Annotated in this window: 48 protein-coding genes and 1 tRNA gene (2 of these 49 cut by a window edge); 24 read left to right on the top strand and 25 right to left on the bottom strand. The window is 34.3% G+C overall.

The features are described 5' to 3' along the window. Window positions 1–30, top strand: partial view of a carboxymuconolactone decarboxylase family protein gene (locus tag ACFSJT_RS06330; RefSeq protein WP_378319376.1) — the end only. It extends 561 nt beyond the left edge of the window; the window shows 30 of its 591 coding nt (coding positions 562–591); its start codon lies off the left edge, out of view; its stop codon occupies window positions 28–30. 31 nt (window positions 31–61) lie between these two features. Here the strand turns inward: ACFSJT_RS06330 and ACFSJT_RS06325 are convergent, their stop codons facing one another. From ACFSJT_RS06325 to ACFSJT_RS06300, 6 genes are all read right to left on the bottom strand, one after another. After that, window positions 62–760 (bottom strand): M50 family metallopeptidase, encoded by a 699-nt coding sequence (locus ACFSJT_RS06325; protein WP_378319375.1) that lies wholly within the window; start codon window positions 758–760, stop codon window positions 62–64. A gap of 74 nt (window positions 761–834) precedes the next feature. Beyond that, window positions 835–1,407, bottom strand: a complete 573-nt coding sequence (locus tag ACFSJT_RS06320) for a uracil-DNA glycosylase family protein (RefSeq protein WP_378319374.1) — start codon at window positions 1,405–1,407, stop codon at window positions 835–837. Next, window positions 1,404–1,979, bottom strand: a complete 576-nt coding sequence (locus ACFSJT_RS06315; RefSeq protein WP_378319373.1) for a uracil-DNA glycosylase family protein — start codon at window positions 1,977–1,979, stop codon at window positions 1,404–1,406. Before ACFSJT_RS06315 ends, ACFSJT_RS06320 begins: the two co-directional genes overlap by 4 nt. Then, window positions 1,979–2,653, bottom strand: a complete 675-nt coding sequence (gene rsmI / locus ACFSJT_RS06310; RefSeq protein WP_378319372.1) for a 16S rRNA (cytidine(1402)-2'-O)-methyltransferase — start codon at window positions 2,651–2,653, stop codon at window positions 1,979–1,981. Before rsmI ends, ACFSJT_RS06315 begins: the two co-directional genes overlap by 1 nt. A 204-nt stretch (window positions 2,654–2,857) precedes the next feature. Beyond that, window positions 2,858–3,205 carry a DoxX family protein gene (locus ACFSJT_RS06305; protein WP_378319371.1) on the bottom strand — a complete coding sequence of 116 codons (348 nt, stop codon included), beginning with the start codon at window positions 3,203–3,205 and terminating at the stop codon, window positions 2,858–2,860. A gap of 18 nt (window positions 3,206–3,223) precedes the next feature. Continuing rightward, window positions 3,224–4,018: a hypothetical protein gene (locus tag ACFSJT_RS06300; protein WP_378319370.1), complete on the bottom strand. Its 795-nt coding sequence runs from the start codon at window positions 4,016–4,018 to the stop codon at window positions 3,224–3,226. A 107-nt stretch (window positions 4,019–4,125) separates the two neighbouring features. On the opposite strand from ACFSJT_RS06300, the gene ACFSJT_RS06295 reads away from it, so the two are divergent. The 4 genes from ACFSJT_RS06295 to ACFSJT_RS06280 all read left to right on the top strand — a co-directional run bounded on the left by ACFSJT_RS06295 (window position 4,126) and on the right by ACFSJT_RS06280 (window position 7,668). Beyond that, window positions 4,126–4,764 (top strand): thymidine kinase, encoded by a 639-nt coding sequence (locus tag ACFSJT_RS06295; protein ID WP_378319369.1) that lies wholly within the window; start codon window positions 4,126–4,128, stop codon window positions 4,762–4,764. After that, on the top strand, window positions 4,757–5,869 hold the full coding sequence (gene alr / locus ACFSJT_RS06290; RefSeq protein ID WP_378319368.1) for an alanine racemase: 1,113 nt from the start codon (window positions 4,757–4,759) through the stop codon (window positions 5,867–5,869). Before ACFSJT_RS06295 ends, alr begins: the two co-directional genes overlap by 8 nt. A 103-nt stretch (window positions 5,870–5,972) precedes the next feature. Further along, window positions 5,973–6,386: a large-conductance mechanosensitive channel protein MscL gene (gene mscL, locus ACFSJT_RS06285; RefSeq protein WP_378319367.1), complete on the top strand. Its 414-nt coding sequence runs from the start codon at window positions 5,973–5,975 to the stop codon at window positions 6,384–6,386. A gap of 274 nt (window positions 6,387–6,660) precedes the next feature. After that, a complete protein-coding gene (locus ACFSJT_RS06280) occupies window positions 6,661–7,668 on the top strand; it encodes an aspartate-semialdehyde dehydrogenase (protein WP_378319366.1) in 1,008 nt (335 codons plus the stop codon). 102 nt (window positions 7,669–7,770) lie between these two features. Here the strand turns inward: ACFSJT_RS06280 and ACFSJT_RS06275 are convergent, their stop codons facing one another. Further along, window positions 7,771–10,320: a M14 family zinc carboxypeptidase gene (locus tag ACFSJT_RS06275; protein WP_378319365.1), complete on the bottom strand. Its 2,550-nt coding sequence runs from the start codon at window positions 10,318–10,320 to the stop codon at window positions 7,771–7,773. A gap of 711 nt (window positions 10,321–11,031) precedes the next feature. Here ACFSJT_RS06275 and ACFSJT_RS06270 point away from each other — a divergent pair. The 3 genes from ACFSJT_RS06270 to ACFSJT_RS06260 all read left to right on the top strand — a co-directional run bounded on the left by ACFSJT_RS06270 (window position 11,032) and on the right by ACFSJT_RS06260 (window position 14,912). Then, window positions 11,032–13,200: a prolyl oligopeptidase family serine peptidase gene (locus ACFSJT_RS06270; RefSeq protein ID WP_378319364.1), complete on the top strand. Its 2,169-nt coding sequence runs from the start codon at window positions 11,032–11,034 to the stop codon at window positions 13,198–13,200. Window positions 13,201–13,294: 94 nt separating this feature from the next. Beyond that, the gene (locus ACFSJT_RS06265; protein ID WP_378319363.1) at window positions 13,295–13,846 is read left to right on the top strand and encodes a DUF6515 family protein; all 552 of its coding nucleotides are present in this window, start codon (window positions 13,295–13,297) and stop codon (window positions 13,844–13,846) included. Window positions 13,847–13,943: 97 nt separating this feature from the next. Further along, complete coding sequence (locus ACFSJT_RS06260) at window positions 13,944–14,912, top strand: ABC transporter ATP-binding protein (RefSeq protein WP_378319362.1); 969 nt, start codon at window positions 13,944–13,946, stop codon at window positions 14,910–14,912. Here the strand turns inward: ACFSJT_RS06260 and ACFSJT_RS06255 are convergent. The 5 genes from ACFSJT_RS06255 to ACFSJT_RS06235 all read right to left on the bottom strand — a co-directional run bounded on the left by ACFSJT_RS06255 (window position 14,909) and on the right by ACFSJT_RS06235 (window position 20,519). Beyond that, window positions 14,909–15,667: a UDP-2,3-diacylglucosamine diphosphatase gene (locus ACFSJT_RS06255; protein ID WP_378319548.1), complete on the bottom strand. Its 759-nt coding sequence runs from the start codon at window positions 15,665–15,667 to the stop codon at window positions 14,909–14,911. The genes ACFSJT_RS06260 and ACFSJT_RS06255 overlap by 4 nt on opposite strands. 54 nt (window positions 15,668–15,721) lie before the next feature. Then, on the bottom strand, window positions 15,722–16,174 hold the full coding sequence (locus tag ACFSJT_RS06250; protein ID WP_378319361.1) for a 6-pyruvoyl trahydropterin synthase family protein: 453 nt from the start codon (window positions 16,172–16,174) through the stop codon (window positions 15,722–15,724). Window positions 16,175–16,258: 84 nt separating this feature from the next. Further along, a complete protein-coding gene (locus tag ACFSJT_RS06245; RefSeq protein ID WP_378319360.1) occupies window positions 16,259–17,779 on the bottom strand; it encodes a serine hydrolase in 1,521 nt (506 codons plus the stop codon). A gap of 914 nt (window positions 17,780–18,693) precedes the next feature. Then, window positions 18,694–20,022 carry an MATE family efflux transporter gene (locus ACFSJT_RS06240; protein ID WP_378319359.1) on the bottom strand — a complete coding sequence of 443 codons (1,329 nt, stop codon included), beginning with the start codon at window positions 20,020–20,022 and terminating at the stop codon, window positions 18,694–18,696. Continuing rightward, a complete protein-coding gene (locus tag ACFSJT_RS06235; protein ID WP_378319358.1) occupies window positions 20,019–20,519 on the bottom strand; it encodes a GNAT family N-acetyltransferase in 501 nt (166 codons plus the stop codon). The genes ACFSJT_RS06240 and ACFSJT_RS06235 overlap by 4 nt, the downstream gene beginning before the upstream one ends. Window positions 20,520–20,701: 182 nt before the next feature. On the opposite strand from ACFSJT_RS06235, the gene ACFSJT_RS06230 reads away from it, so the two are divergent. The 10 genes from ACFSJT_RS06230 to ACFSJT_RS06185 all read left to right on the top strand — a co-directional run bounded on the left by ACFSJT_RS06230 (window position 20,702) and on the right by ACFSJT_RS06185 (window position 31,773). Further along, window positions 20,702–21,502, top strand: coding sequence for a universal stress protein (locus ACFSJT_RS06230; RefSeq protein ID WP_378319357.1), 801 nt, complete (start codon window positions 20,702–20,704; stop codon window positions 21,500–21,502). A gap of 82 nt (window positions 21,503–21,584) precedes the next feature. Continuing rightward, window positions 21,585–21,658, top strand: a tRNA-Ala gene (locus ACFSJT_RS06225). A 195-nt stretch (window positions 21,659–21,853) separates the two neighbouring features. Beyond that, window positions 21,854–22,261, top strand: a complete 408-nt coding sequence (locus ACFSJT_RS06220; protein WP_378319356.1) for a response regulator — start codon at window positions 21,854–21,856, stop codon at window positions 22,259–22,261. 18 nt (window positions 22,262–22,279) lie between these two features. Next, complete coding sequence (locus tag ACFSJT_RS06215) at window positions 22,280–22,819, top strand: heme NO-binding domain-containing protein (RefSeq protein ID WP_378319355.1); 540 nt, start codon at window positions 22,280–22,282, stop codon at window positions 22,817–22,819. Next, on the top strand, window positions 22,819–24,420 hold the full coding sequence (locus tag ACFSJT_RS06210) for a sensor histidine kinase (RefSeq protein ID WP_378319354.1): 1,602 nt from the start codon (window positions 22,819–22,821) through the stop codon (window positions 24,418–24,420). Before ACFSJT_RS06215 ends, ACFSJT_RS06210 begins: the two co-directional genes overlap by 1 nt. After that, window positions 24,417–25,550: an FIST signal transduction protein gene (locus ACFSJT_RS06205; RefSeq protein WP_378319353.1), complete on the top strand. Its 1,134-nt coding sequence runs from the start codon at window positions 24,417–24,419 to the stop codon at window positions 25,548–25,550. Before ACFSJT_RS06210 ends, ACFSJT_RS06205 begins: the two co-directional genes overlap by 4 nt. A 2-nt stretch (window positions 25,551–25,552) precedes the next feature. Further along, window positions 25,553–26,611 (top strand): sensor histidine kinase, encoded by a 1,059-nt coding sequence (locus ACFSJT_RS06200; RefSeq protein WP_378319352.1) that lies wholly within the window; start codon window positions 25,553–25,555, stop codon window positions 26,609–26,611. Continuing rightward, complete coding sequence (locus tag ACFSJT_RS06195; RefSeq protein ID WP_378319351.1) at window positions 26,608–26,928, top strand: Hpt domain-containing protein; 321 nt, start codon at window positions 26,608–26,610, stop codon at window positions 26,926–26,928. Before ACFSJT_RS06200 ends, ACFSJT_RS06195 begins: the two co-directional genes overlap by 4 nt. Before the next feature lie 14 nt (window positions 26,929–26,942). Beyond that, complete coding sequence (locus ACFSJT_RS06190; protein ID WP_378319350.1) at window positions 26,943–27,659, top strand: LytR/AlgR family response regulator transcription factor; 717 nt, start codon at window positions 26,943–26,945, stop codon at window positions 27,657–27,659. Between the two features lie 118 nt (window positions 27,660–27,777). Further along, complete coding sequence (locus ACFSJT_RS06185; protein ID WP_378319349.1) at window positions 27,778–31,773, top strand: DUF6923 family protein; 3,996 nt, start codon at window positions 27,778–27,780, stop codon at window positions 31,771–31,773. A gap of 60 nt (window positions 31,774–31,833) precedes the next feature. Here the strand turns inward: ACFSJT_RS06185 and ACFSJT_RS06180 are convergent, their stop codons facing one another. Continuing rightward, window positions 31,834–33,906: a tetratricopeptide repeat protein gene (locus ACFSJT_RS06180; RefSeq protein WP_378319348.1), complete on the bottom strand. Its 2,073-nt coding sequence runs from the start codon at window positions 33,904–33,906 to the stop codon at window positions 31,834–31,836. A 185-nt stretch (window positions 33,907–34,091) separates the two neighbouring features. Between ACFSJT_RS06180 and ACFSJT_RS06175 the strand changes: the two genes are divergently transcribed. From ACFSJT_RS06175 to ACFSJT_RS06160, 4 genes are all read left to right on the top strand, one after another. Further along, complete coding sequence (locus ACFSJT_RS06175) at window positions 34,092–34,388, top strand: STAS domain-containing protein (protein ID WP_378319347.1); 297 nt, start codon at window positions 34,092–34,094, stop codon at window positions 34,386–34,388. Window positions 34,389–34,414: 26 nt separating this feature from the next. Further along, window positions 34,415–34,714, top strand: a complete 300-nt coding sequence (locus ACFSJT_RS06170; protein ID WP_378319346.1) for an STAS domain-containing protein — start codon at window positions 34,415–34,417, stop codon at window positions 34,712–34,714. Further along, window positions 34,704–35,939, top strand: a complete 1,236-nt coding sequence (locus ACFSJT_RS06165; protein ID WP_378319345.1) for an oligosaccharide flippase family protein — start codon at window positions 34,704–34,706, stop codon at window positions 35,937–35,939. The genes ACFSJT_RS06170 and ACFSJT_RS06165 overlap by 11 nt, the downstream gene beginning before the upstream one ends. A gap of 215 nt (window positions 35,940–36,154) precedes the next feature. After that, window positions 36,155–37,366, top strand: coding sequence for a glycosyltransferase (locus tag ACFSJT_RS06160; RefSeq protein WP_378319344.1), 1,212 nt, complete (start codon window positions 36,155–36,157; stop codon window positions 37,364–37,366). Window positions 37,367–37,430: 64 nt separating this feature from the next. Here ACFSJT_RS06160 and ACFSJT_RS06155 read toward each other — a convergent pair whose 3' ends face one another. From ACFSJT_RS06155 to ACFSJT_RS06145, 3 genes are read right to left on the bottom strand one after another with little or no spacing between them, the layout of a single operon-like run. Continuing rightward, entirely contained in the window at window positions 37,431–38,975 is a 1,545-nt protein-coding gene (locus tag ACFSJT_RS06155) for a glycoside hydrolase family 2 TIM barrel-domain containing protein (RefSeq protein ID WP_378319343.1), read from the bottom strand. Next, window positions 38,972–40,195 carry a hypothetical protein gene (locus tag ACFSJT_RS06150; protein WP_378319342.1) on the bottom strand — a complete coding sequence of 408 codons (1,224 nt, stop codon included), beginning with the start codon at window positions 40,193–40,195 and terminating at the stop codon, window positions 38,972–38,974. Before ACFSJT_RS06150 ends, ACFSJT_RS06155 begins: the two co-directional genes overlap by 4 nt. An 11-nt stretch (window positions 40,196–40,206) precedes the next feature. After that, window positions 40,207–43,305, bottom strand: coding sequence for a hypothetical protein (locus ACFSJT_RS06145; RefSeq protein ID WP_378319341.1), 3,099 nt, complete (start codon window positions 43,303–43,305; stop codon window positions 40,207–40,209). A gap of 167 nt (window positions 43,306–43,472) precedes the next feature. On the opposite strand from ACFSJT_RS06145, the gene ACFSJT_RS06140 reads away from it, so the two are divergent. Further along, entirely contained in the window at window positions 43,473–44,294 is an 822-nt protein-coding gene (locus ACFSJT_RS06140) for a dolichyl-phosphate beta-glucosyltransferase (protein ID WP_378319340.1), read from the top strand. 28 nt (window positions 44,295–44,322) lie between these two features. Next, window positions 44,323–45,291 (top strand): type I phosphomannose isomerase catalytic subunit, encoded by a 969-nt coding sequence (locus tag ACFSJT_RS06135; RefSeq protein ID WP_378319339.1) that lies wholly within the window; start codon window positions 44,323–44,325, stop codon window positions 45,289–45,291. Between the two features lie 74 nt (window positions 45,292–45,365). On the opposite strand, the gene ACFSJT_RS06130 is transcribed toward ACFSJT_RS06135, so the two are convergent. From ACFSJT_RS06130 to ACFSJT_RS06090, 9 genes are all read right to left on the bottom strand, one after another. Beyond that, window positions 45,366–46,157, bottom strand: coding sequence for a M57 family metalloprotease (locus ACFSJT_RS06130; protein WP_378319338.1), 792 nt, complete (start codon window positions 46,155–46,157; stop codon window positions 45,366–45,368). 138 nt (window positions 46,158–46,295) lie between these two features. Beyond that, window positions 46,296–47,138: a M57 family metalloprotease gene (locus ACFSJT_RS06125; protein WP_378319337.1), complete on the bottom strand. Its 843-nt coding sequence runs from the start codon at window positions 47,136–47,138 to the stop codon at window positions 46,296–46,298. A 1,487-nt stretch (window positions 47,139–48,625) separates the two neighbouring features. Next, window positions 48,626–50,167, bottom strand: a complete 1,542-nt coding sequence (locus ACFSJT_RS06120; protein WP_378319336.1) for a hypothetical protein — start codon at window positions 50,165–50,167, stop codon at window positions 48,626–48,628. A 157-nt stretch (window positions 50,168–50,324) separates the two neighbouring features. Then, window positions 50,325–50,924: a type 1 periplasmic binding fold superfamily protein gene (locus ACFSJT_RS06115; protein WP_378319335.1), complete on the bottom strand. Its 600-nt coding sequence runs from the start codon at window positions 50,922–50,924 to the stop codon at window positions 50,325–50,327. A 13-nt stretch (window positions 50,925–50,937) separates the two neighbouring features. Beyond that, window positions 50,938–53,340: a TonB-dependent receptor gene (locus ACFSJT_RS06110; protein ID WP_378319334.1), complete on the bottom strand. Its 2,403-nt coding sequence runs from the start codon at window positions 53,338–53,340 to the stop codon at window positions 50,938–50,940. 86 nt (window positions 53,341–53,426) lie between these two features. Next, window positions 53,427–53,711 carry a hypothetical protein gene (locus ACFSJT_RS06105; RefSeq protein WP_378319333.1) on the bottom strand — a complete coding sequence of 95 codons (285 nt, stop codon included), beginning with the start codon at window positions 53,709–53,711 and terminating at the stop codon, window positions 53,427–53,429. Window positions 53,712–53,768: 57 nt separating this feature from the next. Further along, window positions 53,769–54,617 carry an alpha/beta hydrolase family protein gene (locus ACFSJT_RS06100; protein ID WP_378319332.1) on the bottom strand — a complete coding sequence of 283 codons (849 nt, stop codon included), beginning with the start codon at window positions 54,615–54,617 and terminating at the stop codon, window positions 53,769–53,771. Between the two features lie 2 nt (window positions 54,618–54,619). Further along, a complete protein-coding gene (locus ACFSJT_RS06095; RefSeq protein WP_378319331.1) occupies window positions 54,620–57,355 on the bottom strand; it encodes a PD-(D/E)XK nuclease family protein in 2,736 nt (911 codons plus the stop codon). Between the two features lie 135 nt (window positions 57,356–57,490). Then, a protein-coding gene (locus ACFSJT_RS06090) for an OmpA family protein (protein ID WP_378319330.1) crosses the window boundary here: on the bottom strand, window positions 57,491–57,671 show its end. 1,217 nt of this gene lie beyond the right edge of the window; 181 of the gene's 1,398 nt are visible here — the last part of the coding sequence; the start codon falls outside the window, past its right edge; it ends in the stop codon at window positions 57,491–57,493.

Raw genomic sequence — 57,671 nt, 5'->3', positions numbered from 1 at the left:
CATGGCTGGGAAAAAGGGAAACATCTGTAAAGAGAACTTAGAACAGAGCGCTATAAAAAAATTACTTTCTCAAATAAAACCTGTAACTTCGGTAAAGTAGTATTATACTAATCAAAAGAATCAACAAAGCCCACATCCAATACTCACCAGGTAGATGCGCAGCGATCATTTGTGTGTCTGAGTATTGAACTCTACCATCTCGCTCAAATTGTTTGGTAAATAAATACGCTGTTTGTAAATAGGTACTTAATACACATTGTGTTCCTAGAAATAGTAGGGCAAAAACTTCCAATTTTCGAACTCTTAGAATAGCAATAAAAAATAAAATGGCCGCAAAGACACTTAAAATAACCAAAGCTAATAATTCATAAATCCACAGACATAAGGATAGCACCATAATCACCAATAATAGCCAAAGTGCAATTTTAGAAGTAATTCGATTTCGCGCCGAAGCAATCAACACAGCCCCCGAGATTGCAGGGCCTAATAAACCACCTGCAGAAGTAATTGCTCTTGCAATATTGTACTCTAGATAGCTAAAAGACACATTAGAATAGGCAACTCCACCACCATTATCATAAATTTCCAAATAATAAAATTTTCCTCCCAGGAGTAACGCAGTAAGTCCATGTCCCATTTCATGAAACCAGGTTCCAAGAAGCAATAATGGATATTGTATTAAGGCAAAATAGGGTAATTGCCATACCAAAAAGACGAGCAAACTAATTCCTATAATTGTAAGAAGGGGGGTTTTTTTCAAGTTTTTATATTTCTTATGGTTTCAATAACAAGATTACAACCGATTTATTATTAAAGTTCTGGGGAAATAATACCCTAAACCAAAACTTCTTTTACCTTTTGTTGAAGAATAGGCAATACCTCATGATCAAACCATATATTTTTAGTTCGCCAAAAACGATTTCTTGGCGAGGGATGAGGGAGAGGGAAATACTTCGGTAAATATTCGTGATATGCTTTAACTGTTGCTGTAAGTGTATTTTTAGCGTCTTTTTCTAAGTAATATTTCTGAGCATACTGACCAATAAGAATCATCAATTCGAGAGCGGCCATGTGATCAAATAATGGTTGATGCCATAGTGGCGCACATTCTGGTCTTGGCGGCAGATCACCACTTTTTCCCTTCCCGGGATAACAAAATCCTATGGGAATAATTGCAAAATTTTTAGGGTTATAAAAAATATCATCAGAAACATCAAGCCATCTTTTTAACTCTCTACCGCCCGGATCGTCCCACGGGATTCCCGATAGATGAGCAATGCTACCAGGAGCCTGACTAACTAGTGCAATTTTGGTCTCAGGATGTGCACTTACAATCGGTTTTGGACCTAGAGGAAGATATTTTTCACAATAATTACATGCTCTTATGTCAAGAAGTAAGTCTCTCATACGCTTAAAATTTCTTTTATTTTCTCTCGAAGCACAGGTACTATGTCATGATCAAACCAGGGGTTTTTGGTAAGCCAAAAACGATTTCTGGGAGATGGATGTGGTAATGGAAAAAACTGAGGGAAATATTCGTAATATGTTTTAACTGTTGCTGTTAATGTCTTTTTAGCATCCTCTTTTAAATAATATTTCTGAGCATACTGACCAATAAGAAGTATCAATTCGAGAGCAGGCATGTGATCAAATAATTGTTGATGCCATAGCGGTGCACATTCTGGTCTTGGCGGCAGATCTCCACTTTTTCCCTTTCCGGGGTAACAAAATCCCATAGGAACGATTGCTATTTTTGTTTTATCATAAAATAGTTCATTAGTGATATCAAGCCATTTTCGAAGTTGTTTTCCACTAGCATCATCCCATGGGATCCCGGATGCATGAACCTTTGTGCCTGGTGCCTGCCCTATAATCACAATTTTAGCCTTAGGATGACCAGAAACCACAGGCCTTGGACCCAAGGGCAAGTATTTCTTACACACTTCACATCTATTGATATCTGAAAGTAATTGTTGCATTACTTCTTCTTCCCTTCAAGAATGATTACAATCTCTCCTTTTGGTGGTTTGTTTTTGAAATGCTCTAAAACTTCTTTAGCATTGCCTCTGATGGTCTCTTCATGAAGTTTACTTAATTCGCGAGAAACTGAAACCTCTCGATCTTCTCCAAAATATGCTATAAAATTCTCGAGAGTCTTTACTAATTTATGGGGTGATTCATAAAATATCATGGTTCTGGTTTCTTCTGCTAATAATTTCAATCGGGTTTGTCTTCCTTTCTTTACCGGTAAGAACCCTTCAAAAACAAATTTATCATTTGGCAAACCGCTATTTACCAATGCAGGTACAAAAGCAGTAGCTCCAGGTAGGCAATCAACCTCAATATCGTACTTCACACAGGCACGGGTAAGTAAAAAACCAGGATCACTTATTGCTGGTGTGCCTGCATCACTGATAAGAGCAATAGTCTCTCCACTTTGCAATCTCTCGATAATACGATCGACTGTTTTATGCTCGTTATGCATGTGATGACTTTGCATAGGAGTGGAGATTTCAAAATGCTTCATTAATTTACCACTGGTGCGAGTATCCTCCGCTAAAATTAAATCTACTTCCTTCAGAACTCTTACAGCTCTAAAGGTCATATCTTCAAGATTGCCAATAGGTGTGGGTACAAGGTATAATTTAGACATATGCTGAAATAAAAAGAAACTGTCTTAAAAGTTAATTCTAATCATCCCAAACTTTTACATTGAGCTTGTCAAAGTATCGATTCAGGACCTCATAAAACTTTGCAATATATAGTAATGAGATTTTGAAAACGAATTCGCAATGACATGTATTAAGACTTTTTAGATAGCTTCAAAGATAACTTTTTGAATCTTATTTGAGAAGCGCTAGGGCCTTACTTTTTTTCCTAAAAAATAAGACGTGAGTAACAAAATCAATGCTACCAGTGCTCCTCCCAATTCTCCATCGCCTGCTTGCTGATGCGCAAAAAATGCCAGTATAAAATTAAAGAAAAAACCTGCATACGCCCATTCTTTTAATGTTTTCCATGTATTTAATAGAATGACAATTATTCCTGATAGCTTTAAAATAGCTAACGGGTAAATAACATAACTGGGATAATTAAACGAGGTGAATGTTTGTGAAATTTCTTCGTGATTGAAAAAATACATTGCCGCAGAAAACAACATTAATGCAGATAACAATCCGGTAGCGATCCAATAAATGATTTTCATGTTAGTCAAATGTAGTATTTAATGTTCAAACTTACTAAGCACCACATCCATAAATCGCTCTTCGTATTCTTCTTTACTTTCCCAGTTATTATAGTCTGGTTTTACCATGGTTGCGATAAAGTCTTGTGCTTCGTTTTTGCTTCTCATGGTGCCTAACTGAGAAAGGACCCTATTATAATCAGGTGCGCTTCCTTCAAAAAGATATTTTATAAACGCTAATCGATCATTTAATCCTATATGAATATCTTTTCGCAGCTGATCATTTATAGACTTAGGTTTTTCATCCTGATTCACCACATCAGAATCAGATTTAATCTGGTGCTCTAACGTTTTATCTATTTCTCTTTTCTCTTGTACAGATTCTGAAAATGAAGCACCTTCTTGTACTATTGCCGAAGCTGGCACAAAAAGATCTTCACTTACCCGGGCATTTATCTCTTCTATAACCAGTTCGGGTTTGTTTTCTGAATTTGGAATTTCTTCTGTTTTTTCTTCAGGTTCAAACAGTTGCTCTGAAGATTTCTCTTCCTCTGGTTCTTCTACTATTAAATCGTCTTGTTTAGGTTCGATAATAGCTTTAATTTTTTCGCGCACCTCCTTTAATTCATCCGACTCATCCTTATCCAAAGCTGCCCTTACCTGTCCAATGGTAGGCTGCGGTCCGGCAAAATGTGATTCAGAAAAATTAAGTATCGTTAACTTTTCATAAAGTTGTCTGGCCTCTTCCTGAAGCTGGGACAGCGTAGCTCTATCTTTTAGTTGTAAAATTCTATGAGCAATACTTATAAGTTCCGCTTCCAATTTCTTCTTCATAACTTTCTTATTGGTTTATAATACTGCTTTTTGTTTTTTAATAAATTTACCCCATCTTTAGCAAAAGGAGAAAGGGGTTTCTTTTAATTGATTCTGAAAAATACAAAATGTTTCTCGAAAATACGGTAAATCATAAAGAGCAATTTGGGTGGATAGAGGTAATCTGTGGTTCTATGTTTTCAGGAAAAACCGAAGAATTGATCCGTAGATTAAAGCGCGCTCAATTTGCGAAGCAAAAAGTTGAAATATTTAAACCCGCTATTGATATACGTTATGATGATGAGATGGTGGTTTCTCATGATGCCAACGAAATTCGCTCTACTCCTGTTCCTGCAGCAGCAAATATTAGAATACTTGCAGACACATGTGACGTTGTAGGAATAGACGAAGCACAATTTTTTGATGACGAAATTATAGCTGTTTGTAATGATCTTGCCAACAAAGGTATTCGTGTAATTGTAGCTGGATTAGATATGGATTTTAAAGGAAATCCATTTGGACCCATGCCTGCCCTCATGGCAACTGCAGAGTACGTGACCAAAGTGCATGCGGTTTGTACCAGAACAGGTAATCTGGCGCAGTTTAGTTATCGGAAATCAAGAAAAGATGATCTTGTTTTGTTAGGTGAAACTGAAGAGTATGAGCCTTTAAGCAGGGCTGCTTATTATAAAGCAATGCTTAGAGAAAAGGTGAACAAAATGGAGGTAAAAGATCCTGAAGAAATATCTAAAAAATCTGATGAGTAGTATAAAAGAAACCACATTAGAGATTAATCTGGCTCATCTCACTCATAATTTCAAATATCTTAAAAGTAAGGTGGCTGATCATGTAAAGATATTAGCGGTAGTAAAAGCTTCTGGCTATGGAAGTGATGCAGTCGCAATTGCCAAGCATCTTGAAAAAATTGGAGCAGATTATTTTGCCGTAGCATACGTTTCTGAAGGCATAGTGCTACGCCAATCAGGAGTGACAACCCCAATTTTGGTACTGCATCCACAACCTGTAAATTTTCCAAAATTAATTGATTATCAGTTAGAACCAAGTTTATATAGTTTTAAAACACTTAAGCAATTTATTAAGATCACCTCTTTGCTTAACGAGAAACACTACCCTATTCATATTAAATTCAATACAGGATTAAATCGAATAGGTTTCGGGGAAAATGATGTAGATCTTGTTATGGAGCAAGTTAATAACACAGATGCTGTAAGAATCGTTTCTTTACTTTCTCACCTAGCGGCTAGCGAAGATCATGATGAAAGAGACTTCACTATAGGGCAAATTAATTCCTTTAAAAAAATTACCGAAGAAATGAGTTCCAAATTGGGATATAACCCAATTGTACACCAATCAAATACTTCTGGCATTCTTAACTATCCAGAAGCACATTTTAATATGGTCCGTACCGGTATTGGACTTTATGGTTATGGCAATGAAGCAAAATATGATCATGAATTAAAACCTGTAGCATCTTTAAAATCAGTGATTTCACAAATCCATAGACTAGAGCCAGGCGAATCATTAGGGTACAATAGAGCTTTTAAAGCAACCGATTTTACCAAAACGGCCACTATCCCTATTGGTCATGCAGACGGTATTAGCAGACAATATGGTAATAAAAAAGGATTTGTAACCATAAATAATAAACGCGCCTACATACTCGGCAATGTTTGTATGGATATGATTATGGTCGATATTACCCATATTGAGTGTAAAGAAGGAGATAAGGTCATTATTTTTGATGCAAACTCAAACGCAGCTAAAATAGCAGAATATTCAGGGACGATTTCGTATGAATTACTTACGGCAATATCTCCTAGAGTAAAACGAACAATCATCGATGAAAATTGACTTTTATCGAAAAACATTGCATATCTGAGGGTCTGGTTTCTACTGAAGTCTCTAAATTTTTGTTAAATTAGTCCTATTATTAATTATCTAAATCAATAATAGTATGGGATTATTTAAAGATTTTAAGTCCTTTCTAATGAAGGGAGATATAGTTAACTTGGCAACTGCTGTAATCGTAGGTGGGGCATTTGGTAAAATTGTAACGTCATTTACCAACGATGTTTTAATGCCTCCTATTGGCTTATTATTAGGAAAAGTAAATTTTACCGATCTTAAATTTCAACTCACAGAAGCTTCAGTGAACGAAGCAGGAGAAGCCATTGCACCAGTAACGATTAACTATGGATCTTTTGTACAAACAGTCATTGATTTTATAATTATTGGATTCTGTATTTTTATGGTACTAAAAGCGTATGAAAGATCACAGAAAAAAAAGGAAGAAGCTCCTGCAGCACCTACTGGTCCTTCACAAGTAGAACTATTAGCAGAAATAAGAGATTTACTTAAAAAACAATAATTTTAAAAGTGGATTATCTATAGCTACCGCTATACTACATATTCTAATTAAACCGTTCATATTTGGACGGTTCTTTTTTGTACAAAAAGTTAAATATTTAACAATTTATACAAATATCTATATTTTTTATATAAACACTTGCCGTATTGGAAATATTCCTCACATTTGCTGGAATTTAAAAGAGTTTATACGATTTTTGTATACACAAAATATGATCAAAATATAAGCATTAAGATTTCTGCTTCGCGGAAACGAAAACTATTATAGATTATTTATGAAAGTAGCTGTTGTAGGTGCTACCGGGTTGGTAGGAACCGTAATGTTAAAGGTATTAGAGGAAAGAAATTTTCCGGTTACAGAACTTATACCTGTAGCCTCTGAAAGATCTGTAGGTAAGAAGATCTCCTATAAAGGAAATGAATATACTATAGTTGGACTTGCTACAGCCGTAGAAATGAAACCAGATGTTGCTTTATTTTCTGCTGGAGGAAGCACCTCTCAAGAATGGGCCCCAAAATTTGCTGAAGCCGATATAACAGTTATTGATAATTCGTCGGCATGGAGAATGGATCCAACCAAAAAACTGGTGGTTCCCGAAATAAACGCCAAAGCACTCACCAAAGAAGACAAAATCATTGCAAATCCCAATTGTTCTACCATACAGATGGTATTAGCATTGAGCCCTTTGCACGATAAATATAAAATCAAACGTGTAGTTGTTTCTACCTACCAATCTATAACCGGTACCGGGATAAAAGCCGTCCAACAATTAGAAAATGAATATGCCGGTGAGAAAGGGGAAATGGCTTATCCTTATCCAATTCATCGAAATGCCATACCACATTGTGATGTTTTCCAAGAAAATGGATATACAAAAGAAGAGATGAAATTGGTAAATGAAACTCAAAAAATTCTTGATGATCGCACGATTGCAGTTACAGCAACTGCAATTAGAATACCTGTTGTTGGTGGTCATAGCGAAAGTGTGAATCTTGAATTTGAAAACGAATTTAATGAGGGAGATGTAAGAGCTCTTTTAAATGAAACACCTGGAATTACAATACAAGACAATCCAGATACCAATACATATCCAATGCCAATATATGCTGAAGGGAAGAATGATGTTTTTGTAGGCAGAATTCGTAGAGATTATTCTAGAGAAAATGCGCTTAATATGTGGATTGTTGCAGATAACCTTCGTAAAGGCGCTGCAACTAATGCTGTGCAAATAGGAGAATATCTATTTGAAAATAACCTCATAGGCCAGACTAAGAAACTTTAAAAGACTTTTTTGTAAAATTTAGCGTAGTCGAGAAGTAATAGATGTTGTATCTCAATATATTTCGACTACGCTCATTTAGATTTGTTTTTATTTATCTAAGCATTATTCCTTCTCTACATTAGGCACATTAATATGATTCCCTAAAAAAAGTGCATTTAAAAATAGTCTATTCGTTCCATACCACGACCCTCTAAAATTAGGATTGTCGGCAAACATAATCACGCGCCCACCGCCCAGTTTACTTACAATTAAGGAAGCTGAAGGTTTTAAATAGTTATCATAGTTATCGGTAGATATATATCCGTCGATATGAGCATTTTTAGTATATTTAGCCACAGTAGCATACGGGTTCTCACTTGGCGCAATAAATACTTCGTTATTCTTATATACGGGGACACACGTATCACGATATCCAAAGCCTAATGGATGTGTGATATCAAGATCAACTTCAAAAATAGCCCCTCCTAAACGTTCTCGACCTATATTTTCTGCTGCATCCACATATCGCAGTCTCTCCACTTTTTTATTCTTGGTAGTGTCTTTTTCTTTTTCAGTAAGTTTTTCTTTCACAATCTTCTTTTCAATGGCCCATTTTGAAGCCCTGGATAGTGTGACCAGCGTATTTCCCTGTGAAACCCAATTTTTTATTTTTTTCTGAACTAAAGAATCTAATACACTATATCTTCCGGAGACCATTACCAAGGTGTTATAATCATTTAAAGAGATATTATCAAAGTCGCTTATCTTCAATTTGATAATAGGCATACGAACTCTTGTATCTAACAAATGCCAAACCTCTCCTGCTTCATAAGAGCTTACACCATCGCCTACCAACATTAATGCTTTAGGAATGTCCAATTTCTGAAAATTTCTACTTCCCAAATCAATACCAGAGGTACTAAATCCCGTATTAGTAGCGTAAATGGGCACATCATAAGTATCTTGTGCCTCTTTTACAATTGCATAAACTTCATCATTAGTTTTTTTCTGTCTACTAACGGGAATCATTATACTTCCATAATTAAAGCTCTTATTTCCTGTTGGTGTGTTTATACTGAAGGGTTTAAATGCAGAAGCAACCTTCAACCCTTTTGATTGCATAAAATACAAAGCTGCCGGAGCATTATAGTCGTCCCAATCTAGGATATAAGCATAGTCAGATTTTAAAACTTTAGACACATTGACCAATTTATCAGTTGATGTAATTTCTTCTCCTAGATTAGATGACCTTATACCCTTGTATTTCATGTTATAAAAATTAGCAACACTCCAAGCCGAAGCGTCATAAAATACACTGTCACGATACTTATTATAAGTTTCAAAAAATGTTTTTACCATTCGTTTTTGAAGTTGTTTTACTGGTACCACAAATCGATCTCCTTTTTTATAAACTTTAATTTTATGAAGTAATAACTTATCAATAAAAGCTTTGTTTCGGTTATGGTCATACTTGTCACCAAATTCGTAAGCTGTATAACCCTTTTTGGCTGTTGTATTAACTGCAGATTTAAAAAAATCCTGCTGGTATTTGCGAAGGTTTTTTTTATTTTCAACCGCAGCTTTTATAGTGGCAATACTGGATATATATTGATTACGGATGGTGAAGGGAAAAGATATGGTGCCATACTCGGTATCTTGTAAATGACCTCGCGAGCTAGCCTGTTCAAACAATAACGCCAAAGCCCCCTGCAAATCGGGATACGATGATCCATACCCCGGATAAGTTCCATCAAAAGCCTCTTTGGTAAAATAAAATGATCCTATATTATCAAGTGCTTTAGAAAAATAAGGAGCAAACAAATTATTTAAATCTTCGTAATTTTCTTTTGGCATAATGGGATCCTGCGATCCAATCGGTTTCATGGGTTCAAAAAAATAGGTGCTGTTGGTTCCCATTTCATGAAAATCAGTCACCACATTTGGGTACCATTCGTGATACCAAGTTAATTTACCGCGACTCTCAGGATTAATACCCAGCAACCAGTCACGGTTAAGGTCAAACCAATAGTGATTGGTACGACCGCGGGGCCATCCCTCATTATGTTCTATATCGAAATTGTCACTCACTAGTGGGTTTCCTTTAAATTGATTTGCCCACTGTGTATGTCTATCCCGTCCATCAGGATTGATTGTGGGATCGATAAATATAATGGCATTTTTGATATAGTTCTGTACTTCTTGGCTATCAGAAGCCACCAGTGTATATGCCGTTAACATGGCGGCTTCAGAACTTGATGGTTCGTTGCCATGAACGTTATACCCTAATTGAATGAAAATAGGTACTGAATCATAATTCGTGGGCGTTACAGAAGGGTTCGTAAAAGCTAAATGTTCCTGTTTTATTATCGACAGATTGTTTAGATTTTCTGGATCAGAAACAGAAAGCATTACCAGTTTTCTATGCTCATGAGTCTTACCATAACTAGTGATCGTAGCTCTTTCAGAAACTTCAGCAAGTTTTTCGAGATATGCTACAATTTGATCATGCCGTGTGTGTTGTTGACCTATGGGATATCCCAAAAACTCTTCGGGTGAAGGAACTTCTGAATTAAAAGGAGCCTTGTCCTTAAAAAAATATTCTTGCCCTGGTAACGAAAGAACAGAAAGAGTACAAATTAGAAAAGTGAATTGTAAAGAAGTAGAGATCTTCATAATTAAAATAGTATGAGTTAACATGTTTACTAATGCGAAAGGTATTTTTTTAAGTTTGGTTTTCCTTGACCTTTGTAAGGTTTTTAACATTTTCTACTCTAGCCAAATCATTTAATCACAAAAAATTAGAAATAATAAATACCTTAATTTTAGTTCTAAAGATAGTATTGAGCATGCTGTTATTATAGCCTTTAGGAGTAATAAATGTATTAGATTTTTGCCCGTTACTAAGTTTCTAAATCCAGATACTGAAGTGCTATTTGCTTAATTAGCCTGAAACTACGTTATGAAAAAAGTAGGGCCAGTTGAGGTACTAGTTGAACTTTTACTGGTTATTAATACCGCGAACACTTTTCTTAGCCCTTATTAGCTCTTACAACGATAAGTATTGTTATATTTCACTACACTTTGGATACCACATCGATAGGGCCTGCTTCTTTTGTCTTTCTTTTAACTGCTTTCTTAATCTTTAAGTATTGGGATAATTGTAAAACACTTTTCTAAAATCAAAAAATTTCGTTTCTTACAGAAAATTCTGACTGCTCTTAGGTAATTATCCTACAACTGGGTTGCTAAACCCCAAAGCAACACAGAAGAAAACCCCATTTTTTCTTCATTGGATATTATACGGAGCAGTCTTTTTTATACTTTCTTTAGCATTTAGAGTTCCATCTTTTAATAGATTTGTGAAATATTTTAATGAATTTTACTATGAAAAAAGCATTCTTTGGGTTATGCATACCGTTCTTACTGATAGCCTGCAAAAATGAAACTAAAGAACAAACCAATAAAACCAATATCGCATTGAACTATTTAGAAACTAAAAAAGTTGATACTATTGATACTTATTTTGGTACAGAAGTAAAAGATCCCTATCGTTGGTTAGAAGATGATCGAAGTGAGGAAACAGAGCAATGGGTGACAGCTCAAAACAAAACTACATTTGGATATTTAGATAATATTCCCTTTAGAAAAGACTTAAAAAAACGTTTGACCGATTTATGGAATTACGAAAAAGTTGGACCTCCATTTAAAGAAGGAGACTATACTTATTTTTATAAGAATGACGGACTTCAAAATCAATACGTACTCTATCGGTTTAAAAATGTAGGTGATGAATCCGAGATTTTTTTAGATCCGAATACCTTTAGTGAAGATGGTACCACATCATTAGGAAATGTAAGTTTTTCAAAAAATGGTAAGCTTGTGGCTTATTCTATCTCAGAAGGTGGCAGCGATTGGAGAAAGGTAATCGTAAAAAATGCCGAAACAAAAAAGATTATCGAAGACACGCTGGTAGATATCAAGTTTTCCGGAATGTCCTGGAAAGGAAACGAAGGTTTTTATTACTCCAGCTATGATAAGCCCGAAGGAAGTGAACTTTCTGCCAAAACTGATCAACATAAAGTTTATTATCACAAGTTAGAAACACCTCAGACAGATGATATTTTAGTTTTTGGAGGAACCGCAGAAGAAAAACATAGATACATTGGTGGAAACGTTACCGAGGATGATAGATATTTGATCATATCTGCAAGCACGTCTACCTCTGGAAACAAGTTGTTTATAAAAGATCTTACCAAACCCAATAGCAAACTTATTACGATTTTAGATCATACCGATAGTGATACATATATCATAGAAAATGTAGGCTCTAAATTATATTTGGTGACTAATTTAAATGCTCCAAATCAAAAGATTGTAACTGTAGATGCAGCCAATCCTGCTCCAGAAAATTGGAAAGATTTTATTCCTGAAACAGACTATGTACTAAGCCCTGGAACGGGTGGAGGATACTTCTTTGCTGAATATATGGTTGATGCCGTATCCAAAGTTCTACAATATGATTATGATGGTAAGTTAATTCGTGAAGTAAAACTACCAGGTGTGGGAAGCGCAAATGGTTTTGGAACGAAGAAGGAAGAAAAAGAATTATATTATTCATTTACTAATTATAAGACACCAAGTAGTATTTATAAATATAATATCGCTGAAGGTACATCAGAGTTATATAAAAAACCCAAAATCGATTTCAATTCAGATAATTATGAAAGTAAGCAAGTATTTTATACCTCAAAAGATGGGACAAAAATACCTATGATCATAACACACAAGAAAGGTATCGAACTTAATGGAAAAAATCCAACCATATTGTATGGATATGGTGGTTTTAATATAAGTCTAACGCCTTCTTTTAGTATTGCAAATGCCGTATGGATGGAACAAGGAGGAATTTATGCTGTCCCCAACCTAAGAGGTGGAGGTGAATATGGAAAAAAATGGCATATTGCCGGTACCAAAATGCAAAAACAAAATGTTTTTGACGATTTTATCGCTGCAGCCGAGTATTTGATAGAAAATAAATATACGTCTAGTGATCACTTAGCGATTAGAGGAGGTTCTAATGGGGGTTTATTAGTTGGAGCGACAATGACGCAAAGACCCGATCTAATAAAGGTTGCTTTGCCTGCCGTTGGTGTGTTGGATATGTTACGCTATCATACCTTTACCGCAGGAGCAGGCTGGGCATATGACTATGGTACAGCAGAAGAAAGTGCAGAAATGTTCAAATATCTAAAAGGATACTCTCCTGTACATAATGTAAAAGAAGGAGTACAATATCCTGCAACCTTGATAACCACAGGAGACCATGATGACAGAGTGGTGCCTGCACATTCGTTTAAGTTTGCTGCAGCATTACAAGCGAAACAATCTGGTGATAATCCAACCTTGATCAGAATCGAAACCAATGCAGGTCACGGCGCTGGTACACCAGTAAGTAAAACCATTGAGCAATATGCAGATATTTTTGGCTTTACACTCTTTAACATGGGATACGAGGTGTTACCTGAAAAAGTTGCTGATGAAGTAAAGGGATAATATATTCTTTCGGAAAATTGAGAAAATAAATTAAACCAAATAGTAAAACCGCAGTCTAAACGTCTAAATAGTAAATAAATTTAAAGACTAACTTATGAAAAACGTTAAATACGTTCTGGGAATCTTTTTAATGATATTTATGTTTAGCGGGTACCAAGTAGAGGCTCAGGTAAGAAGACCATTAACAAAGAAAGTCTATGTAAGAAAAAAGACAAAGCGGAAAATCCGAAAAAAACGAAGAAGAGTCAGAAGAAGGACTCTTGCCAGTTTGCCGGCTGGAACGCGAGCCTTAGTACATAGAAACGTTTCTTACTATCCGATTGGAGGACTGTACTATATATCATCACGAGGTAATTACATTCGTGCTTTTCCTCCCAGAGGCTTTAGAATTCGTATGTTGCCTAGAACTGCAATTCGATTAATGGTAAGAGGAATCGCTTATCATTATGCTGATGGGGTGTTTTATCAACAAGTGGGTGAAGAATATGAGATAACAACTCCACCATTAGGAGCTGTTGTTCCAGAAATTCCAAAGGATGCATTAGAATTTGATCTGGACGGATTAACAACTTATGAATTGAATGAGGCGCTCTATAGAGCCATAGAAGATGGTTTTGAAGTAATCGATTATATTGAAGATGAATAATCCTTCATAAAAAGTTTTGAATAAAAAAGTCCGTTTTCTTAAAAAGAGACGGATTTTTTTATTCAAAAACCTCATCAAAGTTCTATATATTTGGGTAATGCTTACTGTAGACAATATTTCCTTTGCTTATGATACGAAACCCGTTCTAAAAAACGTCAGTTTTACTATTGAAAAAGGGCAACACATTGCTTTAATAGGAGCCAGTGGTTGTGGTAAAAGCACCCTGCTTAAAATTATTTATGGACTTTTACATATCGAAGAGGGAGCGTTGTTTTGGGAGGATAGAAAACTACTGGGTCCTTCTCACAATCTAGTGCCGGGAGAAGAAAATATGAAATACCTCTCGCAGGGTTTTGAACTTCAATCTTATCGAACCGTAGCCGAAAACATTGGACAATATCTTTCCAATTTCGAACCAGAATTAAAACAAGGTCGTGTACAGGAATTACTCGAAATAGTCGAAATGATGAATTTTGCTGATACTAAGGTTGAGCATTTAAGTGGAGGACAAAAACAAAGAGTTGCTCTTGCCAAGGTACTTGCAAAAAAGCCAGAATTATTATTGCTAGACGAACCGTTTCATAATATAGACAACTTCAGAAGAAGTTCTTTACGCCGTAACCTTTTTAAATATCTTAAACGAAACAAAATTACCAGTATCACTGCCACACATGACAAAACAGATATTCTTTCTTTTGCCGATGAGACCATAGTGATCAAACAAGGAGAAATAGTCACTAAACAGAAGACCGAAGTTCTTTATCAGAACCCTCAGGATTATTACATTGCTTCTCTTTTTGGTGAAGTAAACCATATCAATCTTTCTATATTAGGGCATGAAAGTGATCAAGAGATTCTTGTCTATCCCCACGAAATAAAAGTTGAATCAACTTCACCTATAAAAGCAAGGGTAAAAAATTCATATTTTAACGGAAGTCATTACTTGATTGAAGCTGTATTTAACAATTCGATCATCTTTTTTGATCATGATAGCCAGTTAACTGCACCAGAAGTAGTAAGTCTATCAATTTCAGATGAAATCATTCAAAAAAGAATTCATAGTTAGCCAGCATATTTCTCAAGACTCATCTTTTTGCCATCAAACACCGCGTAGGTATAATGAACAATCCAATCTCCTAGGTTGGTATACCTCGATGTCTCATTTAGCTCAATTTCCATGGGCAAATGTCTATGGCCAAACACAAAATGATCCCAGTGTTTATCTTTTAGTTTTCTTTTGCAGTACTGCACCAACCATTCATCATCCTCTCCTAGAAACGTAACGTCTTCATCACCAGAAATGAGTTTGTTCTTAACCGAAAGATACTGTGCTAACTTTACTCCCAGATCAGGATGCAACCACCGATACAACCACTTTGCTAACGGATTGGTAAACACCTTCTTCATCCTTTTATAACCTTTATCTCCAGGACCAAGTCCATCTCCATGTCCAATAAAAAAAGTAGTGCCGTTGAAAGCAAATTCTTGTGGTTTATGATATACAGGAATATTTAACTCTTCTTCAAAATATCCATTCATCCAAAGATCATGATTTCCCACAAAATAATATATAGGAATGCCTGAATCTGTGATTTCAGCTAACTTCCCTAAGGTTCTGGTGAATCCTTTGGGTACAACAGTTTTATACTCGAACCAAAAATCAAAGAGATCGCCTAATAAAAATATAGCTGCGGCATCTTTTTTAACCTCATCCAACCATCTTACAAATTTTTGTTCTCTGGGGAAACTCTGTTCTGAAGTTGGAGCCCCTAAATGGTTGTCACTTGCAAAATATACTTTTTTCCCTTCAGGAAGGTTCATAGTGTTCATTTGAAATGTAAATATAAGAAAAGCTACTCAAGACCACAGACCACATTATACGTTGTCACTCGCATACCACTCGGCATAAGAGGTTTCGGTCTCCTGAAGCTTTAAAGAATGTAGTTTAATATTTTCTGGCAATCTTGATTTGATCTTCTTTGCAAAATCAATTACCATATTTTCGCTGGTAGGTTGATAATCTACCAAAATCACATTATGCCCTCTGTTTTCTAATTCTTTCGCCAATTCTACATGAGGTGTATTTTTATTAAATACGGTTGCGTGATCAAAGACATCTTCTATATCTTCTTTTACAATCTTTTTAAGGTCGCCAAAATCGATCACCATACCAAGTTTTACGTGCGAAGTATCGATTATGGGTTTTCCTATAACTGTTACACTAAGTTTATAACTGTGTCCATGTACATTACGACATTTACCGTCATAACCATATAAGGCATGCCCTGTTTCAAAAGAAAATTGTTTGGTGATACGAATCTTACTCATCCTTTACTTTGTGATTTTTTGCAAAGTTACGGAAAGATTATCGTCTCTTTCTTTAAGTCTTACAAATAATGATCTGCTATGCTATCATTTAACTTCTTGTAGCTCATTAATTCTATTGATCATCATCAACGCATTCTCATTTTGTGGATTTAACTTCAAAGATTTCTTATAGTTTATCATCGATAATTCATAGTTTTTATTTTCAAAATATGCTTCACCTAAGCTATCATACGGATTCGATGCTTCGGGAAATTCTTCAACTAATAAAGTAAAAATCTTAATAGCTTCCTTTATTTTACCTTGTCGAAGGAATTTATATCCCAGTCGATTCAATTCATTCTCATCTGAAAAATTATATGTATCTATATTTTCTGCCTTTAATTGATAATAATATTGTATACCTGCATCAATATCTTCATAACATTTGGCAGAAATGGCTCTCATAATTGACTTTTTCCCAAATGGTTTTAAATCATCTAATAATCCATCAACTACTTCTCGTAAAACAGAAGATGCTTTTGCGCCACCAGAATTAGTACTTGCCGCAATTCCTAAGTCATATTCGGGATATACAAAGAAATAGGTATTCATCCCAAAGGACCCTCCGTGATGATGATAATAAATTCCTTCATCATTTTCGTCAATTCTCCAAAAATATCCTATCCATTCTGTTGGATCTTCTTGATACAATTTTTTATGAGATTCGTTTACCGCTGGGTCATTGGATTCTAGTTGAAATTTCATATATTTTACTAAATCGGGCATGGTTGATTTTAATCCTCCGTCGGCACCCCATAAGGTATTTCCTAAAGGTAAATGGGGCATCAAATTATCCTGGTCGTCATATCCATTTACCAATACACTGCTTTCTTCTTCGCTAAGATTCATTTTAGTATTTATCATCCCTGCTTTGTCTAAGACGATTTCATTTAATAAAGATATAAAGGGTTTTTCGTATACTGTTTCTAGAATGTGTGCCATTAGATTTGCTCCAACATTAGAGTATCTATATTTGGTTCCTGGAATCGTATCTAGGGTTATTTTTTGCAGATAATTATAGAATTTCTCTTTAGTTAATTTTTTTTCAATTTCATTGAATTTAATAAACAAACTATCATCTCGATTTTTAAACAACTCATCAACTCCCTCATTGTTTGAGGGCAAACGCGAGGTATGCGTAAGGACGTGCTTTATTAAAATGGGATGACCGTTATACTCTAAATTTTTATATTTCCTTTTTAAGTATTTACGAATATCGTCATCCAAATTGAGCTTACTATCTAACACCGCTTGAGCAGCCACAGTACCGGTAAGTGTTTTTGTTACCGAAGCAATTTCATATAAGGTTGCATTAGTAGGAAGATTTCCTTTTCCCGGATCCATTTCTCCATAGTGAGCTATAGATTCTTTTCCATTTTTATAAATTCCAATAGAAATAGATGTCACCGAAGAATCTTTTAGGAATGGAGCTACATTTGCATCCATTACAATTTTGATCGAATCGATTTCTTTATTCTGTGAGGTTTCCTTTTGTATTTCGCTGTCTATATTCTTACAACCTACAGCAACAATTATGGTAATTAAACTGAAAAATTTGATATTCATACAATTTGTTTTTTAATTTAAGCTTTATGATATGACGCAGTATCGGATATGGTGTTACTATTTTAAAATTATTCTCTGTATGTATTGAGAGCCTCTTTGGTACCCAATTTTATAGCTGGTTCTAGTAAAAACTCCAATCAATGAAAGGTACTTTTTCAATATTCTTTTTCTTGATCATCGCAATATAGTAACAACATTGGCAAAACCAACGAAGAAAGACTTACTCTTTTTAGCACTTGAAGTAAATATTAATTTCATTAAACGGAAGTTCACTCGCAAAAAATGATTTGCCTGAGACTTCAAAATGATTATACGAACTAAGTTATTAACAGATAAATAGTCAACAATTGCATTCGTCAAACAATCTAATAGTTCTAATAGAAAAGAATTGCTGGAAGGATACTAAAATTCTAAGTTAGTAGAGTCATTATAGAAGATTTTTTAACATAAAAACAATTAATTTCTAATTAAAACGTCGTTTTTTAAACACATTTGTACACAATTATGTTTATTTCATGTTAAAAACTAATAATAAGTGTACACAATTATGTATTTATTGAACGATTTACATGACTTATCTTTAAAATCATGTTAGAACAATTCTTTGAAAAAAACAGCTTAAAAATAGGGGTGCTTTTGATGATTCTTTATACTCTATTTATCTTGTGTATAATACTATTGAAGAAATAGGTTATTTTTCCAATACAATGCCATATTTCTTTTAGTAGGCTCTTAAAAATGATTAATCGTTCTTTCAATAATTTAAAGAATACATAGGGATACGAATTTCAAAATTAACTTATGCCCTGTAAATTTGAACTATGGTAAGAAAATACTTCGGAAAATATCGATTAGAGATTTTGATGACATCCACCTATTTGATAACTCTTTGGATAATTATAAAAGCGCTTACTTCATAAAGATAGAGGAACATATTTCTTTCTAAACTTTATGACCAAAGCTATACTTCTGATAAACATCCAAACAGAAATGGCAATCCAAACGCCATGTAATTGCAAGTTAAAATATCGCGCAATTAATAATGTTGGGATAAAGCCTAAAAAAGTTGATCCTAACAACACATTTCGTAAATACCCGGTTTCTCCCAGTCCCTTGAAAATACCGTCACCTACAAATGCAAGGGCATTAATAGGAAGCATAAATACCACAATATAAAAGAAGCCTGTAAAAACATCTAATACTTCTTGATCTTTAGAAAAAATTAGCCCTAAGGAATTAGAAAAAAATAAGCCTATCCCTGCCAGTAGACATGCAACTATAATTCCATATATATTCACTTTCTTGGCCATCGCCACCAGCGTTTTGTAATCTTTGGCTCCAAGTAATCTTCCACCCAAAATATTGCCAGCCCCACCATAACCATCAATAAAAAAAGCAAAAAACAACCATAACTGGATCGCAATACTATGCGCTGCTATATATTTTGTTCCTAAAATTGCAGCTTCTCGAACAGCAAGCAATAAAGTGACATTAAGTGCCAGTGAACGAATAAAAAGATTACCGCTCATAATCAAAAAACGTTTCATCTCGGGATGCCATAAATTTTTAAGATGTAAAGACACCTCTGTCTTCTTTAGTAAAAGGACCAAAGATAAAATAGCCATTAAAACTTGCGAAATGAGACTTGCCCATGCCGCTCCTTCAAGGTTCATAGGAGCAATAATTCCCTCTATTCCGTATACTAAAGCAAAATCCAACACAATATTTGCAAGAACCCCGATCAAAGCAATAATCATAGGCCAGTAGGTGTTTTGGAGTCCTCTAAAAATTCCGAAAATCGCAAATACAAAAAGGGACAGTGGAAAACCCCAAACCCGAATACTATAATACGAAATACAATATTCCAGCACCTGGCCTTCTGCCTTTAATAACACAAATATTTCCTTTATGAAAGGAACCGTGGCAATTAAAATAGTAATACTCAATCCAATATTAAAAAGTATAGCTTGAGCGGGTAAGGTTTTAATCTCCTCTAGTCTTCCTGCACCAAGGTATTGTGATATAATTGCAGAAATCACGGCTCTTGTTTGTGCAAGTACCCAAATGAGCATTGATAAAAATGAACCCACTATCCCTACGGCCGCCAAAGACTCTGTACCCACTATGGGAATATTACCAACAATTGCTGTATCTGTTGCTGATAAGATAGGTTCTGCAATCCCCGAAATAATTGCAGGCACTGCTAATCTATTTATATTTTTAAAACTTATAATACTACTCATAGAATCAGCTCATAACAATAGAAAGCTTGTTTGCTTTGGTTAAGGAAATATATATTTCCTAATCTTTGATATCCTCGCGCTTCATAAAATTTTTGATTATGTTTATTTTGACTAAAGGTATCTAATCGTATAGAAATAAAATTTTTATTTCTGGCTTGGTGTTCTGCAAAATCCATCAATTGTTGAGCATATCCTTGTCCCCAATATTGAGGATCTACCGCCAAACGATGAACGTAAAAATTATTCTTGTTTTCTGTTAACCATGTGACAGGCAAATACTCTTTATCCACAATTTCAGTAATAACAATAATTCCTTTGATTCTACTTTCTTCTTCAAGAACATATAGCTCTTCTAACTCTATATCTTTCTGAAAATGATCTTTCGAGGGATACTGCTCGTTCCACTGGAAAATTCCTTTTGCGATCATTGCCTTAGCACACGCCTGCGTAATTTCATGAATAGAATCTACCTCAGAAAATAATGCTTTTCGAATCATGTTATTTTGGCAAAGGCCAAAAGTAGTAACTTTATAGTGTAGAAAATAGCTAGGGATTGTATTCTGGTGAAGATTTAATGAAACTTTAAGAAAAGTAATCTCTCATCTTTTAGTTGAATTCGATTTCTCAATGGGTATAAAGTTGTAATTTTGTTGGCTACATCACAAATCAAATCGACGGAATGAAGAATATATTGGTTCCATTAGGATTATCTGAAAACTCAATTACTTTGGCGAGAGTTCAATATGCTATAGATCTGGCAAAAGAACTTGGAGGAACAGTGTACGCAGCACAAGTTTTTAAGGAGTTACCCAGATCAGGTAGTCTGCCTACTGTAAATAAAACATTGAAAGAAATAACAGCTTCTTCTATCGAAGAACAATTATCTCAATTGGATAAGAAGGGAGTAGAAGTAATTGCACTTCCTCTCGAAGGAGATTTACTCGAGGCGATACCGAAATTTAATTTAGAGAATGCTATAAGTTTACTTATTCTTGGGCCTGAAAGTGGTGGTATTAAAGATCCTTACTTTCTTGGAGAAACTTCTGGAAGCTTAGTAAAAAAAACTGAAATTCCTGTATTGATTGTTCCAGAGAATTATAAATTTACTCCAATTAAAAAAGTTTTGATGGCTGTCAAATCCGGGAGTATAAAAAAGAAAAATGCTTTACTGCCTGTAAAAGAAATTTTGAGTACATTTGGTTCAGAAATTAAGTTGCTTCAGGTAAAAACGGCAGATTTTCTATCAGAAGATACAGAGATTCAAAAGGATTTGAGAGCTATGATCACATCTCATCAATCTTCAGAAAACGCAACTTTATTTCAGGGAGTGTTAGAACATCTTAATGAAAACCATCCTGATTTGCTATGTGTTTTCAGGCGTAAACGTGGTTTCTTTGCCAAACTTTGGGAAGAAAACACGGTTCTAAAGAAAGATTTTGAAAGTAGGATTCCGTTACTGGTTTTACGAGGATCTGATTAAAAATAAGGGGATGTAGCTTCCTCCTGCACTACGTTTCGGCAGACAGGCAGCTTCGCTACATCACCACAAATTAAACACCTATGGGGATGTAGCTCAGCTGGCTAGAGTGCTTGACTGGCAGTCAAGAGGTCGTGGGTTCGAGTCCCATCTTCTCCACATCAAAAAACAAGTTCGCACCGCAATGCGAACTTTTTGTTTTTCATAAAAAGATAAAAGCATTTATCTATATATTTTTTCCATTCGACTACACTTATCTACCATTCACCGAAAGATACCGCTAGAATTAAAACTAAAAGACCATCTTTATTATTGTCAAAATTGCATTTCAACTTAATTTAAACACATAAAATAATGGGTCTTACATTTTTATTAATAGAAGATGACGAAATCGAACGATTAAAATTTGCAAGGGTATTGCAAAAGAATAAATATAATCATACCTTGTTAGAGGCTGAAAATGGAGAGAAGGCCTTAGAACTTTTAGAAAGCCACAAAGAACTACCAGATCTTATTTTTTTGGATCTTAACATGCCAAAGATGAATGGCTTAGAGTTCTTAAAAATCTTAAAGTCAAACCCCGCTTTAAGATATACCCCTGTAGTCATATTAAGCACGTCGAACAATCATAATGATCTTAAGGAGAGTTATGAAATAGGAATTGCGGGATATATTGTAAAACCTTTGAAATATGAAGACTATGCCCATAAAATCAAATGTTTAATTGAATATTGGGACGTGAATGAACTTATAAAAAGATAATAAAAACCTACTTACTCTATGAAAGGTATTGTATTTACCGAATTTTTAGAATTGGTCGAAGAAAAATTTGGTTTGGCTATGGTGGATAAAATCATACAACAATCTTCTTTGGCTTCTGGCGGCATTTATACGGCCATTGGCACCTACGATTTTTCAGAAATGCTTAGTTTACTTACTCATTTAAGTAATAACACGGGCATTAGCATCGATGATCTGCTTCTTGCCTATGGAGAACATTTCTTTGGCATACTCGCAAATAGTTATCCGGGACTAATTAATACATATGAAGATCCCATCGAACTATTGTCATCTATAGAGAATCATATTCATATAGAAGTGCAAAAAATATATCCCAAAGCCGAGCTTCCTACATTTGAAGTCCTTGAAAAAACATCATCCAAATTAGTTATGGTCTATAAATCCAGCAGAGCAATGTATAGTTTTGGTTTGGGATTGATGAATAAGACCTTTGAACATTATGACAGTTCTGCGACTATCCTAATGGAAAAAATAAAAAAAGACGGAACTGAAGTAAAATTTAGCATTACCAAAAATTAATGAGTAATGAGTTAGAAATACTACAACGTGCTTTACAGAGAGAAAAAGCAGCCAGAAAACAGGCGGAGCAAATTCTTGAGGGTAAATCCAGAGAACTCTATGAACTTACCCAAGAGCTGAAAAATGTTAATACCAAACTACAAGAGGGATTAACTGAAAAATCATCTGAACTTCAAGGAGTTTTTGAAAATCTTGTTGATGCCTATGTATTAATGGATATTTCTGGTAACGTTATTAAAATGAATGATGCAGCCAACGAATTATTTGGTTATGATATCGACAAAGAACACCTTAATGTCTTGAGTCTTATTTATGAAGAAGATTATCAATATGCCATGTCTTCGTTTCAAAAACTGGTTACCAAAGGCTCGTTTTCTGATTATCAGGCAAGAGTTAATACAAAACATAAAGGTGTTAGAACCGTTCACATTAATGCAAGTCTTATTTATGGTAAAAAAAATCAACCTATTGCCGCACAGGGTATCGTAAGAGATATCACTGAAGAGCTTGAGCAGAAACGAATATTTGAAGAGCAGAAAAAACAATTATCTGCCATAGTCGAAAATTCTTCACTTGGGATTGCACTTACTCAGTTTGGAAAAATTCTTCAAACTAATAAAGCTTTTCAAAACTTACTGGGATATACCAATGAAGAATTATTACAAAAAGAGGTAAAGGACATTTCGGTTAAAGAAGAGTTTAAAGAATCGGCAGAAAATATGCAGAAAATGAATGATGGCGAAATCGATACCTTTTCTGTAAATAAAAAATACGTAAAGAAAAATGGAACCATTTTCTGGGCCAAAACCAATGTAGCAGCAGTAAGAAATACAGATGGCAGTATTAAATATCAAGTTGCTTTAATAGAAGATATCACAGAACAGCTAGAGTTTGAAAAACAGAGAGACAGACTGGTAAAAAACCTGGAAAAGAGTAATAAAGAACTTAACGATTATGCCCATATCGTTTCTCATGACTTGAAATCTCCATTGCGTAGTATGAATGCCTTACTTACATGGCTAAAAGAAGATTATGAAGAGATATTAGATGAAAATGCTCATCATTCTTTGAACATGTTAATCAAGAAAGTAGATAAAATGGATCTTTTGATTGATGGCATTTTGAGATACTCAAGTATCGATAAGATAAACCAACCTCAACAAAAGGTGATTTTGAATACTGTGGTGACAGATATTATTGATGTGATACACATTCCGTCTCATATTAGTATAGAGATTCTTACAGAATTACCTAGTATTGAAGGAGATACGTTCAGATTACAACAGTTATTTCAAAATTTGATAAACAATGCCATAAAATATAACGACAAAGAAAAAGGAGTCATCACTATTTCCTGTGAACAAAAAAATGAATTTTGGGAATTTTCAATAACTGATAATGGCCCTGGAATTTCAAAAAAGTATCACGATAAGATTTTTCAGATTTTTCAAACTCTTGATGATAAAAATGAATCTACAGGAGTTGGATTATCCATTGTAAAAAAAATAGTAGATGTATATGAAGGTAAAATTTGGTTAGATTCTATAGAAGGAGAGGGAACTACGTTTTATTTCACGCTAAAAAATAATTCATTTTTATGAAAATTCAACAGTTCAAAAAACTTGGAAACCAGAATTGGGTAAGTTTACACAAATATGAAAACTCCCTGAACAATCCTTTAATTTTAGTGTTGGGTAATAGATACCAGCTTGAAAAAACTTCTTTACTATCAGAAATAAGAGAACTATTACCTAATGGCGAAATTGTTTGTGGTACCACTGCAGGCGAAATTATAGGAGAACGGGTTTATAATGATTCTGTCGCCATTACTGCAGTTGAATTTGAAAAAAGCAAGTTCATCATCGAGAGTGAAAATATTCTTACCCATAACATGGATGCCCTGACATTAGGAGCAAAATTAATTGATAAATTACCTCAAAAAGACTTAAAGCATGTTTTTGTGATTTCTGAAGGAAGTTTTGTAAACGGATCAGCATTAATTGCAGGTTTAGAATCAAAATACAAAAATGTTACATTTACAGGAGGGCTTTGTGGTGATGATGCGCGTTTCGAAAAGACCTTGGTAGGATACAATGAAAACCCAAAAGAAGGTGAAATCGTTATTATCGGCTTTTATGGAGACAGTCTGGACATCTCATATGGTCAATACGGTGGCTGGACTCCTTTTGGTCCAGAAAGAATTATTACAAAATCAAATAATAATATCTTGTACGAACTAGACAATCAGCCCGCCCTAGATCTATATAAGAAATATTTGGGCGATAAAGCCTCAGAATTACCTAAGTCGGCCCTGCTATATCCCTTGAGTGTAAAATCCCCGAATAGAAAAGAAGCTATTGTGAGAACCATATTGTCTATCGAAGAAGAAAACAATGCTATGATATTAGCAGGTGATGTACCCGAAGGATCTGTAGTGCAACTGATGATGGCAAATATCGATAACATAGTAGAAGGTGCCTCACAAGCTGCCATCACAGGAATGAGTAACCGATCTGCAAAACCAGAATTAGCTATCCTGGTAAGTTGTATTGGTAGAAAACTAGTGATGGATCAAAGAGTTGAAGAAGAAATTGAAGAAATCATTGAATCTATAGGCCAACAAGCTGTTATAAGTGGTTTCTATTCTTATGGAGAATTGGCCCCGTTTAAAACTGGAAACTCTTGCGAATTACATAATCAAACCATGACATTAACTCTTTTTAGCGAATAAAAATGGATCCCTTATTAGCTAGACAAATACGAAGACATCTTAGTGAGGATGCTAAAAACGATCCAAGTGTAAAAAAATTCTTGGATGCCGTTCAAAGATCTTATCAAAACTACGAAGATCAGTTAGGTATGCTTCAAAGAGCAATGTCTATTAGTTCTGAAGAATTGTTTGATGCTAATCAACAACTAAGAAAAGAAGCAGAGCAACAACGAAAAGTAATTTCAAGTCTTAATGGGGTTATTCAAACATTAGAATCCATAATTTATAAGAAAGGAAGCGAGAACAGTGGTAAAACCAAAGAGCTTAGCGGCATTGAGCTGGCAAGTCATATTGAAAAACAGGCTATTAAAATTTCAGAAATAGAAAACCAAAGGGAAACTATTCTAAAAAATCTTGAAAAAAGTAATAAGGAGTTAAAGGATTATGCTCATATTGTTTCTCATGATCTCAAATCTCCCTTAAGAAACATTTCGACGCTAATACATTGGATCAAAGAAGACAGCAAACATATTGATGATGGCACGCTAAAAAACCTCAACTTAATTGATAAGAATATTGAAAAGATGGACCACCTTATTAGTGGTATTCTTAAATATTCCAGTATCGATCAAGTAGAGCATATCGAAAGAAATATTGTACTACAAGATGTAATTACTGACATTCTTGATGTAATACATATTCCCGATCATTTTGAAGTTGAAGTTGTTACAAAATTACCTGTTGTCAAAGGAGATAAAGTTAGGCTGCAACAGTTATTCCAGAATGTATTAAATAACGCTATAAAGTACAATGATAAAGAGAAAGGTATGGTTACCATTTCTTGTATGCAAAATGATGATTATTGGGAATTTGCAATAGCAGATAATGGTCCTGGAATCCCGGAGAAGTATCATCACAAGATTTTTCAGATTTTTCAAACACTTGATGACAAAAATGAATCTACCGGAGTTGGATTATCCATAGTTAAAAAAATAGTAGAGCTATCTGAAGGAGAAATTTGGCTGGACTCAAAAGAAGGTGCTGGAACCACTTTTCATTTCACCTTAAAAAAGAAAAAATGACAGAAACTCCTAACCTTACATACATAAAAGAATTGGCTGCAGGATCAGATGCGTTTGAACAAAAAATAATTAGCATAATAAAGAGAGAATTCCCAGAAGAATTGCATGAATTTCTTGATAATTACACTGCAAAATCTTTCAGTAAAGCAGCAGAAAATGTACATAAACTGAAGCATAAAATAGGAATGATGGGCTTCGAAAAAGGATATCAAACCGCGATAGACTTTGAGGAAGGCTTAAAAAATAATGATACTTCTTTATATTCAGAATTTATGTTAATTTTAGAATCCATAGAATATTTTCTTAAAACCCTTTAAAAATTGACTAGCATATGAATTGCATAATTATAGATGACGAAGAGACCGCAAGAGCAATAATCCAACAATTATGTACTCAAGTTGATGAATTGAATGTTATCGATGAGTTTCCAAATGCAATTCAGGCCATTAAATTTTTAAATAAGAATGAAATTGATCTTATTTTTCTGGATATTCATATGCCGGATTTTACAGGCTTCGATTTTATAGATACCTTAAAAAATCCCCCTAAGATTGTTTTGACAACTTCAGACAAAAACTTTGCATTAGAAGCGTTCGAGTATGATTGTATTGTTGATTACTTGGTGAAACCCATAACATTACCCAGATTTCTTAAAGCAGTTCAGAAAGCAGAAGGAGCTATCATTACCGCTGATAATGAACCAAAAAACAATCCGTCATCAGACACTTCACAAGAAAAAAATGAACTCTACATTAATATAGATAGAAGGTTGATTAAGATTAATATTCCAACTATTAATTTGATTGAAGCCAAAGGAGATTATATTTTAATTAAAACCGAGACGCAAAACTATACGGTGCATTCTACGCTAAAAAAAATTGAAGAGAAACTACCCGACGATCTTTTTCTTAAGGTACATCGTTCTTATGTAATCAATATCAAAAAAATTATTGATATTGAAGATAATAGCGTTCTGATAGCAAAAGACGTGATCCCCGTAAGCAGATCAAATCGCCCAGAACTAATGAAACGCTTAAATATGCTTTAAAATTCATCCTTTCTAAAAATCCATTCGTCTACAGTAAATTACCTATCACCGAATAATCATCTTTTTAGGCACTTGTATAGATTAATTTTAGCCATCTGAAAACCCAAATCTATACATGATGAAAAGAATTATTACACTTTTAGCCTTATTTATCGCATCCTTAGGATATTCGCAACAACCTTTTGATTGCAACGAAGGTGATTTTTACCAGGTGATTTCTGGAGTGATGAAAGCATATGACCCTATTACAGGTTCCTATTCTGAAGCTTTGCATACCTACTCTGCTTACAATGCAGGAGGATACAATGTAGAAGATGATTATCTGTATGCAATAAAAAGCAGCGACAATCATCTTTTAAGGATCGCTAAAGATATGGTTATTGATCTTGGTGCAGTGACACCTTCTGGAACTACTGCCTTTGGTGGGGGTTATGCCGCAGATGTAGATGCCAACGGTAATCTTTGGGTTTTCCAAAACAATAACAAAAAGACATTTCATAAAATACTAAACTTAAAAGATTATAATGGTGACAGCTCTCCTGTTTTTGAAGTAGTTGAAGCAGACGTAGCCTCACCAAGTACTTGTGCAGATATTGCATTTATCAATGGTGCTTTTTATGGTGGTAGTCGTGGTAAATTATACAAGTGGGATCTTTCTACCGGTACACCTGTATTTTCTAGTGTTACCGTAATTGGTCTTCCAAAAAGCACCTTTGGCGCTGCTTATGCAGATGCTAATAACCGACTCTATTTATCAGATAATAACGGAGGGTTATATTTAATCAACGACTACCAAAGTAGTGCCCCGGTAGCTACGCTACTTAACCTAACAGAAACGACAAACTCTAATGACGGTTTTAAATGTGCCAGTGGTATTTCTCCATTAGATAGAGATGGGGATGGTGTTTTAGATTCTATGGATGCTGATGCTGATGGCGATGGTATTGTCAACATTATAGAAAGTAAAGGAGCAAATCCTTATGGCGATGATGATGGTGATGATTTATATAATTATCTGGATAATGATGTGAGTGGTAATGGGGACAATGTAGTTCAAGATGCATTTGATAGAGATGGGGATGGAAATCCCGATTTTCTGGATATAGATTCAGACAATGATGGCATTTATGATATCGTAGAGGCTGGCCAAGGAATTAAAGATTCAAATAATGATGGAGTTTATAATAATTTAGATCATAATTTTAAGGATACTGATGAAGACGGAATCGCAGATGATTTTGATCCAAATCAAACGGGAAGTGATTTTATTCCTATAGACACCGACAACGATACCATCTTTGATTGTTATGATATTGATTCAGACAACGACGGCATTGTAGATATTATTGAAGGACAAGAAAATGACTTGTACATTGGTCTTTCGAATATCGACGAAGATAAAGATGGAATGGACGATGCTTTTGATCCTGACTTTCAAGGAACTACAAATGGTACTATAAATACCGATGGTACCGATGCCCTTGATCACTTAGATACCGATTCTGATAATGATGGTATATCAGATAGTACTGAAGCTTATGACAGCGACGGCGACGGTGTGGCAGAAACTAGCATTTCTGGAATTGATAATGACGAAGACGGTTTGGATGATAGCTTTGATTTGAGAAAAAGCAGTTTTGCTCCCGAGAATGGTGGACAAAGCCCTGGTAGTTTTCCAATCCCAGAGATTTGTGATCGATACAAGTATCTCGGGGATTTTACCTCAAACGGCACCCCTCTTTATCTGGAAGAAAGAGATATGGTGAGTCAAGAGACCATCGACATGATAAATAATGCGTTGCCCGAAAGTTATCCGGTACCAGATTTCAATCCGCATTATATTTCATCTGGGTATGATACCGATGTAGTACTACAAGAAGAAGCAGATATCTGGGTTACTTTTGTGGGAGAAGGTGCTGGTTACAAAAACACACTGGGATTTTATACCTATGATATTAACGACCCAAATCCAACAATACCGGCTCCAGAAGATATAACTATCATTTTTCCTAATGTATCTGCTTTATATAGCGGTGGAGGATTAGAAATAGGAGACAAAGTCAATATAGGAAGATTTTCTGCTAATACAGGAATTGGTTGGGTACTATTAGCCAACGCATGGTCTGATGGTTGTGTAGGAACTGGTAATTGGCAATTACATTCTAACCCAGATTTTAATCCTGAAACCGATAGTAGCCTAAGATACCATAATGTGTTATTGTCTGATCCTGAAAATGAAAGAATCATATTAGGGTTCGAAGATATTCGAAGAGACTACGCATCTTGTGATCAAGATTTTAATGATGCACTTTTCTATATTACAGCGAGTCCTTATACTGCGATCAAATCAAACAATTATGTTGATATTGATAGTGCAACAGATGTTACTTCGGCCAACGACGGTGGTCTAGAAAGTAATGGGGATTTGGCAAGTTTAATTGCTAAACGAAATTTTAACAGAACAAAAACCAGTACTGCTTTTAATACAAAAAAGTCACAACAAAAGTTTAGACCAGGATTTAAATCCTATACATCGAAGAATGGCGAAGATTTGAGTGTATACTTCCCCAAAACAGGAGTAACCGGTTCAGAATCTACTTACGTATCTAGTCCAGATGATTTATTAGGAATCACTAATGCCGAAGCGGTGTTTTCTATAGACTATTATCAAGGTGAAGAACGAGTAGCCGCGGCATTAGCCACCTCAACAAAAGGTTCGATATACGATCATTCAAAAACGATTTGTGATCGATTAAATGGATCTCAATTGCTAGACATACGAACGGTTACTATTAGAAGTCATACACTGGTAAGCACAAAAATTGAGCGAGCCACAGGTCAAGTTGAATACACGCTAACCTTTTCTATCAAAAAAGCAGCTTCAGAAAATGAGATTTATAGCTTATGGAATATCGATGATTATCCTAAAGGTGATTACATGAACTTTCAAGTTTGGGGAGGATCTGTCTCTCAGGTTGCAAACATTGCAAATCATATTATCGATTCATTTACGGTAAAAAAACCATTACGCAGTCATAAAGTAAATCATAGAATCCCATCTGTATTTGTAAAGCAAGGAACCTATGCTAATGGAAAACTTTCTTTACATATTGTAAATAAACTTAAAGACGGCCAGATGATATTTAAAGGAAATATTCGAAAAACTGAGCAATCAAAAGAGCAAAATCTAACCAAAAAAATAGTCTTGTCTGGTCAATATTATGAAGATGTAATTATCGATACAGGATATTTGTTTGACATTGGATTCTCGGTTACCACAAAAAACGCTACACAACTTGATGCTTTATATTTGGCAGATGGACCATGGGGTGCAGACTACCTGGAGGAAGGTGTAATGTTAGAAAGTTTTACTATAACAGAACATACAAAAGAGACAACAGAAGATGTTTATCCTATAGAAAGAAATGTATCGGCAAAGGGTGAACTCATAGAAACATTTAACCTATTCAGAAATATTCTTGCAGGAGAACTAACTTTGGATGTATCTCAATATGATGCTTTACAATTTGAATTACTAGCCGATCGAGATATCGAAGTGATTGTGGTTACAGAAGAACTTACCGATTGGAATGATAGATTGAGATACAGGGTAAAAAAGTCTAATAACAAAAAAACGCATACTATTTTATTTTCTGATTTCATAAATGCGAAAAAAAGTACAGACAGTATAGGAAAAGTAAAAAGTATTGTATTCTCCGTTCAGGGAGATTATCAAAATGCTACACCATTTTACCTTGAAGTATCAGATCTGGCTTTTACCAGAAAGACTATAGATCCTGTTATAGCAATAGAAGAAGAAGTAGAACCCATTGCACAAGTAGAAATAGATGAGCCCATCAAAGCTGTCACTCTTAAGAACTATCCTAATCCGTTTACGAACAGAACTACAATTGATTTACCGGGAGGGCCTTATAATGAGTTAACCATCACTGTAATCGATATGTTGGGAAGAATAGTAAGAACTGAAAAGTTGAGTATGATTTCTGAAAGCAAAGTGGTTTTTGAATCAAAGAATCTGCAACCGGGTATATATACCTATATTTTAAGAGGAGATTACAAGAAAAAATATTCAGGTCGTTTTTTCATTGAATAATTAAGGCTGTACTATTTTAGTATTTGGGTAATAACGAGGACATTCGAGTGATGCTCCTCGTTATTTTTTTAATTCTATTATCTTTTTATTAAAAACAGGCTGTTTTAAGAAATACCATTTCAATTGAAACCCAAACTCGACATATTCAAAACCTGCAGCGGTAGCAGAAGCTATATTACTGTATTTTCCATAAAGGTTAGCTTTAAACCGGTTAGAAGACTGATGCCCTAACTTTCCTTCTGCTCTAAACGTTGAAGATCCGGGATCATTCTCTACGTACTGTTGACCAAAAGCTGCACTTGCATTGTAAAACCATTGCTTTTCGGGATCACTTACGACTTCAATAAAAAGCTCGCCTAAATTAAATCGTTCCGGACTGAAATAGATAGTGGGAACCTGATTTTTAAAAGCAATATATTGATAATTAATCCCAGCTTTAAGCACTGGTCTTTGTAGTATCGTATAGTATAAAGAGGTGAATAATAAATTTCTGATATTATCATCAGTCTGTGAAGTATACATATATTGTGTGTACCAACCTAAATTAAAATTAGTCCCGAGATTGTAATTAATACTGTAATTATTCATTATAATTTCTCTATTCAAGAGATCAGCATTAAAATTCTGTAATTCTCGCTTGTATCCAATATCTAAATTTTGTAATCTAAAAGGCTTTATTTTTACTACTGTTTCTGCAATCAACGCTGTATAACTTGTAGTAAAACCATCTGCATTAGTAACTCCTATTTTAGACTGCAGTGAAATACTACCGTTATATTTATAAAGAAATCCCAACCAGAAATCGTTCGATGTTGCTTCATTATTTGTTATTGTATTTTTGGTGGTTCTATAATCATATTGAAATTGAGATTTGAAATTGACCGACAAAGGAATCTCAGTTTTCAGCGTAAGATTAACAGCCTCGTTGTCTCCATTATCAAAAGTAAACGCTGTTTTTTCTTCGATATGAGGTGTATGAGATTTCTTCAATTTCTCGATAAGTTTTTCTGCATCTTGTTGTCTCGGATAATATTGTAAAGTTTTAAAAGCATAGGTATACGATTTCATATCTTCTCCAAGGGCTCTATAGGCATTGGCAATACCCAAATTACCATCAAAAGAGCTCCTTTGTTTTACTAAAATAGCCCTATAGTTTTGAATACTAGTATCAAAATTACTCGTATACATTCCTGATGTTGCCTGTAACGCCAATACTCGAGCATCATCTGGATAAAGTGATTTTAATCGATCTATAGCTTCACTCGCTGCTTTAAATTTTCTATTCCACAATAATGCTTGTATATATCGCTCTTGGGTTGATAAATAAAGTTCTTTATCGTTTTTGAATTTTTCTACGCGGTCTCGGGCAAGTGTTGATAAACCAAGTGCTTCTTTTTCTTTATGCTTTTTATGAGCTACTAATGCTAAATTATTTAGTGACACAATGCTGTCCTTTGGATTTACTGCTAATGTCGCATATACTTTTTCGGCTTCTGTAAGATTATTTGTTATTAAGTAGATGTTTCCTTTGTTTAATTGCGTGTCTTTGTCGTTGGGGAAATCGAGTAAGTTTTGATCAAGTAACCTCAACGCTTCTCCATATTTTCTGTCTTGTGAGAGTTCATTTGCATATCCCAACCGCATATATTTTCTGGAAATCATTGCGTTTTGATTTCCTTCCTGTATTTCTAAAGCTTTATTCACATACGCCAAGGCCTTCTCATATTTTTGAAGATTAGACAACGTATTAGCATACCCCAAAACCGCAGGAAAACTGTCACTTTTTTCTTCGATCAATTTCTCATAAAAGACTTCAGCTTTATCAAACTGCTTATCCCATAATAATGATTCTGCATAATTCAACTTGATTTCAAAATCATAGGGATATTCTTTTAAAAGATTTGTGAAAATTGTTACGGCTTGTTTCGAATCCCCGGTCAACCCAACAGCTCTTCCATAACATAGCCTAGCTGTGCGGTTAGTAGGATACTGTTCTAAAATTTGTTTGAAAAAAACTTCGGCTTTGTCATATTCACCGGTTTCTAAGTATTCAAAACCCTGTTGCATCTCTTGTGCAAAACAAGACGCTATAGACACTACAAAAAAGACAAAAGATAGTATTAATCGAGACATACGTGTTTTTAGTTTCTCTATAACAAGGTAAGCATCTATTTTATTTTGTCACAACCATTTCTGCCTTTTTAATCCGATATCTTTATCCACTCGTCTACAGTAAAGAGCAACTCACCGAAATTTGAATCAAAACCATGCTTATAAACTTCATATTTGTAGTGTTAGTAATCCCAAAATAAAATAATATGGCTCTTCAAATTACAAATAACCAAGGAGTTTTTGAAATCAATGGAAATATCATTTCTGAAAATTCAAAATCACTGCAATCTCATTTTGAGCAATTATTACACAAGACCGATAGCGTATTTATATCTGTTGACAACGTAAAGAAAATCGATGTTTCTGGTATTAATGTGCTTACCAAGCTTTATAAAAGTGCAATGAAAAATAACAAGATTTTTTTCATTATTGGAAAAGAAAATGAAGTTGTAAAAAAAGCCTTCGGAAAAGTAAATTACATATTAAGAAGTGATTTTCTATAAAACTCCAAACCCTAAATCTCATTATTATGGAACTACACATACAAAATCGACAAGGAACATTTGAAGTTATTGGAGACTTTACTTCAATAAACGCTGAAAAAGTTAAAGATTATTTTAACTACTTACTCGATCATTATGAAGAAGTGATCATTTGCCTTAAAAAAGTAAAAGAAATTGACAAAAAGGCCCTTAATGCTCTTAACGAAATTTATAAGAAAGCATCCAAACGAAGTAAGATTCTTTTTGTCCTGGGTAAAGAAAATAAAATTGTATCCAAAGCATTCAAGAATAATCAATTGACACACATCTTTAGAAATGACTATTAGTACATACATACCCAAACTAACAGCCGAACAAAAGTTTATGGGTAGCGTGCTTATCGTAAACGGAGGCAACTACTTATACAATTTGGCTCTAGGAAGAATCTTAGGTCCAGAACTATTTGCCGATGCAGCGTTATTGATTACTTTTCTTTTGGTTTTATCATTTGTAGCGATGACGTTTCAGTTAGCCACTGCTAAATTCTCTGTACTATTCGAGCATAACGTACTTACAAATTTTGTTAACCTTAGTTATAGATATGCAACATTAGTTGGAGTCATTTTGGGTGCATTATTGATCCTATTTGCCAAAGATCTACAAGGGGTTTTTAACACTCAATCTCATCTTATGTTTACCATATTTGGTTTTGGTGTACCTATTTATTTTGTGATGAGTGTAAATAGAGGCATCTATCAAGGAACCAAAAAGTTTGAAAATCTTGCTATAACGTATCAGGGAGAAATGATAAGCAGATTAGTGATTACTTTACTTTTTGTATATTTTCTCCCTTTTCACCCCTCAGTTTTAATCGCTATAGGGATAATAGCTTCCTTTGTGTTTGGATTGATTCCTTTTAAAGTGAACAACCTATCTCTTTTAAAAAAGTATACATTATCAAAGGAGCATTCAAAACAGGTCATACGATTTTTTATTCTTACTGCATTTTACGAGTGTACTCAAATTATAATTAACAACAGTGATATTCTACTGGTTAAGCACTATTTTGAGGAGCACCAAGCCGGTCTATATGCTTCTTTAGCGCTAATTGGTCGCGTAGTCTATTTTGTCGCATGGATGTTTGTTATGTTGTTACTACCCAAAGTAGTGCAAAAACAAAAAGATGGTCTGGAGCATGCTTCTATTCTTTTTAAATATGTAGGTTATATTTCAATACTTGCCTTAGTTATAGTTTTAGGATGTTATTTATTTCCAGAATTAGCTATCAACATACTTTTTGGATCAGACTATATTTCTATCGCACCTTTGTTATGGAAATATGCAATCGCCACTTCATTATTTGCCATTTCAAACATCTTTGCCTATTACTTTTTATCGTTAAACAGGTATATTCCTGTTATACTGTCTGCCGTTTTAGGAATTTCTCAGGTGGTGTTTATTGTATTCTTTCACGAATCGCTGTTAGAAGTAGTGTTGATGCAAATTATTGCTATGAGTATTTTACTTCTTGTCCAACTTGCTTATTTTTTCTACGAAAACAGAAAGAGATAACCTATAAATCGAATCATTATTACTGTTCGTCTACGCATAATTGCAACTCACCGAAAAACACGAAAGAACGATTAGATTATGAGTCATCTTTGTTACGTAGTAAATGACCTTGAGGCAAGCCCGCAAGTCATTGGTTAGAAAATAATTTTGATCTCGAGCTAAGCCTCGAAGCTTTTAAATCTCGAATATCGAGTAAAACCCAAAACTAAAATATTATGAAACTTGCCATCGTAACTGCCTATCCTCCTAGTAAAGTAACTTTAAATGAGTATGCTTACCACTTGGTAAAACATTTCAGACAACAAACAGAAGTATCTGAACTTATCTTATTAACAGATGTAACATCACAGGAAGCTGATATACATTTTGAAGAGCAAGGCTGTAAGGTTACCGTTAAACAGTGTTGGAAGTTTAACTGCTACACTACTATTTTTTCGGTGATGAAAACAGTACAACAAACAGCACCGGATGCAATACTATTTAATCTTCAGTTCATGAAATTTGGAGATAAAAAAATAGCAGCAGCCTTAGGCTTATTGCTACCGTTACTTTGTAAACTTAGAAAAATCCCAACCATTGTTCTTTTGCATAATATTATGGAGCAGGTAGATCTTAAAAGCGCAGGTTTCACTAAAAATAAAGTTTTACAAACAGTTTACAATTTTATTGGAACTACGCTTACCAAGTTCATACTGGCAGCAGACACTGTTGCGGTGACCATAAGTAAATATGTAGACATTCTTGAGGAGAAGTATAAAGCCAATAATATTGCATTAATCCCTCACGGAACTTTCGAATTACCAGAAGAACCTTCTTATCAATTACCAGAAGGACCGCTTAAAATAATGACTTTTGGCAAGTTTGGCACTTACAAAAAAGTAGAAATACTTATTGAGGCTATAGAAAAAGTGAGGTCCAGAACAAAAACGAATCTAGAAATTGTAATTGCTGGAACCGATAATCCTAATGTTCCTGGTTACTTGGCATCAATGAAAGAAAAATATAGACATGTTCCTCAATTAACATTTACAGGATATGTCGCCGAGGAAGATGTACCCAAAATTTTTGGAGAAAGTGCCATGGTAGTGTTTCCATATACTTCTACCACAGGAAGTTCTGGGGTATTGCATCAAGCAGGAAGCTATGGAAAAGCTGTAGTGATGCCAGATTTGGGAGACTTAAGTATTCTGGTAAAAGAAGAAGGGTATCAGGGTGAATTCTTTGACCCAAAAAGTGTGGATAGCCTGGCTGATGCTATTGAAAAAATAGTACTGAACGAAGCATACAGAATAGCCTTAGGAAAAGCAAACTACAAAGCTGCCACAGCACTACCTATGAGTACTATTACAACAATGTATCTCGACGAGTTCAAAAAAATTCAGGAAAAGAATATACCTACATTAAAGGTCAAAAACATAACAACTTAATTCTAGAAAAGAGTTGTCACCTCGTCATGTTTGCTAAACACCTGCATATAGTGTGGGTGTTTTGTTAGTTTCCTATAAATTCGAAAGCAGGTTTCTTATTGCCCCCACGATCTATAAAACCAAAATATTTCTGTTTGTGCTTTACCCAGGGTAAGTTTCCTACTACGGTGCCAGGTACTTCTTCAAAATCATACAATGTCCAGGAAAGATAATTAATATTTTGATTTTTGAATATTTCCTGAAACTGTTTATGATACTTCGCTTGTTTTTTTTCTGAAGCTCCAAAAGGTGCCCAAAAACCTCTATTCGACGATAATCCAAACTCTTGTAAAACCAAAGGTTTGTTTACTTGGGTATTCAATACGATAAATGCCTCTGAAAAATCATTAATATCCTGATAGTAATGAAAGGATACCATATCAACTTTTTCTTGTAATAATGTCGCTGATTCTATATCAGACCATCCAATGGTTACCAAATGATCAGGATCATAAGACTTAACCTGAGCAATCATTTCTTTTAGCCAAGCCATAACATTTTCCTTCCCTCTGCTCTCAAAATCAAGATTAGGTTCATTTTTGATATCCCATGCCAAAAGGGCATCATGATTTTTAATTGCACTTACAATCTGCTCTGCATGTCTATGCGTAAACGTCCAATCCTGTATCGCATAGTCTCCATAAAAATCAAAGAGCGTTACGATTACTTTTAGCTTTGCATCTTCTGCAAGGTTCATTACTGTCTGCAGTTTTTCAATTTTGGACTTCTTTACCACTTCCTTTCCAAAATCTTCATACTGGATAAATATTCTTATCGTATTAAGACCAGCCTTTTTTACAATATCAAAATCTTCTTTGATGATACTTTCATCAAATCCTTCCCCAAACATGTTCCATGGCGATTTTTGAGGATAATAGTTGATCCCTTTTATAGGGTAAGGCTGGTTATCTACTAAAATCTTTTTTCCCTGAACATAAGATGTCTTTTTTGTCTGTACCGTGTCTTGTTGTTTGTAAAATTGTTTTACCAGGTGACGCACCCTCCAAAATCCATCTTCTAACAGCATTGCTATTTTGTAGTTAGCAAGATCTGTAGTTTCGAACTGCAATTCATTTTCATTAAAAACTTGTGAGTACATTTTTACGTTTCGATCTTCAAAAACTACCAATTGTCCGTCAGCACTATAAAAATCTAAAAACAAATTATGATCCAACGTAGTGCTTACAATTTGTACATCATTTTCCTTATTAAATTGAAGTGTTTTTAATATATTCTGCCGAGCACTTTGCGTGTAAAAATCGAATATCCCTAAAGAATCGTAAGAGGAATATGCAACATTTCTTACATACCAGGAATTAACATAATCCTTTTGAATGTTACTCATGGTTTGTTTTTCTATGGATCTGCCAGGATTAGTAGTATCTTTCCAAACTACTTTAGGAATATATGCTTGTTTGTTTTTTAAGCCAATATGTAGCATGGTTGATCGATCTGCTCCTGTATTTAGAAAAGATAGTGTTTGACTTATTCCAAAGAGGATAAGTCCATTTACCATAATAAATGAAAGAATTAATAAGGATCGATATATGGTTCTGTTCTGTTTTTTCATTTTAATTTAATACGATCATATTTTTTTGAAATACCCATACTAATGACTTCTATTGTATATATATCTGAAGAAAAGAAGTCTTCAGATAATTTAAAATGTACTTTTCCTTGAGAGGATGATTTTACAATTTTTTCAAGAAGCGTTTCATCCTTATAAATATATAATGTAACAGCCGCTCCATCGGGTAGTATCTGATTCATAAAACTACGGATAGGACCTACTTTTACTTTTCTGTTGTCTGAAGAAAATTCTATCGGATAATCCTTTACCGCTTGATCAAATTGTAAAGCTATTGTATTACTTTCTGCCATTTGTGGAATAAAGGCTTGTACAGTCCAGGTAGCAAAAGCATTTGGATGAACTATATATCCTCTGGCGATACCATTGATGGTACTCCCTGTTGTTCTTAGTTGTTGCTTGGTATCCGTTTCGATACTAAACTCAACAACCCTACCATCACTAATTATGTTTCCAAATTTGTCACTAATTGTAGAGGTAAAAAACTCCATAATTTGATTTCCATCGGCATAAGAATGTTCTCTTCTAAAATCCAGGTTGAAGTTTTGTGCTTGTGAAGGAAAAACATCTATCGTAAACTCTTTTGAAGAAATCTCTTTAGATTTTGCCGCGACTAGAATTCTACCAGATTTCTCATAAGAAAATATATTTTTCCATGCGATGAAATCATCAACAGCTAATTCTTCAGACGTTTCTATATCTAAAAATTGATGTTCTATAGCTATTAAGGTACTATCTTCTAAAGGATTGTCATATTCATCGGTGGGTAAAACAGTTAGCATACCATAGTCCTTGCCACCGGCATTTATACTTGTGGGGCCTAAATAAGATTCTAGCGGTTCTGTTTTTTTGTGGCTAGCACTAATTTGCAATGATCCAGAATGAAATGCCTGTTGATTTGATATAAGACTATAATGTATAACTCCCTTTTTTTTCGACAAAAAAGAAGGAACTGTAAAAAGAAGAGTATCCAGTAGATCGTTATTTGCCTTCAAAAGTACGTTTCCATATGACGATTTCAACCAAAGTTGATATTCAATAGTCTCATTAGCTTTAAAAACAAGTTCAATTTTTTCTCCTGCACTATAATTTTCTTTAAAATCAAGAACTTGTACTTCAACTCTTTGTTGTTTAACTTTTTGGTCATCATCTGCCTTAAAACCAAATATGACTAGTACTATTAAAAGTGAATATGTTATCAAAGTTTTATTCATTAATACGGAGCTCCTATATAGTTATTTACTTCTATTTTTACATAATTATAACCTTTGCCCTTAACCGGAATTAATTTATAATCCTTTTGGTCTTTTCGCCTGTTTGGGGTTACCTTGTAAGCAACATCTTTGTTAGGTAATCCATTTATAAATACATTTTCCATATCTGAAGATATAGCTTCTAGTTGACTCAAATCTTTTAATGCATAATCAAAAAATCGTTTGCGTTGAGGCCTTATCCCTTCTCTTATATATTTCTGATCTATCCAAATAAGTTCTTTCTCTTTGCTATAATACGATATGATTAGTTGCGGAATTGTCACTTCTTGTACTCCTGAATTAAAAAGGGTACCTCTTAAACTATTTTTTTCAATAACGGCCTCTACTATTGCTAATCCTTTATACAAATCTGTGGTAGCCACATTGCCAGCGCATTGCAAATTGAATGTTACCGGGAGATCGGCTAATAAAATTGGTGTAAACTCATCAGGGTTAAACGTTTCAGGCTTTTGCTCATTTTTATCTAACCATGCAATGCCTTCAAAATCAATTCTAAAACTCGTATTTTCTTTAGGCATCAGTTTATGTTTCATCTGGTCTTTGGCGTTATAGGTTGCCAATTTGGTATTTTCAGAAGTATACAGTGTCGCTTTAATAACCACATCGGCAGGTACATTATCCACATTCTGTATTTCTCCCACAACAGTATATGTCGTATCATTTTTTATGAGATTAGCAAACAGTACCTCTAGCACAGGTTGTTTTAAAACATCTTCATGATATGTTTGTTCAGAAGATATCTTGCGTCTACCATGATTATAATATTGTGTTTTATTATGCGAGAATAATTGATCTGGCGGTATATCCAGATCATAATCAGATGGTTTTAGATACCATTTTTCCTTTCTTTTTACTAACTCATGATAAAAGACTTTATCAATTCTTTCCAGGGGAGTAATCCAAAACGTTTCTGTTTTTACCCTGGCAGTTGTATCTGTTTGATCTAAAATGGAAACAACGATCTCGTCCATTTTTGCATAAGAGCTTAGTAAGCCATCAGTCACAGCTATTTCAAGCATGTACTGATCTTCTTTTTTATTACTGTTGGGATCAATATAGGAGTAGGCTCTTTTAAACTCTTTAAAATCTAAGGCGTCATAATAGGCTTCAACTACATTTTGCGCACTTATTTGAGTGGCATTCTTGATATAAAATAAATATATTCCGAAGGTTATGATCATCAAAAGAAAAACAACCCATGCATGTTGAAGTTTAATGAGATAGTTTTTAAAGTTTTGATAACGTATGCTAAAGTTAAAAAATTCAGGATGTTTATGATCTCTTGTTTTAAGTGCGTGAACCCATATCATTTGAATGTTTATCATAAACGCAAATACTACAGTAATCATAGGTATCAAACCCCACATTAATTTTAAATACAATGAAACATCTTGTTTAGGAATAATGTTTGGTATTGGCGGTACGTTTAATTTCTCCCATACCATAATTCCATTTTCTAATTGTCTTAATCGCTGCCAACCACTGAAATAAAGAATTGGATTATAAAATTTATCATTAGAAAAAACATATTTTAAATTATATTTCTCTGGTACGGTAAGAAATTGTTGCAAAGAACCGATTCCTTCTACTCCTCTAAATTTGGAATTCTCTAACCGCTCTACCGCTCGGGAGGTTAATTCGGGTAACCTTCGGGCAGAGTGATAATTACCATCAACAGTCATAGCGTTGGTCTGGGAAGAAAGCCATGCCATTTGATCTCCAAATCCCAAAGGAAGATATCGCCAATGATCGTGTTGATCCTGTTTCAAAAAGTTCAAAATAGGGAGCATTTTTATTTTTTGAGGTTGAGAAGGCCTAAAATACCCTAAACTCATGGTAAACACGCAGACAAAGATGTATGCCCCAGCCAATGCTCCTCCAAGAATACGATGGTAAATACTCCCAAACTTATGCTGTAATGTATCCTTTATATCACCCTCTATAAAACGATAACAAAACTCTCCAAAAATAGGGAGTGCCATGATAGAGGCCCACAATGTAAATCGATCAAGCGTGAGAATATTAAAAGCATTATCCCCCAATATCATTTTAGGTATAGGTGTGGTACCACCAGTTCCCAATATAGTAAGCAATGTGAGAGAAAGACCAAAAAACAGATACCGTTTACTAAAAAATCGGAAGAACAAATAGGGCATGATAAATAAAATAATCCCCCAAGGAATCAAAAAAAACACTAATCCCGAAGAAGTTACCTCAAGAAAATTATCCCTTGACCCATGAGGTATAGGAACTTGTGTAATAGGATTATTTTTTGTGTTAATCCAATACGGTAAAATACAGGTGATAATAAGTAGCAAAGAACCAAAACCAAATGTCACTATACGCCAAAACAAGACTAGAAATGTACTTATAAAGGTTTTTAAACGAACAGCCTTATAAGAACCTGATTTTTCTTTGGCAGTATCCATAATCACCATTCCTATGAGTGGAAAAATGAAAAATACCATTCCGAAAATTGGAGTAACATGATGTGAGGTTACTGTAACGGCCAGAAGGCTAAAGGCCTTAATCAAATGTACATAGGCTCCTGTTTTTATCCATAAATAAATCTTAGGGAGCGCATGCATCAATACCGAAATACCAATAATACTGGGTAATTGACCAAAAATATGCAATGTTTCTACAAAAGAAGATGAAAAAACCGCTACAATAGCAGCGTATCCCGCCACATCTCTTCTTCCAGTAACTAAAAGAGCAAATTTAAAGACTCCTGTTATAAACAGAATTACCGCTACAATAGCTGTTGTGAATAGACCAAACTTAAGACCACCAATAAAAGAAAGCAAACCAATACTTTGGTGAACCAACGGTGGATATCCCATTACCGTAAAGCCAGTATACCAACTATAACTCCAGGGCTCGAACCAACTACTGGCATAATGATCTGCAAAAAACAGATGGATCAATGCATCGTAAGTAGATTCTAAAGTAAAAAAGATGCTCGACCCATGGAAAACTACTCCTATGAGCAAGGCACTGATCAAATACTTATTTGTAGTTTTTTTCTCTATCTCCAACGTAAATTTTTCTGATAATCTAATATACAACAAAGGTTTGGGTTTCGACGAATGGTATGTCTTTCGATAAAAACCATTCGTCTACAGCAAATATCTACTCATCGAAATCCCTCATTTCAGGGTCTCAATCACTCCTACTTTTGAAGGGTAACCCAAAATAATCTATTATGAAAACAGGAATAATCATACCGTGCTATAATGAAGAGAAAAGGCTAAACATAAATGCCTTTATACAGTTTATTAATCAAGAGAATGAATATCATTTATGCTTTGTTAATGATGGAAGTAAAGATAAAACGGTACAAGTCTTAAAAGAAATTCAAAATGTTAATCCCGCCAAAGTAAGTATTGTTGATATCAAAAAGAACTCTGGAAAAGCTGCTGCTGTAAGAGCTGGAGCAAGATACCTGTATAATAAAGGTGAAATAAACTATATTGGATTTATAGATGCAGATCTATCTACAGATTTTAAAGATTTCGGAGAACTAGTCAAAACCTTAAAAACTAATGATAAATTAAGTTTTGTGTTCGGATCTAGAGCAAAAAAGGCTTCTGATGCCATAGAAAAAGATAAGATAAGAGCTGTTATTTCTAAAGTTGTTAACTTACTTATTGTTTTAATTCTTGGTTTGTCTATTAAGGATACACAGTGTGGAGCCAAAGTTTTTAAAGCTGAATTAGTACCTGTAATTTTTGAAAAAAGCTTTCTGAGCAGATGGTTGTTTGATGTTGAGATGTTTATCAGAATGAAGAAGTATTTTGGTAAAACAGGAATCATGAAAACTATTTTTGAGCAACCTTTAAAAAGATGGGTTCATGTTGATGATTCTAAATTGGGTCTTAAAGATTCTCTTGAAATACCTTATAGATTATTATCTATCTGGTTTAACTACAACATCTTATCAGCTTTGTTAAATAACAAAAATAGTTCTACCAATGAGCCACTTGTAGAGATTTATGCAAATACAATACCCGCAATGGCTGCATAATTAAATGTCAACCCAAATTCTAGAAATCATGATTAATTATCCTATTAAATTCGAACCCATCCTAAAAGAAAAAATTTGGGGAGGTAATAAGTTAAAAAATGTCTTATGTAAAAAAACTACTCAAAATAATATTGGAGAAAGTTGGGAAATTGCAGATGTTGATGAAGATGTATCTATAGTGGCCAATGGAACTGCTAGAGGTAAAACTTTAAGAGAACTCATCAATCAATATCAGAATCAACTTTTGGGAACAAAGAACTTCAAAAATTTTGGAGAAAAATTCCCCCTACTCATCAAATTTATAGATGCCGATAAAGATCTTTCAATTCAAGTACATCCAGATGATGAAGTGGCAAAAAAAAGACACAATTCATTTGGAAAAACTGAAATGTGGTATGTAATGCAGGCAGATAAAAATGCAAATCTTATAGTAGGATTTGAAGAACAAGTATCAAAAGAAGAATATATAGAAAATTTACAAAATAATAGTTTAGAAAACATACTACATTATGAAGACGTAAAAGCAGGAGATTCATTCTTTATTAATGCGGGAAAGGTACATGCTATTGGAGCAGGAGTTATGCTTGCAGAAATACAACAAACATCTGACATAACGTATCGTCTATATGACTGGAACAGAAAAGATGCTAATGGTAATTCAAGAGAACTTCATACCGAAGAAGCTTTAGACGTAATAGCGTTTGAAAATGAAAAAGATTACAAAAAGCCATATCAAAAAGTAGCTAATAATTCTTCAAATATTGCAGAATGTCCTTATTTTACTACCAATTTTGTTGTGGTTAATGATATTTTTAACAAAGATTATGAGAATTTAGATTCTTTTGTTATTTACCTATGTACCAAAGGAGAAGGAATTATAACTGTGAATGGTCATCCTGAAACTATTAAAGAAGGAGAAACAGTTTTACTCCCCGCTATGGTTGATGAAGTAACAATCAATTCTGATTATTGCGAGCTTTTAGAGGTTTTTATTTAGTTTTTTATAGTGAAGAAAAGACAAAGTACTCTATGGTTTAATCGCCACAGAGTACTTCTTTAGATTTAATTTTACTAGTACAATATATTTAATGCTACTTTATCCGATGGTGTTAACTCTCCATCTGCACTCGCTGGAAAAGAAGGCTGCATAATAGAAGGTTCAGATGGAGAAATGGGGGTGCCTGGTATCCATATGCCCGTACCTGGGTGAGCCAACCCAACAGCATGACCTATTTCATGACCAATTACATGCTCGTTTACATTTGTGCTAAAAGCATCGGTTCCTGCATTAATTCTTATAAATCTCCCTGGTTGACCCGCAGCATTAGGAATCATAGCCGATCCTCCTGCACTTGGCGTATTAACTCTATATACGATCATATCTGCCGCTCCAGTATTAGTGCCAAAAGTAAGATTAAAATTAAGGGTATTGGGTAAAACATTATAATTTGCAACTGCCCATGATAAAGCCGTTTGCATTTTTGCGGTTAATGCAAAACCCCCACCACCTGTATATCCAAGAATATTAATATTTCTATATGGTGGTGCAACAATAGATGGATGCCTATATTGCTTTTCAGTAGAAGCCTCTGATTGTGGTTCTGGATACTTTGCCAAATCAGACACACTTATCAAGAGATCATTGGCGATAAAATAACTTTCCTTACTGCCATCTAACATTTTAATTTCTTGAATAATAACATTGCCTGTATCTATTTTTAAGCCAGATAATTTATCAAGCTGAGCCTGGGTAGGTTCAATCTCTTGCTGTTGCGTAATTTCTTTACTGATTTCTTCTTTGTTACATGAAGAAATAAAAACCATTGCCAAAAGGCACAAAATTATAAGTTTAAGCTTTTTCATTTTATATAAGTTTTAAGAATAATTTGTTATTTTGTTTCTGAGGTTCGTTCGCTATATTGTAGGGTAATGTCTAGCAATTTTCTAAGAATAAATCCCCAGAGAAAGCTCTGAGGATTATTTTCTTTTTCAAAATTATTTTTAATAGAGAATGTTTAATGCATTCTTATCTGAAGCAGTTAATTCACCATCTTCGTTAGCTCCAAAGCAAGCTAACATGATTGAATCTTCTGTTGATAAAATAGGAGTGCCGAAAATCCAGATAGCTCCTACACCAGCATCTCCTTCGTTAACATTTTGACCACAACTTTGGCGGTTATACCAATCCTGGTGTCTAAACCCAATACAATGCCCAATCTCATGACCAATTACATGTTCATTTACATTGGTTGAAAAGGCATCGGTACCCGAGTTAATTCTCACCCATTTGTAAGGCCTACCATTGTTGTAAGGAAATCCCGCTTGTCCACCGGCTGTTCCATTTACCATGTACACCACAATATCTGCCGCTGCTGTATTGGTTCCATACGTAAGTGTAAAATTAAGGGTATTTGGTAGTACATTGTAATTAAAAACTGCCCATGACAGTGCCGTTTGCATTTTTGGTGTTAGTGCAAAACTGCCTCCTGTATATCCCAAAATTCTGATATTTCGGTACTGAGGTGCCACAATGTTATTTGTACGAAATTGTTTATTCCCGTTTTCTAAAGCTTCTAAATCTGCGAATTTTTCTAAATCTGAAATAGGAAGAGCAATATCTCCTGAAACCAGATGCTCCTCAAAAGAACCATCGATCATCGGAATTTTTTCAATCTTAACATCAGCTGTATTGACCCCCATATTAGACAACTTGGTGAGTTGTGCTTTGGTTGGTTTTGAAGCTACTTCTTCTTGTACTGTTTCGCCTGTAACCTCGTCTTTCTGACAGGATGAAACAAATCCTGCAATCAAAGTACATAGCGCTAATAATTTTAGTTTTTTCATTTTTCTGGTTTTTAAGAATAAAAAATAATTTTTTATCGAAGCCTACAAAATGTTTATACAATCATTCTCATTTGAAACAAATACTCTTTAATGCTAGTTGCGTTGTTTCTTACCCTTTAGCCGGTTGTATCTTAATGATATTATAAATTGATGTGGGATTCTAATCCCTAGAGTGGAGTATCAAATCAGTAAAATAATTTGCTCTGTTGACTTGATTCAAAGATATCTATCTAGATTTTCTTAAAAAATACTTAAAACTTCTTACTGTTCATTATAAATATTTAATCATCTGAAAATCAAATAATTATAAACAATAAAAAGTGTTATGACTGTTCAAAAATGGGTGATTCAACTTGAAATACGTTGGTTGAACCTCCCCTTAAAAAAAAGTTATTTCATACGTAGTCTTTTGAGGTAGATCCGCAACTGGCATCAAATTTTGAATTGTTTATTTCTAGTGTTTCAAAAAAGTAAGTAATAAAAGAGGAGTTTTTGATCCTTAGTTGTTTTATTAATACAAGCAATAAAACACAGGTTAATGTATACAGTTAAAAGAATGTTGAAAGATAAAATGTTACTAGGAGGAATTTTTATCATTTCCTACTGTTTGTTTCTGACATACTTTATGATTCGAGAATATATATGATGTGTAAAATTTATTAGTCGTAAAATTTAGTACCCCTAAATACATTTTGTTTGAAAAACCTCTTTGTATAGCGTTGTTACAAAAGAGGTTTTTTATTCTATAGGTTATACCATTTCTCACATGAAATTACCGTATAAAATTGTCTCTTTTGACTTGATGCTTCGTTATAAAATTGATCGATAGCTATGGCTATCCATAAATTTTTTGCCTTGCCTAAAATCAAAATAGTTCAATTCGTAAATCAGTAACTTCATATAAGAACTGGTATTAGAAGTGTTCCTAAACCAAAATATATAAAGTCCCAATTTCTAAAGGGACTTTATTCGTTTATAAAAATAACCCCCGGCTAACTACTTCCGGGGGTCTGAATTGAAACTTAATTGTATGTAACACAAACTCAACTTATACTAATTATGATAGTTTCAATTTATTATTTGTATGATCAGATTTTATGCTGCGAATATAAAAGGTATCCTTTAAATATTATAAGCAAATTTGTATGATAATTAACATTTAACGATGTCTTAATATCCTCATAAAATCATTGCAATTAATTCACTGAAAATCAAATTTCACTACTATTATCATTGCTTTTAATATGCCGTTGTTAACATATCCTCAGTAGTTTATATTCAATTTCTAAAAAGGACATATTATCTTATTGTAAACTCATCAAATTTTGTACCAATTACTGAGTCATGCTTCTCTGTAATTCAAGAAATAGTATTCTTAATACCCCCGGAAAGGTATTCCGGGGGATACATTGAAACAAACTAAATGATACAAACTCAACTTAAATATCTAAAATGAAGTTTCAACTTTATCTTTAGTCCAATATTAATTATTGCACTCTTAAGGGAACAACATCAATTTCAAACCATCCGGTGTTATATCTTCTTGACACAGCATAGACACCAGAAGTACTCTTCTTTACACAATCATCTGCAAAATCTACGATTACTGCGCCAAGTCTATCATTCTCTAGAGTATATGTTTTTGTTATTGTTGAGGTTCTGGTCTCTTCTAAAGAAGCTCCAAATTCGAGTCCTATTTTAACTTTTTTGCCCAAACCAATATCAATGCCAAAGTTAGTTGCAAATTTAACGGTCCTAGTATCGGTAGTGGTTATAGTCTCCGTCCTATCAACTTCTTCTATTTCAATTTTTATTGTAGAAGCATATTGATCCAAATCCCACTTGATTAATGGAAGGTTTGGATAAAATCTTTTTGTTCTGAGATGACGTAATCGTAGTGTATTGTAATCCTCCCCTTCAGGTGTTGATCTTCTTATTCTAAATAAATCTCGAGCGGATGCAGGAAAATATGTTACAAACTCTGATCCTACACCATTTTTGGCATTTATGAGTGCTGTCACTTTAAATTCAAAGACTCCATCGGTCCAACTCCCGTAAGTTTGCGGATATCCTTGTACATATTGTATACCTATTCTTGGGTCTCCAGTTTGATCAGCAATTTTATTATATGCATTTACACCATTGGACCAACCACCACCACCTTTTAAACGAAAGGACGTAATATGTTCTTGAAAGTCAAAAGAAAATGGACCTCTCGAACTAGTTGGAGTCAAATCATAATAAAGATGGTCTCTTTGCCATCCAGCCTGAGTTTCAAAAAAATCATATGCTGCAACATGCTTTGGATCTAATGAAGATTTTTGAAGATTTTTTTCTTCAAAATAATCATTTTTCGCGTTTAGACTTCTATTAAACGAATCATCTAAAAATCGAAAACTAATCCCATCGACACTTTTTAAAATGTTTTTCTCGCTATTTTTAGTAGAAAAGCCTTTGGTACCGGGTTTTCCGTCCAAAATAACACGTTCACTTTCTTTTACAACAACAACCGGAAATAGTGGTATTTCATGAGTTGGTAAAATAAAATTTTCGCCATTACTTTTTACAATTGGCACATCATTAGTTGCTTTTACGTTATATGCAACGTCTGGTATTTGAGTACTCGTATCCCAAACATTAGCAGAGAATGAGTCTTCTGGTAAATCTGGAATAAAAATGGTTAATGTTGGTAATTCCCGTTCAATTTCAGATAGTTTTTCATTACCTAAATAACTTTCAATTAAACTTCTAAAAGTCATCCCTTCAGAAAGCTGACTATGTTTAACAAGTTGGTACAGTACGTCATAATCATTGTCGAACATTTTTAATGCTTCCTGTTTTAACAATGATCTCAAAGATTCGCTTTCTCCTAAGGCAGAGGCAAGGCCTTGTGCAAATTCTTGTTTCAATTCTTCCTTGGAAGTATGATCAAGAGTATTAATCTCTACTTCTGGTAGTGTTTCTAAAGGCTCTTCAGAAACTTCAGGTTCTTGGCAAGACCACAAGAATATGTTTGCGATCGCCATCATATAAAAAAATTTTTTTAATAAAGTCATAAGAGTAAATATTTATAAATTATTGGTTAAAAGTTCTATTTGTAATTAGCAAAAGAAAAATTGTATGAATTAAACTTGCAATATTTATAAAATAAAACTCTCCCGTGTTGGCCCGGGAAAGTTTCAAAATTTATTCTACGGATATATTAAATACATAATCTATATCGGGGCTACCACCTGCGTTAGTAATAACCCCATCAGCTACTCCTTGAGCTTCTTTGTTAAGTTGATGTCTAAGTACAAATCGTAGCTGTGCATCACCCGTAGTAGCGGTAGTGGTTAATTCAAAGGTTAAACCTACGGGATTAGTAAAGCTTCCTTCGCAAGGATCATCGGTATAATCACATTCTTGATCTGTATACGTTGTTGTTATACCCAGATCATCTGTAATGTAGAAAAACTGGTGTTCGTCTGCTTCTCCTTCTATCTCTTCGTTTACCAATTCTGGCGGATTCTCGGTTGCGTTTAAAATTGTAATAGCCCCGGTATAAGTTGTACTAGCAGATAAAGGACCGCTAATTGTGGGTATAGGTGGTGTAGGGCCATCAGCTCCGTCTTCGTCAAAAAAACTGAGGGTAACAGTATCAGTTCCAGCTGCTGTCAAAGAAACAGTCATCGTAGTGATTACCTCTTCATCACTTACAGCTGCCGGTGCATCATCGTCGTCTGAGCAAGAAGCTACAAATAGTCCTGCAATTGATAGCATTGAAATGAATTTACGTGTGTTCATCATTTTTTAAAATTTAATAGTTAATAGTTAATCGTATTAGAAAATTACGCCCCAAATCATCGGCAAAGAAACGCAGGCGATTGAGATAATTTCTATAGTTTGTGTTTAATACATTGTTAATGGCGAAACCTGTTTTTATTATGCTTTTCTTACTCACCTTAAATTCTAAACTGGTATCCACATTTAGCAAGTGATATGCATCCGGAGGCGTATTTATCTCTAACGGCAGTTCCTCTCCGGCATCAATAGAAAAAACCTCAATATTTGGCGGGAATTCGTTTTGTCTAAAGGTGTATTGACTCTCTAGAGACGCTTGAAAATTAAACCAATCTTCTTTTACAAAAGTTATCTTGTTGGAAACATTGGGCGCCGGCATATTGATTAAAGCTACATCATTATTTGTTTCTCTTCCTTTTACTAAAGAAAAACGATGATCGGTTTGCCAGTTTTTAAACCAAGTTACCTGTGCTTTTGTATCTATCCCTAAAAGCTGGGCATTAGTTTGGCGATATTCCCAAACTGGAAATGGGCCACGTCCAGAAAGTTGAATTCCAACAGGTTCTATTAAAATGTAATCGTTAATAAAATTAATATAAGGAGAGATTTCCCAGTTCCATCGATCATTGCCCCATTGTAAGGATGCTGAAAATTTATGTGAAGTTTCCTGGCCTATTCTTATATCCCCAAGTTCAATCCTGGCAGCAGAGTGGTGTAAACCATCACTAAACAATTCTGAAGGGTTTGGAGCCCGTTGTGATAGTGAATAATTTAAACGAAATTCGTATTTCTCTTTAAAAGTATATTGTATGCCGGTGGTTGCAGAGATGTTATGATAGTCAAAAGCAGGATTAGTTAAGAATTGAGAACCTATCACATTTCTATCAATCACTATGTTTGCAAAATCGGTTTCATATCCTCGCTCGTTCCATCTACTTTCTAGATAGAATTTTTTTGCGTCAATTCTATTGAAATCGTATCTAATTCCAATATCAAAAATTAAAGATTCGTTGATGTCAAACTCTCCAGTAAGAAAAACACCGGCGTCATATTTATCATAATCTGGGATTAAACGCCTAACCCCTGTTTCTAGGGCATCTGCAAAGTTATTTTGATATCTTAATAAAACACCTGTTCTGATATTGTAATCAGAGGCAGCATCAAAGTAAAAATCTGAAGTCAACGTATGTGTAGTAAGTTGTAAATCTATACTAGGCCTATTGCTTCGTTCTTCGGTTCTTCGTACATCAAACTCAAATCGCTGATTACTTTGGAAATCATATTGAATGGTCCATTTACCTAATTCTTCAAACCTTCGATAGTACTTTAGTTTTCCTAAATGATGGGTTACTTCTTGTCTCGGATTTGAAATTTCGTAAGTAAAGTCTCTTATAATATCTGGTTGGCCATCATTGATAGACTCTCTAAGATCATCTACATTTCCAATATTAGAAGACGCAAGTATACCAATTTCGGTATTATAAAAAGAATAAAAGGCATCCCAGCCATACTCGAATTTATTGATCCCAAATGCAATCGACGCGCCTTTTTCAAAAACCCCTGTGTTAGAAAGTATGTAATCAGGAGCTTCAAAATCTCCAAATCTTTTCAGCATCCCTTGAGCTTTTAAATACAATCCATTCTTGTATCCTTTTATAATCTCTGAAGACATTGTACCGCCACGACCGTTTGTTGCTCCCGTAAGTATCGTTTTTCCAAATAAAGTATCCTTAGCCGGGACACGACGGGGCTCTGCAATAATAACTCCACCAAGGGCATCTCCTCCATATTGCAGTGCAGCCGCTCCTTTTACCACGGTAATACTTCCTGCGGTATTAATATCTATATTTGGCGCGTGCTCATCACCCCATTCCATATCCTGCATCCTAACCCCATTGTTCATCATCAGAACCCTGCTACCGCTTAACCCCTGGATTATAGGTTTTACGATTGTTGATCCTGTATTTAATGAAGAAACTCCCGTTATCTCTTTAAGTGCGTCACCAAGCGTTGCGCTGCTATATTTTTCGATAATATTCTCATTAATTGTTTCTTCTTGAGATGAAGAAGTTTTACTTTTATCTTTCCCTGTAACTTTTACCTCCTGTAACTCGTTAAGATGATGTTCAAGATAGAAGTCCTTTGTCTTTACTTTGGAAATATCGATGGTAAACACTTGGGAATTGCAATCCTGGTGTGATACAGTAAAGGCATAAGAAACTGCACATAAACCGTTTATTATATATGTACCATCACTATTGGTCACAATTGTAGTATTATTAAATGTTATTGTTGCACCTTTCAGGGGTTTCCCATCGTGAAAATCAATTACCTGACCGGTAAGAGTTTTATCGCATTCCTGTGCGAAGGAAAGGGTAACACCTAAAAGAAACACTGAAATAAAAGTGAATCTTTTCATTTGAAAAAAAATAAAAGTCAACTGTAGATAAATATCTTATAAAGATATGCCAGTTAAAAGGTCTATTAATAATGAATTCTTAAATACTAGGCAGAGGGTGGTGCCTTGTTCAAAAATGAGTAGTTGTTTGAAGAATCAAAATATCGTTGCTCATAAGTAGTACGAACAACATCTGTTGGAATTGCAATAACACAGGGAGCTTTTAAAATCTCTACACCAATATATCCGTCATTTTGATTCTCTGAAGCCAGCAAACATATTTTACAATCTACATCATCACTATCATGATCAAAAACATGAAGGTCAGCTAACTGTATAAAGCTGAACATTACAAGAAGTATGGATGCTATAATATGGCGGTTAGACTTCATAATAACAAATAAACAAAAAAAATGAATAAAAATTATCTTTTTATCTATTGTTTCTTGTTAAAGTATTGCAAATTCTATTGATTTTAAGGTGATCGCTTTAAGATGTTTTGGCATATCATCTGGCTCCCATGGGTGTTTTGCACCAAAAACGTGATCTGCTCCATCTACCAGAAAGAGCTCGCTTTTCGGATTCCAGGAATGAATATTTTCTCCCTCTTTTACATTTACCGTTGGGTCTTGTTTACCATGGATAATAAGATGAGGGATTTTTATCTGTTTTACCGCCCTTAAAATTGTAAGCCGTTCTTCATTTTCGATAAAAGAAGTGTAAAACTCAAAATAATGAGGCATCTGTTGTTTTGTTCTTCCATTTTCAATATAATATACACCATTTTTACTCCAAAGGTCAAAAGCCTCTCCTTTTGGGAAGCGATTTTTATAGTCTGAAACACCTGCCCAGGTAATGACTTTGGTGATTCTTGAATCTTCTGCAGCTTTGATGGTTACAATCCCACCTCCACGAGAATGACCAATTAGGACTATTTGGGTGATATCTACTTCATTTTTATAATCAAAATCGGTAGCCGATACCCAATCTATTATTGTTTCAAGATCATCTAATTCTTTGATATATGTATTATTCCCAAAAGCCTCTAGATCGGGAAAATCTATAGGTTGTCTAACCGTACCTCCATTATGTGAAAAATTAAACTTCACAAAGAAAAATCCAGCATTTGCAAAAGTTTCTGCCACCAAATCCCATGCTCCCCAATCTTTAAATCCCTTGTAGCCATGACAGAAAACAATAACGGATTTTTTTTTATTGTTTTTGAAATAAAAAACATCTGCCAAAATTGGCTTTTGATGCTTTCCTTGAAGGATTATATTTTTTGTGCTGGTGATCATTATTACACTTCTTTTTCGGTAAACGGAACATTATTGTCAAAAATTTCGAGTATCAATTTTTTTAATTGTACTAGGTATTCTTCAAATACAGCAGCGGTAATTTGGTAATTTGGTTTGTTTCTTATACTTTCTTTGGTTCCAAACTTGATAAATCCTGCCTGAAGATTTTTAAATGAAATTATACCTGCTTGAAAGGCTTCAGAATTTGGATTTTTATTATACTGCATATAAGCATACGCCAAAATCTGCACAGCCTTACTATATTTATAATCTTCGATAATATTGTCCCAATCCATCAAAGCAATATCACTGTGGGTAACTCTTCCCGTCTTATAATCTATTACTCGAAGCTCTCCATTTAGTTCATCAATTCGATCTACTTTTCCTTTAATGTAAATTGGAAATTCAAGTTCGGGAATTTTTATCTGTGTTTTCAGGTTGCTCTCAATAGATAGAATCTTTAGCTGAACTCCATTTTTTAATAGTTTCTCTTCTGAAGTAAGAAAGTTATACACATATCGCTTAGCTACTTCAAAAATTAAAAGATTTTTGCCGGTTGTGATATCAAGTTCTGAGTACTCTTTTCTAAATTGATTCTTAAGCTCTACTTCAATATTACTTTTCATCTCTACAAGATTTTCTAATGTAAGAAAAGTATTTTCTAAAGGCTTATAAAATGTTTCTAGTGCGTTGTGAATTACTGTTCCTAATGTATTTGCAGCAATTGTTTCTTCTACCTCTTGTGTTTCTTTGATTCCAAGGACGTATTTATAGTAGAAATCTAAAGGATTTCTGATATATGAGGTTAGGGCAGACGGTGATAAGCCATGTTCAGCAAGTTCTTTCAGTTTTTGTAAGACCGCTAAATTTTTTTCAACTTGCAAAGGTTGGTTTACCAATTTAGGCACTTCTGAAGAAACTGTATATTCTGTAACTTTATGATTTGGTCTTTTATCGATATCCAACTGAACCAAGAAACGACTTTTTTCTCCACCACCTACTCCTTCATCTTCGGTATTATAAACCAAGTAAACATTTTTGGCGCGTTGGATTAAACGATAAAAATGATAGGTATATATAGCGTCTTTTTCTTTATAAGTGGGAAGATTATAGGCTCTCTTTAAATCATATGGAATAAAAGAATTTGCGCTTTTCCCGGCTGGTAGAACTCCCTCATTCACTGAACTAATAATGACAGTTTCAAAATCAAGGCATCTTGACTCCAACATTCCCATAAATTGTAATCCCTGAAAAGGCTCTCCAGAGAAATCTAAGGATTCTGTCATCAAAATATCTTTATATAGCCTATACAATGCCCCTATTGTAGTAATATAAGGATAACCACTATGTATTGTAGTCAATTTATTAAACACTAGATGAAAATGATAGACATATTCTAATTCTAATGCATTACCTTGTTTGTCGATGTTCTCTTTGAGAAGTTGAACAATTTTTCTACAATTACTTAACGCGGTAGTTACATCTTTCCATGGATCAAATAACAATGCAAGTGCTTCTTTTTTGTCTTCGACTACCTGACCCTGTAATTTTTTTAAAGTGATATAAACCGTATTTTCCTTTGATATAGTTGAAATTAAACTTTTGGATGTTGCTCCTAATAACCTATATGCTGGATGACTGCTTAAAATTTCAATTATCGATTTAAAATATAAGCCTCTTGTATTTGGACTTTTTTGAAGATCAAATAACATTTCGAAAAAACCCGATATCGGAGCTTCCTTAAGAGGTAGTCCCATAGTGATGTTAATTGAAGTAATCGTATTAGGTAGTGAGTTAAGCAGGGGTTGTAATAAACCTTCATCGGCTAATACTAATGCTGTATTTTCTATTTCAGATTCTGGAATTTTAGAAAGGATCTTACCAATAGATTTTGCCTGTCCTACATTTTTTGGAACTCCTATAAGTTTAATATCCTTTTCATTTGAAAAGTTATCTCTAATCCATTGAAATGGTTTGTTCTTGTAATATTCCCATTGTTCTCTGTACTTACGCAAGAACAAGGCTGCCTCATGGTAACTATTATCCATAAAAAACTGATCCCCATCCCAATATGCTTCTGCAAGGCCCACCTCTAAAAGCGATTGAAAAATAATTTGCTCTGCATTGTTTAAGGCGTTAAACCCAACCAATATGTGTTTTCTCTTTTCCGTTTTAATATACTCCTTAATCTCTTCAGAAGCTTTTCTATAAAGTAATCCCTGGTATCCGATTTTTTTTGACAACAACCTATCCTTAAAATCATTGTAATAGTCTAACAAACTTTCCCAAAACTTAATGTAGTTTTGTATCAGCTCTGTCTTTTCTTTTTGTAAATACCAATGGTTTATATCCTGAATATTGGATAGATATGTAAAAAAACTTTTATGATCAATACAATATCTATCGATCTCGTTGAAGTCATAAATCAAGGTCTGAGCCCAATTGCTAAAGGTTTCAAAATCCTCTTTTTCTAGATGAGGATTTATATTTAAATAAATTTCATAAAATTCGAATAATGCTTGTATATTATCTATTTGCTGTAATCCTGAAACTTTTGTAATAAACTCTTCGATACTTAGAATCTCTGGAACAAAGATCGTTTGATTAGTATATATCGTTACTAATTCTTTTTTAAGAAATAACCCCGCTCTTTTACTAGGTACTAAAAAAACAAGATCGCTTATCTTTTCTTTTGTACTATGTAATTCTAGCAGAACTTCTTTTAGAAAAGTTTTCAAGTGTTTAAATTTAAATCCTCATCCTTTAAAAAAAGAACGATAAACCTTTTGATTTTTGTTGTTTGATTTTTTAAAAATAAAAAACGTCCCGATAATATCGGGACGTTTTATGATTTATTATTGTGAGATTCTCGCTTATTCTTTTACTAAGTTAATCTCTACACGTCTGTTTTTAGCTCTACCAGCTCTAGTCTTATTAGTAGCGATAGGTCTGTCTTCTCCGTATCCAACAGCTGATAATCTGAACTGATCAACACCGTTCTCAGTCAAGAAGTTCTTAACAGAGTTAGCTCTAGAGTCAGATAATCTTTGGTTA

Origin of the sequence: Aquimarina celericrescens (assembly GCF_042682765.1) — a bacterium.
In the GTDB taxonomy this organism is placed as follows: domain Bacteria; phylum Bacteroidota; class Bacteroidia; order Flavobacteriales; family Flavobacteriaceae; genus Aquimarina; species Aquimarina celericrescens.
Note: the sequence above shows the minus strand (reverse complement) of the source record. Positions and strands in the feature narration are given on the sequence as shown.

What these genes read in the sequence shown, in the direction of transcription:
- ACFSJT_RS06320 (WP_378319374.1), bottom strand. Translation starts at nt 1,407, where the DNA reads ATGAGAGACTTACTTCTTGACATAAGAGCATGTAATTATTGTGAAAAA.
- ACFSJT_RS06315 (WP_378319373.1), bottom strand. Translation starts at nt 1,979, where the DNA reads ATGCAACAATTACTTTCAGATATCAATAGATGTGAAGTGTGTAAGAAA.
- rsmI (WP_378319372.1), bottom strand. Translation starts at nt 2,653, where the DNA reads ATGTCTAAATTATACCTTGTACCCACACCTATTGGCAATCTTGAAGAT.
- ACFSJT_RS06305 (WP_378319371.1), bottom strand. Translation starts at nt 3,205, where the DNA reads ATGAAAATCATTTATTGGATCGCTACCGGATTGTTATCTGCATTAATG.
- ACFSJT_RS06300 (WP_378319370.1), bottom strand. Translation starts at nt 4,018, where the DNA reads ATGAAGAAGAAATTGGAAGCGGAACTTATAAGTATTGCTCATAGAATT.
- ACFSJT_RS06295 (WP_378319369.1), top strand. Translation starts at nt 4,126, where the DNA reads ATGTTTCTCGAAAATACGGTAAATCATAAAGAGCAATTTGGGTGGATA.
- alr (WP_378319368.1), top strand. Translation starts at nt 4,757, where the DNA reads ATGAGTAGTATAAAAGAAACCACATTAGAGATTAATCTGGCTCATCTC.
- mscL (WP_378319367.1), top strand. Translation starts at nt 5,973, where the DNA reads ATGGGATTATTTAAAGATTTTAAGTCCTTTCTAATGAAGGGAGATATA.
- ACFSJT_RS06280 (WP_378319366.1), top strand. Translation starts at nt 6,661, where the DNA reads ATGAAAGTAGCTGTTGTAGGTGCTACCGGGTTGGTAGGAACCGTAATG.
- ACFSJT_RS06275 (WP_378319365.1), bottom strand. Translation starts at nt 10,320, where the DNA reads ATGAAGATCTCTACTTCTTTACAATTCACTTTTCTAATTTGTACTCTT.
- ACFSJT_RS06270 (WP_378319364.1), top strand. Translation starts at nt 11,032, where the DNA reads ATGAAAAAAGCATTCTTTGGGTTATGCATACCGTTCTTACTGATAGCC.
- ACFSJT_RS06265 (WP_378319363.1), top strand. Translation starts at nt 13,295, where the DNA reads ATGAAAAACGTTAAATACGTTCTGGGAATCTTTTTAATGATATTTATG.
- ACFSJT_RS06260 (WP_378319362.1), top strand. Translation starts at nt 13,944, where the DNA reads ATGCTTACTGTAGACAATATTTCCTTTGCTTATGATACGAAACCCGTT.
- ACFSJT_RS06255 (WP_378319548.1), bottom strand. Translation starts at nt 15,667, where the DNA reads ATGAACCTTCCTGAAGGGAAAAAAGTATATTTTGCAAGTGACAACCAT.
- ACFSJT_RS06250 (WP_378319361.1), bottom strand. Translation starts at nt 16,174, where the DNA reads ATGAGTAAGATTCGTATCACCAAACAATTTTCTTTTGAAACAGGGCAT.
- ACFSJT_RS06245 (WP_378319360.1), bottom strand. Translation starts at nt 17,779, where the DNA reads ATGAATATCAAATTTTTCAGTTTAATTACCATAATTGTTGCTGTAGGT.
- ACFSJT_RS06240 (WP_378319359.1), bottom strand. Translation starts at nt 20,022, where the DNA reads ATGAGTAGTATTATAAGTTTTAAAAATATAAATAGATTAGCAGTGCCT.
- ACFSJT_RS06235 (WP_378319358.1), bottom strand. Translation starts at nt 20,519, where the DNA reads ATGATTCGAAAAGCATTATTTTCTGAGGTAGATTCTATTCATGAAATT.
- ACFSJT_RS06230 (WP_378319357.1), top strand. Translation starts at nt 20,702, where the DNA reads ATGAAGAATATATTGGTTCCATTAGGATTATCTGAAAACTCAATTACT.
- ACFSJT_RS06220 (WP_378319356.1), top strand. Translation starts at nt 21,854, where the DNA reads ATGGGTCTTACATTTTTATTAATAGAAGATGACGAAATCGAACGATTA.
- ACFSJT_RS06215 (WP_378319355.1), top strand. Translation starts at nt 22,280, where the DNA reads ATGAAAGGTATTGTATTTACCGAATTTTTAGAATTGGTCGAAGAAAAA.
- ACFSJT_RS06210 (WP_378319354.1), top strand. Translation starts at nt 22,819, where the DNA reads ATGAGTAATGAGTTAGAAATACTACAACGTGCTTTACAGAGAGAAAAA.
- ACFSJT_RS06205 (WP_378319353.1), top strand. Translation starts at nt 24,417, where the DNA reads ATGAAAATTCAACAGTTCAAAAAACTTGGAAACCAGAATTGGGTAAGT.
- ACFSJT_RS06200 (WP_378319352.1), top strand. Translation starts at nt 25,553, where the DNA reads ATGGATCCCTTATTAGCTAGACAAATACGAAGACATCTTAGTGAGGAT.
- ACFSJT_RS06195 (WP_378319351.1), top strand. Translation starts at nt 26,608, where the DNA reads ATGACAGAAACTCCTAACCTTACATACATAAAAGAATTGGCTGCAGGA.
- ACFSJT_RS06190 (WP_378319350.1), top strand. Translation starts at nt 26,943, where the DNA reads ATGAATTGCATAATTATAGATGACGAAGAGACCGCAAGAGCAATAATC.
- ACFSJT_RS06185 (WP_378319349.1), top strand. Translation starts at nt 27,778, where the DNA reads ATGAAAAGAATTATTACACTTTTAGCCTTATTTATCGCATCCTTAGGA.
- ACFSJT_RS06180 (WP_378319348.1), bottom strand. Translation starts at nt 33,906, where the DNA reads ATGTCTCGATTAATACTATCTTTTGTCTTTTTTGTAGTGTCTATAGCG.
- ACFSJT_RS06175 (WP_378319347.1), top strand. Translation starts at nt 34,092, where the DNA reads ATGGCTCTTCAAATTACAAATAACCAAGGAGTTTTTGAAATCAATGGA.
- ACFSJT_RS06170 (WP_378319346.1), top strand. Translation starts at nt 34,415, where the DNA reads ATGGAACTACACATACAAAATCGACAAGGAACATTTGAAGTTATTGGA.
- ACFSJT_RS06165 (WP_378319345.1), top strand. Translation starts at nt 34,704, where the DNA reads ATGACTATTAGTACATACATACCCAAACTAACAGCCGAACAAAAGTTT.
- ACFSJT_RS06160 (WP_378319344.1), top strand. Translation starts at nt 36,155, where the DNA reads ATGAAACTTGCCATCGTAACTGCCTATCCTCCTAGTAAAGTAACTTTA.
- ACFSJT_RS06155 (WP_378319343.1), bottom strand. Translation starts at nt 38,975, where the DNA reads ATGAAAAAACAGAACAGAACCATATATCGATCCTTATTAATTCTTTCA.
- ACFSJT_RS06140 (WP_378319340.1), top strand. Translation starts at nt 43,473, where the DNA reads ATGAAAACAGGAATAATCATACCGTGCTATAATGAAGAGAAAAGGCTA.
- ACFSJT_RS06135 (WP_378319339.1), top strand. Translation starts at nt 44,323, where the DNA reads ATGATTAATTATCCTATTAAATTCGAACCCATCCTAAAAGAAAAAATT.
- ACFSJT_RS06130 (WP_378319338.1), bottom strand. Translation starts at nt 46,157, where the DNA reads ATGAAAAAGCTTAAACTTATAATTTTGTGCCTTTTGGCAATGGTTTTT.
- ACFSJT_RS06125 (WP_378319337.1), bottom strand. Translation starts at nt 47,138, where the DNA reads ATGAAAAAACTAAAATTATTAGCGCTATGTACTTTGATTGCAGGATTT.
- ACFSJT_RS06120 (WP_378319336.1), bottom strand. Translation starts at nt 50,167, where the DNA reads ATGATGGCGATCGCAAACATATTCTTGTGGTCTTGCCAAGAACCTGAA.
- ACFSJT_RS06115 (WP_378319335.1), bottom strand. Translation starts at nt 50,924, where the DNA reads ATGAACACACGTAAATTCATTTCAATGCTATCAATTGCAGGACTATTT.
- ACFSJT_RS06110 (WP_378319334.1), bottom strand. Translation starts at nt 53,340, where the DNA reads ATGAAAAGATTCACTTTTATTTCAGTGTTTCTTTTAGGTGTTACCCTT.
- ACFSJT_RS06105 (WP_378319333.1), bottom strand. Translation starts at nt 53,711, where the DNA reads ATGAAGTCTAACCGCCATATTATAGCATCCATACTTCTTGTAATGTTC.
- ACFSJT_RS06100 (WP_378319332.1), bottom strand. Translation starts at nt 54,617, where the DNA reads ATGATCACCAGCACAAAAAATATAATCCTTCAAGGAAAGCATCAAAAG.